This window comes from Streptomyces sp. NPDC047706 (genome assembly GCF_043204795.1).
Taxonomy (GTDB): domain Bacteria; phylum Actinomycetota; class Actinomycetes; order Streptomycetales; family Streptomycetaceae; genus Streptomyces.
Map to the genome: position 1 here is coordinate 1 of NZ_JBIDCW010000016.1, position 57671 is coordinate 57671.

At 70.2% G+C, this 57671-nt stretch carries 51 protein-coding genes and 6 pseudogenes (1 of these 57 running past the window's edge); 26 read left to right on the forward strand and 31 right to left on the reverse strand.

Translation table 11 applies throughout. The features are described 5' to 3' along the window. A pseudogene (locus ACGF8A_RS19760) lies at positions 1–1637 on the forward strand (hypothetical protein); the annotation flags it as partial. Between the two features lie 33 nt (positions 1638–1670). After that, positions 1671–2183 (forward strand): hypothetical protein, encoded by a 513-nt coding sequence (locus ACGF8A_RS19765; RefSeq protein WP_393109820.1) that lies wholly within the window; start codon positions 1671–1673, stop codon positions 2181–2183. A gap of 55 nt (positions 2184–2238) precedes the next feature. Here the strand turns inward: ACGF8A_RS19765 and ACGF8A_RS19770 are convergent, their stop codons facing one another. Further along, the gene (locus ACGF8A_RS19770) at positions 2239–2670 is read right to left on the reverse strand and encodes a hypothetical protein (RefSeq protein WP_393109822.1); all 432 of its coding nucleotides are present in this window, start codon (positions 2668–2670) and stop codon (positions 2239–2241) included. 167 nt (positions 2671–2837) lie between these two features. Between ACGF8A_RS19770 and ACGF8A_RS19775 the strand changes: the two genes are divergently transcribed. Further along, entirely contained in the window at positions 2838–3101 is a 264-nt protein-coding gene (locus ACGF8A_RS19775) for an immunity 49 family protein (RefSeq protein ID WP_393110114.1), read from the forward strand. 192 nt (positions 3102–3293) lie between these two features. Beyond that, positions 3294–3839, forward strand: a pseudogene (locus tag ACGF8A_RS19780) (immunity 49 family protein); the annotation flags it as partial. Positions 3840–3954: 115 nt separating this feature from the next. Here ACGF8A_RS19780 and ACGF8A_RS19785 read toward each other — a convergent pair. From ACGF8A_RS19785 to ACGF8A_RS19815, 7 genes are all read right to left on the reverse strand, one after another. After that, positions 3955–6561, reverse strand: coding sequence for a SpoIIE family protein phosphatase (locus tag ACGF8A_RS19785; protein ID WP_393109824.1), 2607 nt, complete (start codon positions 6559–6561; stop codon positions 3955–3957). 260 nt (positions 6562–6821) lie between these two features. Then, positions 6822–7250 (reverse strand): ATP-binding protein, encoded by a 429-nt coding sequence (locus ACGF8A_RS19790; protein WP_393109826.1) that lies wholly within the window; start codon positions 7248–7250, stop codon positions 6822–6824. Positions 7251–7454: 204 nt separating this feature from the next. Then, positions 7455–7871: a (deoxy)nucleoside triphosphate pyrophosphohydrolase gene (locus ACGF8A_RS19795; RefSeq protein ID WP_393109828.1), complete on the reverse strand. Its 417-nt coding sequence runs from the start codon at positions 7869–7871 to the stop codon at positions 7455–7457. A gap of 36 nt (positions 7872–7907) precedes the next feature. Continuing rightward, the gene (locus ACGF8A_RS19800) at positions 7908–8093 is read right to left on the reverse strand and encodes an SPOR domain-containing protein (protein WP_393109830.1); all 186 of its coding nucleotides are present in this window, start codon (positions 8091–8093) and stop codon (positions 7908–7910) included. Between the two features lie 302 nt (positions 8094–8395). Then, positions 8396–9148 carry a GntR family transcriptional regulator gene (locus ACGF8A_RS19805; protein ID WP_393109832.1) on the reverse strand — a complete coding sequence of 251 codons (753 nt, stop codon included), beginning with the start codon at positions 9146–9148 and terminating at the stop codon, positions 8396–8398. 146 nt (positions 9149–9294) lie between these two features. Then, positions 9295–10494, reverse strand: coding sequence for a DUF4190 domain-containing protein (locus ACGF8A_RS19810; RefSeq protein ID WP_393109834.1), 1200 nt, complete (start codon positions 10492–10494; stop codon positions 9295–9297). A 610-nt stretch (positions 10495–11104) separates the two neighbouring features. Next, positions 11105–12679 carry a S8 family serine peptidase gene (locus ACGF8A_RS19815; RefSeq protein ID WP_393109836.1) on the reverse strand — a complete coding sequence of 525 codons (1575 nt, stop codon included), beginning with the start codon at positions 12677–12679 and terminating at the stop codon, positions 11105–11107. A 367-nt stretch (positions 12680–13046) separates the two neighbouring features. Here ACGF8A_RS19815 and ACGF8A_RS19820 point away from each other — a divergent pair, with 367 nt between their 5' ends. Beyond that, positions 13047–13322, forward strand: a complete 276-nt coding sequence (locus ACGF8A_RS19820; RefSeq protein ID WP_393109838.1) for a hypothetical protein — start codon at positions 13047–13049, stop codon at positions 13320–13322. A 113-nt stretch (positions 13323–13435) separates the two neighbouring features. Next, positions 13436–14218, forward strand: a complete 783-nt coding sequence (locus ACGF8A_RS19825; protein WP_393109840.1) for a chaplin family protein — start codon at positions 13436–13438, stop codon at positions 14216–14218. A 242-nt stretch (positions 14219–14460) separates the two neighbouring features. Here the strand turns inward: ACGF8A_RS19825 and ACGF8A_RS19830 are convergent, their stop codons facing one another. Then, the gene (locus ACGF8A_RS19830) at positions 14461–14733 is read right to left on the reverse strand and encodes a hypothetical protein (RefSeq protein ID WP_393109842.1); all 273 of its coding nucleotides are present in this window, start codon (positions 14731–14733) and stop codon (positions 14461–14463) included. 75 nt (positions 14734–14808) lie between these two features. Continuing rightward, entirely contained in the window at positions 14809–15648 is an 840-nt protein-coding gene (locus tag ACGF8A_RS19835; protein ID WP_393109844.1) for a hypothetical protein, read from the reverse strand. 470 nt (positions 15649–16118) lie between these two features. Here ACGF8A_RS19835 and ACGF8A_RS19840 point away from each other — a divergent pair, with 470 nt between their 5' ends. Then, positions 16119–16607: a hypothetical protein gene (locus tag ACGF8A_RS19840; RefSeq protein ID WP_393109846.1), complete on the forward strand. Its 489-nt coding sequence runs from the start codon at positions 16119–16121 to the stop codon at positions 16605–16607. Positions 16608–16821: 214 nt separating this feature from the next. Next, on the forward strand, positions 16822–17103 hold the full coding sequence (locus ACGF8A_RS19845; RefSeq protein ID WP_393109848.1) for a hypothetical protein: 282 nt from the start codon (positions 16822–16824) through the stop codon (positions 17101–17103). Between the two features lie 366 nt (positions 17104–17469). Here ACGF8A_RS19845 and ACGF8A_RS19850 read toward each other — a convergent pair whose 3' ends face one another. From ACGF8A_RS19850 to ACGF8A_RS19870, 5 genes are all read right to left on the reverse strand, one after another. Next, a complete protein-coding gene (locus tag ACGF8A_RS19850) occupies positions 17470–17814 on the reverse strand; it encodes a hypothetical protein (protein WP_393109850.1) in 345 nt (114 codons plus the stop codon). A gap of 320 nt (positions 17815–18134) precedes the next feature. Next, a complete protein-coding gene (locus ACGF8A_RS19855; protein ID WP_393109852.1) occupies positions 18135–18383 on the reverse strand; it encodes a hypothetical protein in 249 nt (82 codons plus the stop codon). 200 nt (positions 18384–18583) lie between these two features. After that, complete coding sequence (locus tag ACGF8A_RS19860; protein ID WP_393109854.1) at positions 18584–18925, reverse strand: hypothetical protein; 342 nt, start codon at positions 18923–18925, stop codon at positions 18584–18586. Between the two features lie 156 nt (positions 18926–19081). Next, the gene (locus ACGF8A_RS19865) at positions 19082–19324 is read right to left on the reverse strand and encodes a hypothetical protein (protein WP_393109856.1); all 243 of its coding nucleotides are present in this window, start codon (positions 19322–19324) and stop codon (positions 19082–19084) included. 257 nt (positions 19325–19581) lie between these two features. Continuing rightward, positions 19582–20994: a condensation domain-containing protein gene (locus ACGF8A_RS19870; RefSeq protein ID WP_393109858.1), complete on the reverse strand. Its 1413-nt coding sequence runs from the start codon at positions 20992–20994 to the stop codon at positions 19582–19584. 195 nt (positions 20995–21189) lie between these two features. On the opposite strand from ACGF8A_RS19870, the gene ACGF8A_RS19875 reads away from it, so the two are divergent. Next, a complete protein-coding gene (locus ACGF8A_RS19875) occupies positions 21190–21597 on the forward strand; it encodes a MazG-like family protein (protein ID WP_393109860.1) in 408 nt (135 codons plus the stop codon). A gap of 121 nt (positions 21598–21718) precedes the next feature. Here ACGF8A_RS19875 and ACGF8A_RS19880 read toward each other — a convergent pair whose 3' ends face one another. Continuing rightward, positions 21719–21940: a tyrosine-type recombinase/integrase gene (locus tag ACGF8A_RS19880; protein WP_393109862.1), complete on the reverse strand. Its 222-nt coding sequence runs from the start codon at positions 21938–21940 to the stop codon at positions 21719–21721. A 236-nt stretch (positions 21941–22176) separates the two neighbouring features. Between ACGF8A_RS19880 and ACGF8A_RS19885 the strand changes: the two genes are divergently transcribed. Continuing rightward, on the forward strand, positions 22177–22443 hold the full coding sequence (locus ACGF8A_RS19885; RefSeq protein WP_393109864.1) for a hypothetical protein: 267 nt from the start codon (positions 22177–22179) through the stop codon (positions 22441–22443). After that, positions 22440–22841 (forward strand): twitching motility protein PilT, encoded by a 402-nt coding sequence (locus tag ACGF8A_RS19890; RefSeq protein WP_393109866.1) that lies wholly within the window; start codon positions 22440–22442, stop codon positions 22839–22841. The genes ACGF8A_RS19885 and ACGF8A_RS19890 overlap by 4 nt, the downstream gene beginning before the upstream one ends. 38 nt (positions 22842–22879) lie before the next feature. Here ACGF8A_RS19890 and ACGF8A_RS19895 read toward each other — a convergent pair whose 3' ends face one another. The 6 genes from ACGF8A_RS19895 to ACGF8A_RS19920 form a co-directional block, all read right to left on the reverse strand. Further along, complete coding sequence (locus ACGF8A_RS19895) at positions 22880–23854, reverse strand: carbohydrate kinase (RefSeq protein ID WP_393109868.1); 975 nt, start codon at positions 23852–23854, stop codon at positions 22880–22882. A 183-nt stretch (positions 23855–24037) separates the two neighbouring features. After that, complete coding sequence (locus tag ACGF8A_RS19900) at positions 24038–25504, reverse strand: glycoside hydrolase family 32 protein (protein WP_393109870.1); 1467 nt, start codon at positions 25502–25504, stop codon at positions 24038–24040. Positions 25505–25580: 76 nt separating this feature from the next. Beyond that, positions 25581–26453, reverse strand: a complete 873-nt coding sequence (locus ACGF8A_RS19905) for a carbohydrate ABC transporter permease (RefSeq protein WP_393109872.1) — start codon at positions 26451–26453, stop codon at positions 25581–25583. A 2-nt stretch (positions 26454–26455) separates the two neighbouring features. Next, entirely contained in the window at positions 26456–27391 is a 936-nt protein-coding gene (locus ACGF8A_RS19910) for a carbohydrate ABC transporter permease (protein WP_393109874.1), read from the reverse strand. A gap of 66 nt (positions 27392–27457) precedes the next feature. After that, complete coding sequence (locus tag ACGF8A_RS19915) at positions 27458–28762, reverse strand: ABC transporter substrate-binding protein (RefSeq protein ID WP_393109876.1); 1305 nt, start codon at positions 28760–28762, stop codon at positions 27458–27460. Positions 28763–28908: 146 nt separating this feature from the next. Further along, positions 28909–29943 carry a LacI family DNA-binding transcriptional regulator gene (locus tag ACGF8A_RS19920; RefSeq protein WP_393109878.1) on the reverse strand — a complete coding sequence of 345 codons (1035 nt, stop codon included), beginning with the start codon at positions 29941–29943 and terminating at the stop codon, positions 28909–28911. Between the two features lie 267 nt (positions 29944–30210). Between ACGF8A_RS19920 and ACGF8A_RS19925 the strand changes: the two genes are divergently transcribed. Continuing rightward, positions 30211–33144 carry a GH32 C-terminal domain-containing protein gene (locus ACGF8A_RS19925; protein WP_393109880.1) on the forward strand — a complete coding sequence of 978 codons (2934 nt, stop codon included), beginning with the start codon at positions 30211–30213 and terminating at the stop codon, positions 33142–33144. A 153-nt stretch (positions 33145–33297) separates the two neighbouring features. Beyond that, on the forward strand, positions 33298–36603 hold the full coding sequence (locus tag ACGF8A_RS19930) for a GH32 C-terminal domain-containing protein (RefSeq protein WP_393109882.1): 3306 nt from the start codon (positions 33298–33300) through the stop codon (positions 36601–36603). Between the two features lie 483 nt (positions 36604–37086). Here ACGF8A_RS19930 and ACGF8A_RS19935 read toward each other — a convergent pair. Then, positions 37087–38313: pseudogene (locus tag ACGF8A_RS19935) on the reverse strand (tetratricopeptide repeat protein); the annotation flags it as partial. A 223-nt stretch (positions 38314–38536) separates the two neighbouring features. On the opposite strand from ACGF8A_RS19935, the gene ACGF8A_RS19940 reads away from it, so the two are divergent. From ACGF8A_RS19940 to ACGF8A_RS19955, 4 genes are all read left to right on the forward strand, one after another. After that, the gene (locus ACGF8A_RS19940; RefSeq protein ID WP_393109884.1) at positions 38537–39286 is read left to right on the forward strand and encodes a hypothetical protein; all 750 of its coding nucleotides are present in this window, start codon (positions 38537–38539) and stop codon (positions 39284–39286) included. Positions 39287–39362: 76 nt separating this feature from the next. After that, complete coding sequence (locus tag ACGF8A_RS19945; RefSeq protein ID WP_393109886.1) at positions 39363–40274, forward strand: aminoglycoside phosphotransferase family protein; 912 nt, start codon at positions 39363–39365, stop codon at positions 40272–40274. A 1-nt stretch (position 40275) separates the two neighbouring features. Continuing rightward, positions 40276–40968 (forward strand): class I SAM-dependent methyltransferase, encoded by a 693-nt coding sequence (locus ACGF8A_RS19950; RefSeq protein WP_393109888.1) that lies wholly within the window; start codon positions 40276–40278, stop codon positions 40966–40968. 33 nt (positions 40969–41001) lie between these two features. Further along, positions 41002–41547 (forward strand): HAD domain-containing protein, encoded by a 546-nt coding sequence (locus tag ACGF8A_RS19955; protein WP_393109890.1) that lies wholly within the window; start codon positions 41002–41004, stop codon positions 41545–41547. Between the two features lie 1230 nt (positions 41548–42777). Here ACGF8A_RS19955 and ACGF8A_RS19960 read toward each other — a convergent pair. Together ACGF8A_RS19960 and ACGF8A_RS19965 are read right to left on the reverse strand one after the other, a co-directional pair. Further along, positions 42778–43146 (reverse strand): annotated as a pseudogene (locus ACGF8A_RS19960) (hypothetical protein); the annotation flags it as partial. A gap of 180 nt (positions 43147–43326) precedes the next feature. After that, a pseudogene (locus tag ACGF8A_RS19965) lies at positions 43327–44149 on the reverse strand (DUF3631 domain-containing protein); the annotation flags it as partial. Positions 44150–44171: 22 nt separating this feature from the next. Between ACGF8A_RS19965 and ACGF8A_RS19970 the strand changes: the two are divergent. Both ACGF8A_RS19970 and ACGF8A_RS19975 read left to right on the forward strand, forming a co-directional pair. Then, a complete protein-coding gene (locus ACGF8A_RS19970; RefSeq protein ID WP_393109892.1) occupies positions 44172–44462 on the forward strand; it encodes a hypothetical protein in 291 nt (96 codons plus the stop codon). 4 nt (positions 44463–44466) lie between these two features. Beyond that, entirely contained in the window at positions 44467–45159 is a 693-nt protein-coding gene (locus ACGF8A_RS19975; protein WP_393109894.1) for a tyrosine-type recombinase/integrase, read from the forward strand. Between the two features lie 108 nt (positions 45160–45267). Here the strand turns inward: ACGF8A_RS19975 and ychF are convergent, their stop codons facing one another. After that, positions 45268–46356: a redox-regulated ATPase YchF gene (gene ychF / locus ACGF8A_RS19980; RefSeq protein ID WP_393109896.1), complete on the reverse strand. Its 1089-nt coding sequence runs from the start codon at positions 46354–46356 to the stop codon at positions 45268–45270. A 195-nt stretch (positions 46357–46551) separates the two neighbouring features. Here ychF and ACGF8A_RS19985 point away from each other — a divergent pair, with 195 nt between their 5' ends. Next, the gene (locus ACGF8A_RS19985) at positions 46552–47166 is read left to right on the forward strand and encodes a DUF6542 domain-containing protein (protein ID WP_393109898.1); all 615 of its coding nucleotides are present in this window, start codon (positions 46552–46554) and stop codon (positions 47164–47166) included. Positions 47167–47195: 29 nt separating this feature from the next. Here the strand turns inward: ACGF8A_RS19985 and ppgK are convergent, their stop codons facing one another. Both ppgK and ACGF8A_RS19995 read right to left on the reverse strand, forming a co-directional pair. Beyond that, positions 47196–47942, reverse strand: a complete 747-nt coding sequence (gene ppgK, locus ACGF8A_RS19990; protein WP_393109900.1) for a polyphosphate--glucose phosphotransferase — start codon at positions 47940–47942, stop codon at positions 47196–47198. A 138-nt stretch (positions 47943–48080) separates the two neighbouring features. Further along, entirely contained in the window at positions 48081–49100 is a 1020-nt protein-coding gene (locus ACGF8A_RS19995; protein WP_393109902.1) for a 4-hydroxy-3-methylbut-2-enyl diphosphate reductase, read from the reverse strand. Between the two features lie 78 nt (positions 49101–49178). Here ACGF8A_RS19995 and ACGF8A_RS20000 point away from each other — a divergent pair. The 4 genes and pseudogenes from ACGF8A_RS20000 (at position 49179) to ACGF8A_RS20015 (ending at position 52597) form a co-directional block, all read left to right on the forward strand. Further along, positions 49179–50345, forward strand: a pseudogene (locus ACGF8A_RS20000) (APC family permease). Positions 50346–50387: 42 nt separating this feature from the next. Next, positions 50388–51596: an exodeoxyribonuclease VII large subunit gene (gene xseA / locus ACGF8A_RS20005; protein ID WP_393109904.1), complete on the forward strand. Its 1209-nt coding sequence runs from the start codon at positions 50388–50390 to the stop codon at positions 51594–51596. Between the two features lie 9 nt (positions 51597–51605). Next, on the forward strand, positions 51606–51848 hold the full coding sequence (locus ACGF8A_RS20010) for an exodeoxyribonuclease VII small subunit (RefSeq protein WP_393109906.1): 243 nt from the start codon (positions 51606–51608) through the stop codon (positions 51846–51848). 155 nt (positions 51849–52003) lie between these two features. Next, entirely contained in the window at positions 52004–52597 is a 594-nt protein-coding gene (locus tag ACGF8A_RS20015; RefSeq protein ID WP_393109908.1) for a malonic semialdehyde reductase, read from the forward strand. 73 nt (positions 52598–52670) lie between these two features. Here the strand turns inward: ACGF8A_RS20015 and ACGF8A_RS20020 are convergent, their stop codons facing one another. Continuing rightward, on the reverse strand, positions 52671–53207 hold the full coding sequence (locus ACGF8A_RS20020; RefSeq protein WP_393109910.1) for a DUF4245 domain-containing protein: 537 nt from the start codon (positions 53205–53207) through the stop codon (positions 52671–52673). Between the two features lie 126 nt (positions 53208–53333). On the opposite strand from ACGF8A_RS20020, the gene glpX reads away from it, so the two are divergent. Then, a complete protein-coding gene (glpX, locus tag ACGF8A_RS20025) occupies positions 53334–54365 on the forward strand; it encodes a class II fructose-bisphosphatase (protein WP_365450980.1) in 1032 nt (343 codons plus the stop codon). A 320-nt stretch (positions 54366–54685) separates the two neighbouring features. Here the strand turns inward: glpX and ACGF8A_RS20030 are convergent, their stop codons facing one another. Continuing rightward, positions 54686–55063, reverse strand: a complete 378-nt coding sequence (locus ACGF8A_RS20030; RefSeq protein WP_393109913.1) for a WhiB family transcriptional regulator — start codon at positions 55061–55063, stop codon at positions 54686–54688. 173 nt (positions 55064–55236) lie between these two features. Next, the gene (locus tag ACGF8A_RS20035; protein WP_393109915.1) at positions 55237–55920 is read right to left on the reverse strand and encodes a DUF1707 domain-containing protein; all 684 of its coding nucleotides are present in this window, start codon (positions 55918–55920) and stop codon (positions 55237–55239) included. 162 nt (positions 55921–56082) lie between these two features. On the opposite strand from ACGF8A_RS20035, the gene ACGF8A_RS20040 reads away from it, so the two are divergent. Then, positions 56083–57671 carry the 5' portion of a fumarate hydratase gene (locus ACGF8A_RS20040; RefSeq protein WP_393109917.1) on the forward strand. The gene runs 82 nt beyond the window's last position, so the window shows 1589 of its 1671 coding nt (coding positions 1–1589); its start codon is at positions 56083–56085; its stop codon lies beyond the right edge, outside the window.

The following is a 57671-nucleotide window of genomic DNA, read 5'->3' on the forward strand; positions in this document are numbered from 1 at the left end:
TCGCGAAGGTGCTGGGCACCACGGCGAAGGTCATCGACCCGATGACGTACATCGCCAAGGGCGCCGGCGCCGGCCTGGCGAAGATCGGCGACATCAGTGCCGCGCTGAAGGGCGTCGGCACCATCGACATCCCGGCGTTGCCCGACAACGCCATCACCCTCCCCGAAGGCGCGGTACGCCTGCCCGACGGCACGGTGAACCTGCCGGAGGGCGCGGCGATCCCGGCGGGCGGCATCAAGATCCCCGAGGGCGGTGCGGTGCGGCTGCCCGAGGGCACCCCGCTCCCGGCGGGCGCCGTCGACCTCGGCAACGGCGCCGTCAGACTCCCCGAAGGCACACCGGCCCCCGCGGGCGCGGTCGAGCTGCCCGAGGGCGCGGTCAAGCTCCCCGACAACACCCCCGCCCTGCCCGAAGGCACCGTCAAACTCCCCACCGAGGACGGCGCCCCGGCCCGCTACTACGACCCCCAGGGCAACGTCCTCGACGAGAACGGCAACGTCCTCGGCAAGGCCGACGACGGCCCCGGCGACATCGTCGACCAGCCCGGCATCCCCCGCGACGGCGCCGACCTCCCCCGCGTCGACTCCCCCGTCCGCGAACCCGCCATGGCCGGCGCGGCAACCCACACCGCCGACAACGCGCCCCACCACCTCCACCTCGCCAGCGACCCCACCGACCTCGGCGACCTCGGCCGCACCGCCGACGACACCACCCCACCCACCCGCACCACCGACAACCTCCCCGGCAGCACCGCCGACAACCTCCCCGGAGGAACGGCCGACAACCTGCCGACGAACAGCGTCGACACCCATGCCCCGGGGAACAACGTCGGCGAGAACCTCCCCGGCGGCCGTGGCCCGGCGACCGAGACAGTGCCGACTCGTGAGGGGGCCGGCGATGCGGGACGGGGCCAGGACGGGCTGCCGGGCGAACGAGGCGAACACGCCGGCCATCCGCAGGGTGCCGGACAGCCGGACGGTCCCCATCACTCCGGGGACGGCTCCGACCCCCGTCCCGGGGACGAGTTGGCGGACGATACCACCGATGACGCTCCCGACGGCCGGCATGCCCAGGGAGGCGACGACAACCCGTACGCCGGACACGAACCCGACTACTCAAGGCCTGCCCTGCTGCCGGCGGAGGGGCCGCTGACGCTGCGGGACGTACGCAACACCCGCGACGTACGCACGCGCTGGGAGCGCGGTGAGGAGTTCCACCGCCAGATGTGGGGTGGCGGGCCCGAGCGTCATTATCCGGTGCCCACCAACAGCGACCCCCGCTATCCGGTGACCGCAAGCGGCGGGCGCAAGGTCGACGTTCCCGTCGACCTCCCGGACGGGCGCACGATCGCGGTCGAGGTCAAGACGTACGGGCCGTACCGGACCATCACGCTGAAGGACGGAACCAGCGAGCTCGTCCGGAACGAAGTGCCGCTCAGCAAGCACATAAAGGAGCAGATCCACAAGGACATCGCTCTTCGGCGCATGAACCCCGGATATGACCCTCGATGGTCTTTCACGCATGCCGGCCCATCCGCCGAACTGCGCGCCTATCTCACAAAGGCAAGAATCATATTCCTCGAATACGGCCCTGCGCCCAAGAAGGACCAGTGGGACGCGCCGACAAAGAAGAAGTAGACTCCTTCTTGGTCAACTGGAGGGTTGAGAATCATGCAGAACCAGACGCCGGACGGGGCGGCTGCCGAGGAGTGGACGGAGGGCGCGCACCGCAATGCCGCCGGACTCGCGGCCTCGCTCGGGCTGGCACCGGAGCGGTACGCGGAGGACCCCCTGCTTCTGCTGCCCGGCCTGCAGAGCTACGTCGACCGGCTTCCGCTGGCCGAGTTCGAGCAGACCGACTGGATCGGGCTGCACACGGACCTGACCTCGTTCCTCGGGGACCTGCTCGTGCGCAGGCACGGCGCACGGTGGGTCCAGGTCGCCGATTCCACTTCCCCGGCCGGGCACCGCTACTTCGTGGAAGTGAAAGGCATGGACGGCAAACCCGGTCGCGTCGAGCCCTATGACGTGGTGATGGAGGAATTCGAGAATCTTCCGATCGAGATCGGCCGGATGATTGCGAATGCCGAGGCGGCACTGAACTTGATTCCGGTGGTGGACGAGGAATCCGTCGGTCACATGTCGTTGGAGGACCTGATGGGCGAATCCGGCGAGTCCCGCTGAGGATTCCGGAAGGAATCCTCACATCGGCGCCCCGGCGTGGCAGCCAGGTCCTCGGTCACCGTGAGGCCGACGGGTCGGCTGCCCGCAGGGGCATTCTGACGACCTTGCCCGCACTGTTGAGGAGGACTTCGGGAACGTCGTCCTCGTAGAACCTCAGCTGCCCGATGAAGCCCTCGGTCTTCGCGTGGAAGGCGAGCATCTCCACCAGGGCATCCAGCTCGGGCAGGAGCTCGGCGTGAATCTCCTGACGTGCCGTCAGGGACCAGTGGCCGTCGCCCTGGAGGAGCTCCGCCGTCAGGACTCCTCCGATGCGCACCGCCGGGCCCCGGCCCGCCAGAAGGGCGACGAAGTCCGGCACGTCCTCCACGGCGTCACCGCCGTCGTCCGCGTCGTCGAGCCCGAGATGCCGGCGCAGCAGGTCGAGCACGGCGCGGGGTGCGGTCGGCGTCAGGTCGAGGGCCAGATCCACGGCGAACACATCACTCATGCCCGGTGATTCTAGAACCGGCTCCCCGGCTGGCGGCTGCCGGCCGGAGAAGCTCCACCTCACCCCCTTGGACAGGGGCCGTAACACGGTCCCCGCTGAGCACCCCAACCACCTCGACGAGGTGTCTGCCAAACGCTTCGCCGGCATGCAGCTGAGCGGCCCAGGGCCTGGCGCCCGAAGCGGCTCCGATCGCGGGCGCCGAGGCCACCACGAAGATCCTCTGGCCGGACGTCGACCTGTTCCACCGGTTCGTCGCAGGTGACCACGAGCGTTTCAACCAGTCCCTTGCAAACGCACTCACTCTGCACAAGGAGTACTGGACGGCCGACGAGGGCCGCGCGAACGACGCGGGCTTCCCGATCGACGCCGAGTCGGACTACCTCCCCAGGCACCTGCTCAAGGGCACCTGGGTGGGCGAGTTCCACACGTAGGTGGTCACGAGCGTTCCTCGCCATGCGTACCCCACGGACGAGATGCCGGAGAACTGGATCCTGGACGAGTTCGCCGACTCGCCGGTCCTGCGGCCCCAGGCACTGAGCACGGGGCTCACCCTGGCGCAGCAGCACTGCGCGGTGGACCCGCGGGCGGTGAACTTCGAGACCTGGGAGGCATGGGTCACGGCCATGCAGACCGGTTCGGCGCTCTTCGCCGCGGCCACCGCCTCCGAAGGCTCCACCGTCACCTGCCGGATCAAGGAGCAGGAGCGCACGCTCCCGGCGACCGGCCCCGAGTCCCATCTCAACTCGGGCACCTGGGTCACCTGCTTCTACCTGGCGATGATCTGCCGCGACAACGACCGTCTGCGCCGGCTGGCCGAGGTACCGGTCTCGTTGCCGCGGGAGTCGGGCGCGGTCTTCGACGAGTTCATCTACTCCTGGGTAGAAGCACTGCAGAGCTTCTGGCCCGGGCGTCAGGACGTGGGCGACAAGCTCGTCGCGGCGGTCGACGGCACCGGTCCACAGGCACTGCGGTACGCGGACGCGGATCTGATGGCGCAGATCCGCCATCCGCCGCTGATGCTGCTCCACCGCGTCATCCGCCGCGACTCCACGGAGTTCAACAAGTCGCCGGCGGACGCGCAGCGCGCGCACAAGGCGTACTGGACCGCCGACGCGGACCGTGCGGCAAGTGCCGACGGGCTCGTCGCTCTCGGGCCGTCGGCGATGGTCTGTCTCGCGCGTGACCAGGGCATCACGGTCGAGTCGAGTCGGAGTACCTGCCCCAGGCACTGCTGGAGTACCGCTGGATCGGCGAGATCGCGTACCGACCTCGCCGGTCCGCCGCCTAGAACAGGCTCAGCAGTGCCTCCGCCGGATCCCTCACCCCGTTCTCCCCGTCCGGCAGCGGCAGTTCGAACCACACCGTCTTGCCGCGGTGCGTCCGGCGGGAGCCCCACGCGGCCGACAGCAGGCCGACGAGTTGCAGGCCCCGGCCGCCCTCGTCGGTGTCGCGGGCGCGGCGGCGACGCGGCTGGACCAGGCCGGAGTCCCAGACCTCGCAGACCAGGGTGCGATCCAGCAGCAGGCGCAGTCTGATCTCGCCCTCGCCGTAGCGCAGCGCGTTCGTCACCAGTTCGCTGACGAGCAGCTCCGTCGTGTCGACCAGCGGCTCCAGATCCCAGCCGAGGAGCTGGGCACGCGCGTACTCGCGGGCCCGGCCCACGCTGCGCGGCTCGCGCGGCAGCGTCCAGTCGCCGACCGACTCGGCGGGCAGCCCCTGGACACGGGCCATCAGCAGGGCGATGTCGTCCTCGCCGTGATGGCTGTCGAGGGTGTGGAGAACCTGGTCGCAGACGTCCTCGAGAGGCCGGGCGGGGTCGGTGAGCGCCCCCACGAACGCCTGGAGCCCCTCGTCCAGCGGGTGGTCCCGGGACTCGACCAGTCCATCCGTGTAGAGCGCGAGCAGCGCGCCCTCGGGGAGTTCGACCTCGACCTCCTCGAAGGGTTCCCCGCCGACCCCCAGCGGCAGGCCCGGGGGCACGTCGAGCATCAGCGCCGACTCGCCGGGTTCGACCAGGACCGGCGGGAGATGACCCGCGTTGGCGAAGGTGCACCGGCGGGTGACGGAGTCGTAGACCGCGTACACACACGTCGCCAGGTACACCTCCGACAGGTCCGCCTCGCGGGGGCGCCGGGCGGCCCGGGTGGCCTGCTGGATGCCGCCGGGGGTGCCGAGGCCACGGGCGATCTCGTCCAGCTGGGAGAGCACCTCGGCCGGTTCGAGATCGAGCTGGGCCAGTGTGCGGACGGCCGTGCGGAGTTCGCCCATCGCGACGGCGGCGCGCAGACCGCGGCCCATGACGTCGCCCACCACCAGCGCCGTACGGTGTCCGGGCAGTTCGATGACGTCGAACCAGTCACCGCCCACCTCGCTGGGCCGCCCGGTGGAGGCGTTCCCCGGCAGGTAGCGGCAGGCGATGTCGAGGCCGGAGGCGACCGGGTCGCCGGGCGGGAGCAGCGACCGTTGCAGTATCAAGGCGCGTTCGTGCTCACGTCGGTAGAGCCGCGCGTTGTCGATGCAGACGGCGGCCCGCGCGGCCAGTTCCACGGCGAGGTCGCGGTCCCGTTCGCCGAACAGCTCGCTGCCCTTCGTGCGTGAGAACTGCGCGAGGCCTACGACCGTGTCGTGGGCGACCATCGGAACGGCGAGCGTGGACTGGACGAGGCCCCCCTCCTCGGCGGGGACGGTCTGCGGGCGGGCCGTGCGCAGGGCGTCGGCGCAGGGCGAGTTGAAGGGGTAGTGGTGCACCGCGCCGACCGTGACCGGATCGCCCGTGCCGGCGAACGGCGCGTCGGAGACGGCGCTGGCGAAGGCGACCCGGCGCAGTTCGGCGCTGCCGTCGGCGAGGCTCTGCGGGGTCTGGTCGCCGACCAGGAGCCCCTGGTAGAGGTCGACGGTGGCCAGGTCGCAGAAGCCGGGGACGACGACGTCGAGGAGTTCGCGGGCGGTGGTCTCCAGGTCGAGGGAGTTGCCGATGCGCGCTCCGGCCTCGTTGAGCAGCGCGAGATTGCGCCGGGCGGCGGCGGCCTCGCGGGCGGCGGCGCGGCGGGAGGTGATGTCGGTTCCGAGCCAGGCGATGCCGATGGGGCTGCCGGTCCCGCTGTGCACGCGGTACAGGTTGACCGACCAGTGACGCCGCTCGTCGGAGCCGGGGCGGAAGCCCGTGACGTGCATGTCCGTGATGCTGTCGCCGGTCTCCAGGACCCGGCGCATGGTCGCGGAGACCCGCTCGGCCTCGCCGCGCGGCAGATAGTCGTGCACCCCGCGGCCGCGGTGGTCGTCGGGCGTGCCCCCGAAGACGGACGCGAACCGCTGGTTGGCGCGCCGCACCCGCAGGTCGGGGTCGATCAGCAGGAAGCCGAAGGGGGATTGACCGAAAATTGCCTGCGAGGCGGCGAGGTCGGTCTCGATGCGGCGCAGTACACGGACGTCGACGACGATGCAGACGGCCGCCTTGTCTCCGTCCTCCGTGCGGGTCGGCATCACGTAGACCTCGGCGAGGCCCCTGCCGCCGCGACCGCCGTCGGCGGTGTCCGGCAGCCGGAAGGGGACCACGCCGGTCCACTCCCGCCCGTCGAGGATCTCGGCCATCTTCCGCTGCCCGCGCTCGCGCAGGGCGGGGTCGATGAACGCCTCGATGGGGTCAATACCGACGGCGTGTGCGGCCGGGATGCCGAAGAGGCTCTCCGCGCGCAGACTCCACTGGTCGACGAGGCCGTCGGGTCCGATGGAGAAGGACGCGACCTTTATGTAGTCGTAGATCGAGCCGGGCGGGCTGCTCTGCCACAGGGCGTCCGAAGGCGGCATCTCCATGAAGGCACCCGCGGCCTCCGTCCTCGCGCCGTCCGACGGGTCCTCGGACTCCGTGGCCTTCGCTGGTATCTCGCTCACGCGAACCGTCCCCTCCAGCTCACCGCGTCCGGTACCGGTCACCGGGGGCGGCTGCCCGCAGTATCCAGCACTACGGCGCCGCACAACACGGTGTTCACGATCACAGCACGGTCCAGGCGGTTTTCGGACCGTACCGCGACAACACTTCCAGTCTTCTAACCAGGGGACACACCCTCGAATCACGCCTTGGGGCAACGACTTCCGGCCGGATCCGCTCCGTGGACAGGAGTACGACCGCTGTAAGCCCCCGGAACCGTCCTTCAGCCCGGGACGGCGAGCTCGAACCACACCGTCTTCCCCGACTCCCCGGGCCTGGTTCCCCAGCGGCGCGAGGACGATGCCACCAGCTGCAGCCCGCGCCCGCTCTCGTCCTCCGGGCGGGCGGCGCGTTCGCGGGGCGGTTCGGGGAGCGGGTCGGAGACCTCCACGAGCAGGACGTCGGGCAGGCCGGCGGGGCGCACCAGCCGTACCCCGATGGGGCCGGTGGCGTGCCGCAACGCGTTCGTCACCAGCTCACTGACCAGCAATGCCGTGACGTCACTCACACTGTCGAGCGCCCAGCCGTGCAACTGGCGGCGGACGACGGACCGCGCGGTGCGTACGGCTGTGGGGTCGGCGGGGAACGTCCACTCGGCACAGTCGCCTTCGGTGTCGATCACACCGATCACTTCCCAGGACAGCGAGCCCACTCATGTCCGGTTTCGTGGGGTTAATGGGCACATACCCGATATGCCGAGCGCGGTACCCACGGGAGGGGCGCACTGTGGCACCAACGGCGTACGGCTCCCAGCCGAACGCCAACGGCCCGAGGAGACCGTCCGATCACGCCGGTCATGCTTCCACGAGCCACGGATCACGCCGGTCGCGCTCCCGCGAGCCCGCTGACAGGCCGGTCACGTTCCGGCGATTTTGGTGTCCAGCTCCCCCGCCACCTCCCGGACCGCCGCCACGTCCTGCTCGATCCACTCCACGCTCCACAGCGTCGCGGCCGTGAGCCAGCGCAGTTCGTCGTGGTCCTGGAGGGCCTTCGGCTCGGGGGAACCGGCGCGCAGCCGCGCGGTCCACACGTGCAGGACGTACGGCGATCGCAGCGGCCACTCCCCCGGCACGCGGCGCACGGCCTCCGCCTCGACGCCGAGTTCCTCCCACAACTCCCGTACCAGCGCGGCCTCGGGCGCCTCTCCGGGCTCGACCTTGCCGCCCGGCAGTTCCCAGCGGCCCGCCAGCTCGGGGGGCGCGCTGCGGCGCGCGGCGAGCAGCCGGCCGCCGTCGAGCAGGGCGGCGCCCACCACCACGATCCGTTCCGTCATGCGCCGGAGCCTACGGGAGCGCCCCGGCGGCGCCGCTCACCCCTGGGGTCCGTCCTCCCCGATGCGCTCCACCCAATAGAGCTGCTTGTGCCCCCGGCTGTGGAGACTGTCCGCGATCTTCTGCGCCTCGGACCGCGTCGCATACCTGCCCACGCGGTAGCGATTGCCGTTGTCGTCCTGCCGTATGACCAGCCACGGAAGAGTCACCGTGCTGTCGTTCATCGCGCCCCTCCGCTTCCCGCCCTCGGCCCGCGCGCCCCGCCCGCTAAGGAAACCGCAATCCGCATATGCCCGAGCCTACGCCTTACCTTCACGCAGCGAATACGGCTTTTCACAAAGAGGTACGCAACAAGCCAGCCGCTGGGGGCGCGCGAGGGCGGACGCGCCGTCCGCGCACCTCGGCGCATCCGGTCAGCGGCATACCTGGCACGCAGGGGTTCACGTGCCAGGACGTCCGGATTCCACCGGCGCGTGAGGGGGCTCCCGGCGCGCCTGTGCCGGGGCAACTGCCGTGAGGTGGTGCGCTACTTCACCGGAAGGTGATACGCGACCCGGTAGCGATCGGCCGGGATCACGACGTCCGCCGTCTCCACCGGGCGCCCGGAAGCGTAGAAGGTGCGCTGCACGACGAGGACGACATGACCGGGGACGCCACCGAGTGTCAGCAGCTCCTCGGCCAGTCCGGGGCGGGCGCCGACCTCCTCGGTGACGTTGTCCACGACCACGTCGATGGCGGCCATGCGCTCGACGACACCCATGCCGCCGAGCGGGCCCTCCTCGGGCAGCATCACCGGCGTACGCCCCGTGACGGCGAGCGGCTCCCAGGAGGTGGCGAGCATCATCGGCTCGCCGCTTTCCCGGTACAGGTACTTGGTGCACATCACGCGGTCGCCGGGACGGATGCCGAGCCGCTCGGCGATTGCGCCGCTCGCCTCGGTCTGCGCGCTGCTGGATTCCCAGGTTCCGCGCGCGGCCGCGTCGGCCTGCTCCTGCCGGAACGGTGTGGCGCCACCGGCCGGGCGGTATCCCGAGCGGGCGATGCTGCGGGGCACGGGCCGCTCGCGCACATAGGTCCCGGAACCGGAGCGGCCCTCGACCAGGCCCTCCGCCATGAGCACCTTGCGGGCCTCCAGCGCGACCGTGTCCGAGACGCCGTACTCCTCGCGGATCCTCGCCTGCGAGGGCAGACGGGTGTGCGGTGGCAGCTGACCGTCGACGATCTTCTGGCGGAGATCACCCGCGACGCGCAGGTACGCCGGCTGCTCACCGAATGTCACTGGCCACTCCCATCAGGTTGTACAGACAGCAACAGCGTGGCAACCGTGGGTTGGGCCAGGCAAGCGAAGGCCAGAGAATCACTCGATGTGATGACTTCTGGCCCTGGCAGGCTTTACGCAGGCAGTTTGTCCCCGCTATGGGGCGCTCACACGTCTGCCTCCGGGGCGGTTTCGCCGGAGGCGCCGTCGGGCGGAGTGGTGTCCAGGCCCAGGGCTTCGCGCGCGGTGACGGTGGCCGGGCCGTCGTGGAAGCCGTAGCCCTCGTCGTAGTGCACGTAGAAGGTGTCCGCGTCCCCGGCGGCCGCCGCCTTGGCCCAGTCCGCGCGGGCCGACGCCAGCTCCTCCGCCAGGGCGGCCACGGGCTGCTCGGCCCCGGCGGGCCAGGTGCGCGCCTCCAGCGCGGCGCCCTGCTCGGCCAGCGCGTCGTGCATGTCCTGCGCCCAGGCCCGGTTCGCCGCCAGGTCCTCCTCGGGGAAGGCCTCGGGCTCCTCGACCATGGCGGCGTCGATGGCCAGGGCCGCCTCCAGGAAGGCCATCTGGTCCGCGTCGAGGGTGGTCCCGTCGTTGCGCAGGGAGCCGGTCAGGCTGCCCTTCCCGTCGGTGTTGCCGAAGAGGCAGGTGATCTCCCGGTCGCCGAGGCTCCAGGTCTCCCGGGTCGGCGTCAGGTAGTACACGTCGACATGGTCCGGCAGTGCCCAACTGTCCATCGCGTAGGCCCCTGCCAGGGCGTAGCACCTGTCGTCGGCGAACTTCGTGACACGGTCGTCGCCGGGGAAGGTGCCGCCGGGCAGGGTGACGGTGGCGAACACCTCGCCGTCGTGCTCGCCGGAGCAGGGCACCACCTCGACGTCGTACGTCTCCCCCTCCAGCGACCCGTCAGGGGCGTCGAAGCACTCGCCCTTGTCCGGCGAGACGATCACGTTCTCCCGCGCCCCCTCCTTGAAGCCCTCCCAGAAGGCGGACACCGCGCCCGTCGAGAGCGACAGAGCCAGCAGCGCAAGCCCGACGGCCGACAGCACGGCACCGCCGATCGCCATGCCCTTGCCACGCTCGCCCTTCCGCTTGATCTGGCGCAGCGCGATCAGCCCGAGCACCAGCCCGACGCCCGGCAGGAAGCACAGGATGCCGAGGACGAGGGCGGCGATCGCGGCACCGTTGACCGGCGGCAGCCCCGGCGGCGGATACGGACCCCACCCCCCGTACGACGGGTGCGGGCCGTAGGGCCCCGCAGCGCCGTACGGCCCCTGGGCGCCGTACGGCCCCTGGGCCTGCGGAGCCGGGTACCGGCCGTGGGGACCCTGCGGGTCCTGCGGCAGCTGCGGACCGGGAGGCGGGGGTATGGACACGGGTACGGCGCTCCTGGTTCGGACTTCGGCAGGCGAGGGGAACCGTCGTCCGGCTCGCGGCGGCGAGATGCACGACTGGCGCATCGTATGCGGGGGGACCGGTGGGGGTGGAATGCGGATCACGCGGGCCACGGCGCACGCCGTGGACGGACTGACGGCCCACTGGGCCCGGCACGTCACGGAGGCGGCCGCTCGTGCCACGCGGTCATCCGCAACGCCACCGTCTCCTCGTGGCGCGTGGGCCGAAGCAGGGTGTCCGGGCTGACGGCGGCTCGGGGCAGGGGGCACAGCCACTTCCCCGGCGTCAGCGACTTGCCTCCGGCCGCCGGACCGGCCGGGCAGGCCGCCACGGCGACCTTCGGGTCGCGGGGCCCTCGGGCGGCAGCGGTGACGGCCTTCGGCGTGGCGGGAGGAGCCGTCCCCGCACTCCGTGACGTCACCAGAGACGTCACGGCCCGCCCTGCACCGCCACCCCGGGGACTCCTGACGGACAGGCCTCGTCCCCGCGGCAGGCGGGCGCACCGCCCAGGGCCACGGGGACGAGAACTGTCGTGGGTACCGATCGCCGGAGGCCGGTCAGCCGTCACCGATCACGGACGACGACCGAGCATCAGAACTGCAGCGCCCAGGCGTCGATCCGCCCGGTGTCGTACCGCGCGTTGTCGCTGACCCTCAGCTTCCACGTGCCGTTGGCGGCCTCGGAGGAGGCGTTGACGGTGTACGTGGCGTCGATGTTGTCCGAGCTGCCTCCGGTGCCGTAGCCCTTGAGCGTGTACGCCGTGCCGTCGGGGGCGATCAGCTGCACCTGGAGGTCACCGATGTAGGTGTGCACGATGTGGACCTCGACGGACAGCGCTGACGGCGCGTTGCCGGACACTCCGGTGACCGTCACCGGGGACTCGACCGTCGAGTTGTCGGCGATGGCGTAGTCGCCGGTGTTCTCGAAGCGCGGGCCGGGCGGCGTCGGGGTGCCGCCGCCGACGTACAGCAGGCGGTTGGGCGAACCGGAGCCGGGGCTGGTGACGACGTTGGGGGTGGCCGCGGACGTCAGCGCGCTGGACACCTGGGCGGGCGTGGCCGAGGGGTTGTCGGCCAGGTGGAGCGCCGCCGCGCCGGCGACGTGCGGGGTCGCCATCGACGTACCGGAGATGGTGTTGGTGGCCGAGTCGCTGCTGTTCCACGCGGACGTGATGGACGAGCCCGGGGCGAACAGGTCCAGGACCGAGCCGTAGTTGGAGTAGCTCGCCCTGGCGTCGGTGCTGGTGGTGGCTCCGACGGTGATCGCCTCGGTCACGCGCGCGGGTGACCTGGTCGAGGCATTGGTGCTCTCGTTGCCGGCCGCGACGGCGAAGGTGACCCCGGAGGCGATGGCGTTGCGTACGGCGGTGTCGAGGGCGGTGTCCGCGCCGCCGCCGAGAGACATGTTGGCGACGGCCGGCTTGACCGCGTTCTGGGCGACCCAGTCGATACCGGCGACGACCTGGGCGGTCGTGCCGGAGCCGGAGTTGTTGAGCACGCGAACGCCGACGATCTTCGCCTTCTTGGCGACGCCGTAGGCGTTGCCGGCGACCGTGCCGGCGACGTGGGTGCCGTGGCCGTGCCCGTCCTGGGCGGTGTTGTCGTTGTCGATGGCGTCGTAGCCGTAGGAGGCGCGGCCACCGAAGTCGCTGTGGGTGATGCGGACGCCGGTGTCGATGACGTACGCCGTGACGCCCTGACCGGCCGAGTCCGGGTAGGTGTACGAGCTGTTCAGCGGGAGGTTGCGCTGGTCGATGCGGTCCAGGCCCCAGGAGGGCGGGCTGGGCTGGGTCCCGTCGATCGTGAACGTGCGGTTCTGGACCACGGAGGCCACGGCCGGGTCGGCGGCGAGACGTTTCGCCTCGGCCTCGGAGGCCTCGATCGCATAGCCGTTGAGGGCCTTCTTGTACGTCCGCTCGATGCTGGCGCCGTACTTCTCGGCCAGCGCGCGTCCCTCGGCGGAGCCCGAGCGCGCCCGGTCCGCCTTCAGGGTCACGATGTAGCTGTCGGCGACGGCGTTCGCCGCGCCCTCGTACTGGATGTGGCCTTCGGCCGCCCCGGCGGGCAGCGCGGAGACGAGCCCCGCGGCGAGTGCGGCGCTGGTCAGGGCGCCGATCGCCGCCAGTCTTCGCCGGGTGGTGGGGCGGGGAGTACGCATCACTGCCATCTGAGGGGTCCTCCTCAATCGGTGGTGCGTTGGTGTGGGGGCCGACACCCAGGTGGGCAGGAGCATGACAATGGCTGGCGCTCACCTGTGCGTCAGCCGAAAGATTGAGGCTTCCACAGGAATTGCACAAGGGCCGTGCACAAACGTAACTTGCCCGCCATAGAGCCGACATGACTGCTCGTCAAGAGCATCCCGGAGCCGATTCCACTCCGGGCGAGCCGCCTGCCGCCCGGCCGTCGGACGCGGCACCCCGAGGCCGGCCGGCCTCCCGCACACCCCGCCTACGGCACTGTCGACGAGGGGCGGCGCCGTTCCGCCCGTACCAGGTCACACGCACTACGGCGAATTCGCTAATAATAAGATTGTTGTGCGCTACATGGTGAACCTCGCTCTCACTTCCGAACCCTTTGCATCAGGTCTCGTTCCTCAAGGCATGAGGAAAATTCTCCTGCCGGCAGTTCTCACTGCGGCAGCCAGCATGATGCTGTCCGTTTCCCCAGCTCAAGCAAGCACTTTCCCGAAATCCGCACCGGCCCGCACCGAAATCACGGAACCGACCCCCCTCGGGAACCTGATCCAGGGAGGCCCCGTTTCGTTTCCGGAATCCCTCATCCGGCTCCTGCCGATCGGTCAAGAAATCTGAAGAACTGGTGCCCGAGGGTGGCCTCGAGGACGGCACCCATAACTTGAATGGCGCACCTGCGTTTATGAGGTGCGGGTGAGTGCCCGCGATGAAGTCAGGAAGGCAGGAAACCTATGAGACGGGCTACCCGAAACGGTGTGTTCGCCGTCGTCGCCGCGTCCGGTGCGATGGTCATGGCACTCCCGGTGTCCACCGCCCTCGCGGCCGACGGAGCCGGTGCCGAAGGTGCGGCGGCCGGCTCGCCCGGGCTGGCCTCCGGCAACACCATCCAGCTCCCGGTGGACGCGCCGGTGAACATCTGCGGCAACACGGTGGACGTCGTCGGTCTGCTCAACCCGGCCGCGGGCAACACCTGCTCGAACAAGGGCGCGGCGAAGGCCGGCGGTTCGCATGACACGGACAGCTCGGCGACGAGCGGCGAATCGGCGGACAGCGGCAGCACGGAGACCACCGGCGGCTCGGCCACGTCCGGCGGCGCGACGGCTGAGGCCGTCGTCACGGATTCGCCCGGCCTGATCTCCGGCAACGGCATCCAGCTCCCCATCGACCTGCCGGTGAACGTTTCCGGGAACAGTGTCAACGTGGTCGGCCTGGGCAACCCGGTCTTCGGAAACCAGTCGGTCAACGGCCCCGGAGAGGAAACCCTCCAGCCTCCGAGCACCCCGGCCCCGAACACCCCGGCGCCCAAGCCCCCGGTCACGGAAACCCCGGCGCCGCTGCCTCGGGTCATGGAGCCTCCGACCCTCGTCCAGGAGGAGCCCGGCACGGACCTGGATGTTCCCACGCTGGCCCACACCGGCGCGGACCTCACGGCGTCCGCCGTCGCCGGCAGCGCCGCGCTCCTCGTCACGGGCGCGACCCTGTACCGTCGTTTCCGCCCGGCCCGCACGCGCTGATACTGATCTCCATCAGCACCTGTCAGGTCAAGCCGCCGCCACCGTCGCTGACAAAGCGCCGGGGCGGCGGCGGTCTGTTTCCGCACATCCCGCTCCGGCTCCCGACCGGGACCGGTCGGGGTGGTATCCGGGATCCGGGACTCAGTGGGACCGAGGCAAGAGAGAGGGACGCCGGCGGATACCGGCGTCCCTCTCTCTGATGCGATCGTCGTCGAGACGAAGTGCCTCTGGGGTCGTCCAGGTCAGAACGCCTGGCTGTTGCAGCCCATGTCCGAACCGAGGTGGTTCTGCTGCGCCCCCGGGTTGCCCTCACCGTTCAGAATGTTGCCGGCCAGCCCGGTGAGGGCGCCGATGCTGCCCAGCACCTCGATGTTCATGTCGTGCGAGCGGCACTCGATGCCCTGCGTGACGTCGAAATCGCTGTACGGCTCGTCGGCGACGGCGGTGCCGGCACCGAGGGAGCCGACGCTGCCGAGCATGGCGCTCACGAGGACGGCCTTGTGGAACTTGCGCATTGGTTCTCCGTTGGTCGAGCGGGTGGGGTCTGCAACACGTGGTGTTGAGATTGCGGGCGGCACCGGTCAGGCCGGTCAGCCGAGTTGGGGAAGCCCCAGTTGACCGACGGGCGGCGCCGCGATCTGTCCGAGGCCGACCGGCGCCAACTGCGGTGCGGCCCCGGGGGAGATGAGCGGACTGACGATCGGGTTCAGCTGCGGGTTGACCTGCGGGTTCACCTGCGGGGTGACCTGCATCGGCGGCTCCGGGGCAAAGGCCTGGGGCATGGCCACCTGGGGGGCCACCTGCGGCATGACCTGGGGCATGACCTGCGGCACGACCTGGGCCGGCTGCGGCTGGGGAGCCTGCGGCTGGTATTGCGGCGCCGGCTGCTGGTACTGCGGCGCCGGCTGCTGATATTGCGGAGCCGGCTGCTGATATTGCGGCGCCGGCTGCTGATATTGCGGCGCCGGCTGCTGATATTGCGGAGCCGGCTGCTGGTACGGCTGCGTGGCGGCCTGCGCGGTTCCCTGTGACGAGGCCGCGGCGTAGGCGTGCCCGGACTGCTGCGGCGCCGGAGGGGCGGCCTGCTGCGGGTACTGCTGGTACTGCGGGGCAGGCTGCTGATACTGCGGAGCGGGCTGCTGGTACTGGGGAGCCGGCTGCTGATACTGCGGAGCGGGCTGCTGATACTGCGGAGCGGGCTGCTGGTACGGCTGCGCGGCCTGTGCGGTTCCCTGTGCCGTCCCCTGCGCCGCGGCCGAGGCGGCAGGACCGGGCGGCGGGCCGCCCTGCGGGGCCGGGTAGTCGGGAGCCGCCATCGGAGCCGCACCACCGTGTCCGACGGGGACAGTGGCATGGCTGGCGTCGGCACCGACACCGGTCAGACCGCTGGCCGCCGCTACAACGAGCGCGGCCTTGTGAAGCTTGCGCATGAAACCCTCGGCCCTTCGATACCTGAATTGGTGATCCATTGCATTCAGTGCGCCGTCACGCGTGCACTCGGCGCGACACTCGCAACTGCACCGTCAGCAGCGGTCAAGCTTGAGGAGCCCGCGGACTTCGCAACGGAGCCAGCAGCACATTCCCTCACGCCTCTTCGGGTCCACGGTCGCTGCCCTCCCCACGTGGAACGAGGTTTTCCTCGCGGTGGTCACGGCGCGCCATGACCCGTCACCCATTTGCCGCTACCAGCACGTGGCGGCGGGGCGGCCCCCCGCACCCTTGCGTCAAATGGGTGACCACGACCGACCTCCCGTATCTGGCTTCGCGCTCACCTCGTTCCCCACGGGCAGGGAGGGCGGTCTGTCGCAGCCGCTCCGGGTGACTCAACTGCGGCAACCACGCTGCCTTTTCTGCATTTCACAAGGTTCCGTGCACAGGTCAATGAAGGGCCGAGGATTTCATGCGCAAACTTCAGCAAGTCGCGCTCGTCGTCGCAGCAGCCGGTGGTCTGTCCGCCGTCGGCGCCGGCCCAAGTTCCGCCGCCACACCCCTCGCCTACGACGGGGCCGCGCCGCCCCCCGTTTCCCAGCCGGACGCCCAGGCCGCCTCGGCCACCTCATCCCAGGCGTCCGTGCAGACCTACGGCTCGCCGGCTCCGCAGCAGGCGGCTCCGCCACGGGGCACCTCGGTCAGCCCGCAGGTCAATCCTCAGCTGAACCCGCAGATCAGCCCGCAGATTTCTCCGCAGGCCCCGCAGGCGGCGCCGGCCGGGCAGAGCGGCCCGGTGGGCCAGGCCAACCTGTTCCGCCCGTCCCAGGAGTGCAGCCCGCAGAACCTGCTCAACGCGAATGTCCCGGTCGCGCTGCTCGCCGCCTCCCAGACCCGCGGCATCGACTGCACGCAGGCCAACAGCCAGGCCAACTCGTTCGCCCACGCCCGCGCGCGCTAGCGCTGACGGACACGCGTCGCCGCCCGGGCACCGATCGCTCCACGCGTTGCGTGCAGGCCAGTTGACATGCGATGCGGCTTTCGGGTGCTTTTGCGCCACCCCTGCAAGATCGGCGCGTCGATGCCCGCTTTGTCGCATTTCGTATTAATCTCCAGGAACTGTAAAAAGTCGATCTTCCAGAGATCGCACCCACCCCACCTCCACCGGAGATGACATGCGCAAGCTTCGCAACGTTGCCGTCCTGGTCGCCGCAATCGGCAGCATCGGCCTCGTGGGCGGCACGGCCCACGCCGACCAGGGCAAGGGCAAGGACGGCGACAAGTTCCACATCACGCAGAGCTCCCAGTGCAAGTCGCACGACCTGAACCTCGACATCCTTGGCCAGGTCGGCCTCCTCAACGGCCTGCTGGGTAACGGGCTCAACGGCGAGGGCAACCCGGGCGCCCAGTCGACCCACATCGGTTCCACCATGGGCTGCAACAACAGCGCCTTCTGAAACTCCGGCCGGCGCACAGCCGGCAACTAGATGGTCCCGGCACCAGGCCCCAGGGCTTGCGCGCCGGGACCATCTGCGTGTGCCCGCGGGATTTCGCAGTGGGGTGCGGGCATCACACAAGTCCCCTGGGCCACGGGCCCTTTGTGCGCGATCTGTTTCCGGCCCTCGCCCCCACGCAGAACGAGGGCCGCTCTCCCAGCCACTTCACGGGAGAGGGCCTGCACGCCCCCCGGAGGGCTACCCGTCACGGGGCAGTGACCGGGCCCCCCGACCACGGATCGCAGCAGCACCAGTCGCACAGAGCGGCGCCGCGAAAGGAGAAATGCCGGACCGGGAAGGATCCCGGCCCGGCATTCGCCGTTGCGCTCAGAACTCGACGCGCGGCTTCCTGAAGCCTTCCGGCAGCCGCGCCGTGTTGGAGCAGTCCACGACCGGCCCGACGTTGGCCGACCCGCCGTCCAGCAGCGCTTCGTCGCGGAACACGATGTTCGGCCGGTCGATCGTCGAGCACTCCTGCTCCTGCCTGATGACCTGCTCGCCGTCCTTGTCCGTGCGGGTCTCGCTCTTGCGAACGCAGACCGCGCCGCCCTGCGTGGTGCTTTCGCACTCGCCCGAGCGTCCGTCCGCGTATGCGTTTCCGGCCCCGACACAGACGGCGGCGAGACTTCCGACGATCCCCGAAACAACGGCGATCTTCTGCGCAGTGAACATGTGCTGCATTCCTTTACGACGTAGGCCCGGGCGCCTTTGCCACTCACCGGTGTGCGCCCGGGCCTGTGATGGTCGAAACCGGTCGTTCTGCGCCTGGGCGCCTGGTCAGCCGCGCCCGGCGGTGGGATAGCCGCAGCCCGGACGCACACAGTCATGGACTGCCACGCGTCCGGGCTGCCTTCGCCCCGGCTGTCACTCAGCACACCGCTGGACAGGCCGAGTTGGGATCAGGTCGCTGCGGAGGTGCGACGCGTTCCGGGCTTCCGGAGAAGGCCGACACGCACGCCGTAATACCGAGAGAACGAGCTCCCGGTACGCCCTTACTGACCCTCGCTGTGCTCGCCCTCGCCGTGCTGGCCGTAGTCCTGCTCGGGCTCGGTGCTCTTCTGCTGCTCGGGTGCGGGCTGCGGCGCAGCCTGCGGCGCGGCCTGCGGCTGCGCGTAGTAACCACCGCCGACAGCAACGGCGCTGGCCGACGAGTTGGCCACGGCGGTGACCGGCTGAGTCGCGCCTCCCTCACCGGCGAAGCTGACCCCGGCACCGAACGCGGACAGCCCTGCGACCGCCACGGCTACAACTGCAACACGCTGCAACTTGTGCATGAAATGACCCTTTCTTGTCCAGGCAGGAAGCCCGGCTTGACTACCGCCTGTGATCATAGACGCACAATTCGTCACATCTCAGGATCTATGCCATAGCTGTCGTGTCGGCCCCATTGCCCTGCCCCGCGGCAAGGACCCCGTCGGCCGGAGGAATTCACCTCCCGAACTCAGCGCATCAGGCCGAATGTCTCCTGCACGCCGTCAGCTTCATCAGCCGCCCCCGTGGTCGTGGGGGAACAGGTCACCTCGGGTCCGAGCCGCGTCGTTCCGGTCCCCCAAGCGGCGGGCAGCGTCAGCGGCTTCACCGGCATACAGGTCTCCTGATGCGGGATCACACCGTCTTCGGGGATCACGCCCTGGATCCGCTGGGTGCAGGAGATGCCGCCCAGGAGGTCGCGCGTGCAGCCTCCCGGCGATTCCGCGACATTCGCATGGGTCGTACCCGTGACGGCCACAGCGAGGCCACCGGCGAGCACCGAGACAACCGCGATCTTCTTCCTGCTGAACATGTGATGCGCTTCCCTTCGTAGGAATGCCCGGCACGCCCGAACACCGGGCGCGCCGGGCACCGTCTTCGACACTCAGACAACCGGCCCGAGGAAGGGGGCCCTTCGAGGCTGATCCCGCAGAGTCCCGCACCGAGCGCCGGGACGACGACGCCCAGCTCAGCCGGTGAAGGCGTTGTTGTACTGGCCGCAGGCCGTGTCCACGGTGCCGGCGAGACCGAGCACCCCGATCGGGATGTCGTTCTCGGACACCGTCTGCGGGCTGCACTCCTGGTAGGGGCGGTAGAGGTCGGTCAACCGCACTCCGCTGTCGGGGGTGTCGGCGGTGGCGGTGCCGGCACCGACGGCGGACAGGCCGCCCGCCGCCACTGCTGCGATCACGACCTGCTGAAGCTTGCGCATGGAACCCTCGGTTCTTCGCTCGTACATCGAGGCTGATTGCCTACCGTGACTGCGCAGACACTAGCAGTAGTTATTCGCGGCTTTCCACACTCAGCATCCCTTCGAGGGGCACCGGCTCACACCGTCACCGGATGGATGCCAATTGGCCGTATAAACAGCTGGATTACCGTTCGACCTGCGCTGTCGCGCCGCGAGAAGAAGGGGCGGCGACGGCCAGGCACCCCTACCAACTCATCTGAAAAAGCAGAGGAATCGCGTCAGGAGAATTCCAGTTCTGCGGCCCTGAGATGATCGCGCGCCGGGGCGGAGACGATCAGGTCCCGCAGTCCCTCGACGTATCGCCGCACGTTCTTGTAGGCGACGTCGGTGTCCGGGTAGCGGCAGGCGAACCAGAGTCCCTCGTGCAGCCGGTTGACCCAGACGCACACCTGATCGCCGTAGGACACCCGGATCAGCCCGTACGCCCTCTTCTCGGTCCAGCGGGCCGAACCCGGGATGAGGCGGGCGTCCACGTAGGAGACGATCGAGTACATGTCGGGCGAGGTCGGGCGGAAGTCCTTGCCGAGCAGCCGCAGTACGCGCGCCAGGGGAATGCGTGCCAGCGACCGGTTGGCCCGCAGCTCGGCCCGGACCGTCTCCAGCGCCGCGTCGAAGTCGCGTGCCGCGGGCACTTCGATGGGTGCGCCGCCGACGTACCAGCCCACGGAGTCCGACCAGGCGGACTTCAGCCGGGTGTGGAACGGCACGACCGTGCGGTAGACCGGCTGGCCGCCGAGTTCGTGCACGATCAGACTGGTCGCGGCCAGAATGCCCACCAGGCTGCCGCCGTAGGGCCGGCAGCGCGCCTCGAACGCGGCCGCGGCCTCCGCGTCGACCAGCGGCTCACACACGAGCTTCTGGGCGGGCAGAGCATCACCGGGGCGCAGCCCCAGATCGACGGGGAACTCCGGCAGCCTCCCGTCGCACCGGCCGATGAACTCCCGCCAGCGCGCGACGATCGTGTGGGTGTCGTCGATCCCGTCCGCGTCGGCCCGTTCCTGTTGGCAGAAGTCGACGTAACTTCCCGCGGGCGTACCGGTGACGGTCCGCCCCGTGACGCCCGCGACGTAGAGATCGTGGATCTCGTCGGGGATGCGCTGGAGGGAGTAGGCGTCGACGTTCGTGTGGTCGAAGGCCATGTACACGCTGGTGGATTCGTCGCGGACGACCGCCGCGTAGATGAGGTTCGGCCAGCCGAGCGCGTCCGCGGCGACGTCGAATCGATCCTGCAGGTACCGCGCCAGCGTCTCCGTTTCCGCGAAGTCCCCGATCACCTCGCGCCGCAGCGACACGTCGTTGCCGCGGAGCGTGAAGCGGTGCATGTCGTCGCCGGTCCACCTGAAGCCGCTGCGCAGCGTCTCGTGGCGCATTGTCCAGTCACGCAACGCCTGTTCCAGCGCGTCGAGATCGACCCGGCCGGGCAGGTCGAACGCGGTGCCGAGCCATGTCGGTACGAACAATCCGTCTTCCCGCACCGATCGCGCCGTCCGGATGTGCGACTCCTGGATGTATGCCGGCGGCCGCGGATCCGGCGGCAGCACCGCCGCGGCCGCGATGGTCGCCTTGCTGAACGTCCACTCGACGAGTCGTCCGGGCCGGACCTCACAGCGCTGAATGTCAGAAATTCGCACGGTGGCGTCTCCTTCGCAGAAGACACCAGCTTGATCAAGGGGGGGCCGTGCGCGCGCGGTGATCGTTGTGTCGCGGACTTTTCAGCGGGATGTGTGACATGTCGAACGGTGAAGCGATACCTCGACGATGAGCCCGTTCCGCTGACCGGCCATACGGGTCGCGGGGCGGCGACGGGGAGATGGCACCCTGCCCGTATGGCTGAACGAGACGCTGCACCGCCCGAGTTGTGGATCACCGTCGACGCGCTGTGGCGCTGGCTGGAAGCGGACCAGCCGGTCACCGGCCGCGAAGGGGTCCTGCTGCGCATGCTGAAGCTCCAGGAGGAGGTCGGTGAGACGGCCCAGGCGGTGATCGGCGCGACCGGCCAGAACCCGCGCAAGGGCGTGAGCCACACCTGGGACGACGTCCAGTCGGAACTGTGCGATGTGACGATCACCGCACTGGTGGCCCTGCGCACGCTGACGCCGCATGCGCGGGAGGTGTTCGCGCGCCATCTGGAGCGGGTGGCGCGGAGGGCACTGGGAGCGGCGGAACCGTCTCCCGACGCGGAGCAGCGCTCGCCCGGGACCTCGCCCTCCTCCGCCGGCAACGCCTCCGCGTGACATCGACGTGCGCGCACCCGTACCAGCCGACGCCCTGTCCGTACGAACACCGCAGCGCTCCCACCTGCGGGAGCGTTCCTTCAAGTGATCATGTCCAGCACCGATCCAGCACGGTAGGCGATCATCCAGCACATCCACCGTAGATGTCCGCGGTGGTTTTGATCGACTTGTGGCCGAGCCGGCGGGAGACCTCACGGATCGGCACGCCGTTCGCCAACGCGGTCGAGGCGAAGAAGTGCCGGAGACTGCCGGGCGTGTGTGTGGCCCTGTCATCCGCATCGACCAGGCCGGCCGACAAGCACGCCTTCCTGAAGTGGTAGCCGTAGGTGGAGGCGGTGGGCATCGCGCCCGATACTTCGCCTGGCCCGTACGCGAAACCGTGCAACCGCTCTCTCGTGGCCGAGCAGGACATTCATCACCAATCCGCTCTATACGGCGGACGTGACCCGGCTTCGCCTGCAGTCCGCGGGCCATCGAGCCGGTGAGGCACTCCTCGCCGGATGCGCTCACGCCCTCCGCGCCCACCGGCACGCGATCCGCGCATCAACACCGAAGGCCATACCGCGCTGTGGTTGATGTATGGCTACCCAGAAGGTGACTATCACTCTCGACGAATCCCTGGTCGAAGCCCTGGCCGGAGCCGCCGAGGAAGAAGGCATCCCGCTCTCCCGCCTCGTCGCCGGAGCAGCCGAACGCGAGCTGCGCCTGCGGGCAGGCCGGGCCGTCATCCAGGAGTGGCAGGCAGAACACGGCGCCTTCACCCCGGAAGAGCTCGCCGCCGCCCGCGCGGACCTTGCCGCCGCCGACGCCGAGTACCTCAGCACCTCGGGAGCCCCGGCCGCGTGAACATCCCCTACCTGTACGACGCCGGAGTCCTCATCGCCGTCGACAACGACGACCGACGCATGTGGGCCCGCCACAGCCTGGCCCTCGAAGACGGCCGGGACATCCACGTCCCATCCGTCGTCGTCAGCCAGGCATGGCGGGACTCCCGCGGCCAGGTCAGACTCGGCAAGTTCCTCGCCGGGGGCCACGTCGTACCCGTCGGCCTCGAAGCCGCCGAAGCCGCCGAAGCCGCAGGCATCCTCTGCGGCAAGGCCGGCACCTCCGACATCGTCGACGCCACCGTCGTGACCATGGCAGCCGGCCTCGGCGCGATCATCTGGACCTCGGACCCGGACGACATCCGCACCCTCATCGACGCCCAGGACATCAAACCCGCCCCTGTCATCCGCACTGTCTAGCAACAGACGACATCCGGCGAACTGACCCGTCCGCGTACTCACCCCTCAGTGTCGATCCGCAGTGCCGATCCGTCCGCCCAGGGCGGATTCGCACCGGGGACCGAGCATGTCAGGGCGGCGGCGTGGGCGGCGAACGAACAGGCGTCAGCGGCGTCGTCGAGGGGCAGCGTGTCGAGTCGGCCGCCGAGGTGTCCGAGGGCAGCGAGACGGTGAAGGAGGCCCGCGGTGAAGGAGTCCCCGGCGCCGACGGTGTCGACCACGGTGACAGGAGGGGCCGTGACGGTGACACGCTCGCCGTTGAGGGACACGAGGGCGCCGTTTCCGCCGAGGGTGATGACGACAAGGCGGGCGCCGGCAGCGTGCCAGGTGTCGCACGCCTCGTCGAGCCCGGTGTCCGGGGTGAGGAGGGCACAGTCGTCTTCGCTGAGGCGGAGGATGTCGGCGACGGCGCACCAGTGGGGCAGCCGCTCGCGGTAGCGGGAGGGGGCTACGAGGAGGGGGCGGACGTTGGGGTCGATGGATACGGTCGCGTGCTCGCGTGCTTGAGCGAGGTGATCCTCGATTCGGCTGCCGCCGGGTCGGCGGATCAGCGCGAGGGAGCCCGTGTGCAGGCAGACCGCGTCGTCGTTCCGCGTCGCGGCGAGTTCACTGTCGGTCCACTGCCAGTCGGCGGCGCCGTCGGCGTGGAAGGTGTAGGCGGCCTGGCCGTTCGCGTCGAGGTCGGCGACGGCAAGCGTGCTGGGCTCGGAGGTGGTCACACTGGCGCTCAGGTCGACGCCGGAGGCACTGAGACGGGCGCGGAACAGAGTCCCGAAGGCGTCGGTGGAGAAGCGCCCGAGAAACCGGGTGGGAGTGCCGAGGCGGGCGAGAGCGACAGCGGTGTTGGCCGGGCCTCCACCGGGCAGCGCCCGCAAGGCCAGCCCGTCGGGATCGGACCGGTCGTGGTCCTCGAAGATGTCGGCGACGCACTCGCCGAGGACGTCGATGCCGGCGACGGACCCGGGTCGGGCCATGGTGACTGTCTGCCTCTCAGGAAGGGCGCGGGGCTGTCGCCTCGCGCCACGGAATGCAGCCGAGGGGCGCCGTAAGGGCGGGAGGTGCTGCGGTGGACATGTCTCTGCCGCACACAGCGCGGAGGGCGCGTGGCGCGTCCGTGTGCGGATGGGCCGGCCTTGAGGGCCTGCGCGGCCCGGGAATCAAGCGCCCTGTGCCCCTCGGCCCGCCAACTGGGCTTCTCGGGGGAGGTCTGCTGCGGTCAGGTTCCAGGCCGCGACGGCGAACTCGCCGCGTCCTGCGCCTGTCGTCCGGGCTTGCAGCCTCCATGGTCCGTCGGTGGACGGGTAGAACCTCAGGGTGAGGACCTGCTCCTCGGCCAGGAAGACCTCGGCTATCGAGCGGTCCACGATCACGCGGAGCTCGACGGGGGCGTTGGGGCGTGCCGCGGCCGGCCACGGAGCGGTGTACGCCCCTCCCCGTGCCCGCGCGTCCTGTGAGGCGTGGGCACGGTCGATGACGAGGCGGCCCGCTGTGGGGTCGAGGCTGATGTCGAGGTACTCGGAGCCGTCGGCCGAGGTGATCAGGCGCAGGCCGCTCGTGCCGGTGGTGTCCGGGACGAGGGCAGCGGTGAGGTCGAAGGTGTGTCCGAGCTGGCCGAGTTCGGCCGGCTCGGTCCGTGTGACGTGCCCGGTTCCGTGCAGGGCAAGCGGGCCGCGCAGGGTCAGCAGTTCGCGGGCGGGGCGCTGGGCGACCGTGCCGTCGGCGTTGAGGGTGACCTCGCGGGGGAGGGTGAGGACGCCTGCCCAGCCCGCTTCGTGCGCCCAGGCGTCGTCCCGGGCTTCCCAGGCCCATCCCCACATCAGCCAGCGGTCTTCGCCGGGGGCCTTCAGCAAGGCGGGGGCGTAGAAGTCGGGGCCGTGGTCCAGCGGTACGGGGGCCGTGGCAGCTTCGAAGCGTCCGTCCTTCTCCTGGCCGGTGACGACGCTGGTGTGGCTGGGGCCGCCCTGCGGGGTCCAGTCGCTGAGGATCAGAACACCTTGGTCGCCGTAGGTGGCGTACTGGGGGCACTCCCAGCCGACCGGGGCCGCGCCGGCATCGGCGTTGCTGGTGTGGAAGGGACCGCGATACGTCCAGTGCTCCAGATCGTCGGAGTCGTACAGCAGCGCCGCCGCGCGGCCGTCGTCGAGGGCGGAGCCGACCAGCATCCGCCAGCGGTCCTCCTGCCGCCAGACGTAGGGGTCCCGGTACATGGTGGTGCCGACGGGCGGTTCGGCGATGAGCAGGTGGGGGCGCTTGGTCCAGGTGTGGCCGTTGTCGTGCGACTCGGCCGTGGTGACCGGCTGCCACCAGCGGTCGTCGCGGTGGGCGGAGTAGAAGGCCACCATGCGGCCGTCGACGGAGACGGCGTTGCCCGAGTAGCAGCCGTCGGCGTCGGGGCCGCCGGGCGTGGGGGCGAGGGCGACGGGGAGGGGTTCCCAGGTGAGCAGGTCGGGGCTGCGGTAGTGGCCCCAGTGCATGTGCGCGTGCTGGGGGCCGTACGGGTTGTACTGGAAGAAGACGTGGTAATGGCCGTTGTGAAAGACCAGGCCGTTGGGGTCGTTGATCCAGTTGCGGGGCGGTCGCAGATGGATCGCGGGCAGGTGGGGGTCGGCAGGCGACGTGGACACGCGGGGCCTTTCTCAGGGCGTGCGAAGCGCACGGAAGTCATGAGGACGCGGCGAGAGCGACAGTGCGGTGTGGGGGTCAGCCCTTGACGCCGGTGGAGGCGATGCTGTTGACGAACGACCGCTGGAACGCCACGAAGAGGGCGAGGATCGGCACGGTGATCATGGAGGAGTAGGCCATGATCTGGCCCCAGCCCACGTTCAGCTGGAAGAAGTAGGAGATGCCGACCATCACCGGTCGCAGTTCCTCGCTCTGGACGACCATCAGCGGCCACAGGTAGGAGTTCCAGGCGGGCAGGAACGTGAGGATGGCGACGGTGGCCACGGCCGGACCGGACAGCGGCATCACGATGCGGCGGTAGATGGTGAACCAGCCGGCGCCATCCATGATCGCCGCTTCGTCGAGTTCTTTGGGGATGCTCTGGAAGAACTGGTGGAAGAAGAAGATCGAGAAGGCGTTGGCGGCGAACGGCAGGATCTGCACCTGGTAGGTGTCCATCCAGCCGGTGGTCCACTCCAGGTGGAAGCCGTTGACGCGCAGCAGCGGCAGCTGGTTGACCCACCACACCAGCGGCAGCGCGAAGGTCTCGAACGGCACGATGAGGGTGGCGATGATGGTGGTCAGGACGAGCTTGCGGCCCGGCCACCGCATGCGGGAGAGCGCGAAGGCGGCCAGGCTGTTGATGATGACGCCGAGCACCACGGTGATCGACGAGATCAGCACGGAGTTCAGCAGGAACCGTGCCGCGGGGACCCGGTCGAACACTCCGGTGTAGTTGTCCAGCGACAGGGGCCCGACCGGCAGGAACGCGCTCAGCGAGCCCAGGTCGCCGAAGATCTGGTCGTCCGTCTTGAACGACGAGACCAGCATGAAGACGAGCGGGAGCGCGAAGACCAGGGCCAGGACGATGCGGCCGGCATGGCCGCCGAGCCGCTTGAGGAGGGAGGTCACTGTCAGTCCTTCTCCCGGGTCAGGAACCGCTGGACGAGCGACACGGTCAGGACGAGTACGAAGAAGATCAGCGAGATGGCCGCCGCGTAGGCGGTCTGCTGCTGGTCGTAGCCGGTGCGCACCGCCTGGAAGACGACGGTGGTGGTGGAGTCGAGCGGGCCGCCTTGCGTCATCACCCTGATCTGGGTGAAGAGGCTGAAGGCCGCGATCGTGATGGTGACGAGTACGAAGGTGCGGGTGGCGCGCAGTCCCGGCCAGGTGACGTGGCGGAAGCGGTGCCAGGTGGTGGCGCCGTCGAGTTCGGCGGCCTCGTACAGCTCGGCCGGGATGGTCTGCAGGCCGGCCAGCCAGATGACCGTGTGGAAGCCGACGCCCTGCCACACCGACATCAGGATGATGGCGGGCATCGCGGTGGCCGGGTCGCCCAGCCAGTCCGGGCCCTGGAAGTGGCCGAGGGTGAGTGTCGAGATGACGTGGTTGACCAGGCCGTCCTTCCGGTAGAGGAAGGTCCACAGGAGGGACACCACGACCATCGAGGTGACGACCGGCAGGAAGTAGACGGTGCGGAAGAAGTTGACGCCCCTTACCTTCGCGTTGACCAGCAGTGCCAGCAGTAGGGCGAGGCCGGCCTGGAGCGGGACGACGACGACGGCGAAGTACACCGTGTTGCGCAGGGACTTGTAGAAGACCGGGTCTTCGAAGAGCTGGGTGAAGTTCCTCAGGCCCACGAAGCGGGCCGGGGTGGGTGAGATGAGCCTCGCGTCGGTGAAGGCCAGGGCGAAGGCGAGGGCGACCGGTACGACGAGAAAGACGATCAGCAGCACGACGGCCGGGGTGGCCATGCCGAGGGCGGTGAGGCTCTCACGGCGACGGGCGTTGTTCGCGCGGGTTCGCCGGACCGGACGCAGCCGCTCGGGGGCTGCGGTCTTGGTGGTCACGGTAGCTCCAGGGAGCCGGCCCGGTTCGGGCGGTGCGGTCGGGGGCCCGAACCGGACCGGGGCGGGTCAGCCTGAGTAGTTGTTGTTCGTCTTCAGGTTGTTGTCGATGTTCTTCGCGGCCCGGCCGAGGGCGTTCTTGGGGTCGGCGCCGGCCAGGATGTCCTGGGCCGCCTTCTGGAACTCGGTGGAGATGAAGGGGTAGGCCGGGGTGACCGGACGCACCGTCGCGTACTTCTGGGCGAACCGGGTGAGCACGGCGAACCTTCCGCCCGGCTGGTAGTCCTTGATCTGCGTCGCGGCGTCGTTCGTGGCAGGGATGGTGCTGGTCGCCTTGGCGTAATCGACGAAGTACTTGGTCTGGCGGGAGAATTTCAGCCACTCCTGCGCGCCCTCCTTGTTGGAGCAGGTGGAGCTCATGGCCCACTGCCAGGAGGCGCCGCCGATCTTCGGGCCCTTGCCGAAGTCGACCGGCGGGATGATCACCAGGTCGTCGCCGAGCTTCTCCGCGTTCTTGGTGGCGTTCCAGCTGCCGTCCCACTGGATGGCGCTCTTGCCGGCCAGGAAGTCCTTGTTGGGGTCGGCTCCGGACTTCTTCGCCATGTAGCCCTTGGTCACCAGCGAGCGGAACCAGTCGCCCCACTCCACGGACTCCTTGCCGTCGAGGGTGCCGACGGCGGTCTTGTAGCCGTTGCGGTCGATCAGGTCGCCGCCGAAGCTCTGCAGTTGGGGGGAGTAGGCGTACGGCCACCACTCGCCGCTGCCGCCGGTGCCCATCTCGAGCGGGTAGGCGAACGTGCCGCTCTTCTTCAGCTTCGCGAGGGCGGCGTCGAACTCGTCCTTGGTCCAGGGCTTGTCCATGGTGGCGATGCGGATGCCGTGCTCGTTCAGGACGGACTTGCGGGCGAAGAAGGTCAGGGCGACGTCGTAGAAGCCGAAGGAGTAGAGCTTGTCCTGGTAGGTTCCGACGGTGCTGTCGAGCTGGTCGTTCACCGGCACCTCGCTGCCGGTCACGTCGATGGGGGCGAGGTATCCGCCCCAGGCCCAGTTCGCGACGTTGGGGCCGTCCACGTCGAGCAGGCAGGGCAGTTTGCGTGCCGAGGCGGCGGCCACGACGGAGTTGTTGTAGTCGGTCTGCGGGAACGACTGCAGCTCGACCGTGTACTTGTCCTGGGAGTCGTTGAAGTCCTTGATGATCTTCTTGACGACATCCAGCTCGGCCGAGTTGCCGGCGTTGTGCGTCCACAGGGTCAGCGTGTCACCGCTGGCCCCCGACGAGCTCCCGCCGGTTCCGGACGCGCACCCGGCGACGAGCGCGGTCGCCGCAGCGGCGGCTACACTCGCAGCAGCGAGGCGCCTTGTTCTGAACACCACGAGGTTCCTCCATCTCACGGAGGCGGGTCTTGCAGGACCCGCCCTGGGCGACCGGTCGTGTCGGTCGCTGTTCTTGGTGGCCGTCCCGCCACCCGCTTCGAAGTCACCGGAACGGGTGGCGGGACGACTGTCCTAGGGTGCCGGTGTCACTGCCCGGCAGGGGCCCCGAGCGAGGCGCGCTCCCTCAGCGGCATGGGCACGCGGTGTACGGCCGCCTCAAGCGGCCCGCCGCGGAGGATCAGCTCCACGGCTAGGCGTCCGAGCTGGTGGTGCGGCAGTTTCAGCGTCGTGAGCGCCGGCCGCAGCACGGAGGCGATGTCCTGGTCGTCGAACGAGATCACCGACACGTCGCCCGGCACCGACAGCCCCGCCTCCCCGAGCGCCTGGTAGGCGCCGAAGGACACCCGGTCGGCCAGGCACACCAGTACCCGGGGACGGATCCCGGCCGCCAGCAGGGCGGACACCTCGCGGTATCCGTCCAGCGTGTCCCAGTCGCACTCGATGACGCCGTCCAGGCGGGCGCCGCCCTCGCGGAGCACTTCCTCCAGGCCGCGCATACGCTCGTTGCCGGCGATGATCCCCTCGGGCGTGGCCGGGACGGCCTGGTGGCCGCCGATCGCCCAGATGCCCTCGGTGTGGCCGGCCGCGAGCAGTGCGCGGGCCGCGCTCCGGCCGGCTTCCAGCTCGTCGGGGACCACGGAGGGTGCGTCGAAGCCGGGGGCCAGGCAGTTCAGCAGCACCACGCGGTGCCCGAACAGCTCCTTGGGGGGAGTGACGTACCGGGTGAACATCGTCGCGTAGATCACCGCGTCGACCTGGCGGTCCAGCAGTGCGTGGACCAGCGAGGACTCGGCGGCGCGGTCGCCGCCGGCTTCGGTGATGAACAGCAGGTGGTCCTGCTCGCGGGCGGCCTCCATGGCGCCGCGGATGACGTCGCCGGCGAACGGTGTGGTGGTGATCCGGTCCGAGACGAGTCCGATGGTCTGCGTGGACTTCGTGCGAAGGCTGCGCGCGGTGACGTTCGGGCGGTAGCCCAGTCGCCTGGCCGCTTCCAGGACCCGTTCCCGGGAGGCGTCGGAGATGCGCATGTCGGTCCGGCCGGACAGGGCGAACGACGCGGTCGTCGGCGATACGCCCGCCTCGCGGGCGACGTCGGCCATGGTCACGCGGCGTTCGGTCATCGGTGGATCAGCTCCGCTCGGCTAAATCGGATTAGCAAGATGCGATGAGAGTGCTTCACCCGTCATGCGCTGTCAACACCCTGGACATCTCGCCTGCATAACGGTGGCTTTCTGTAGCAGTTTGCGCACTTTTAAGCAGCGCGAGGCCGAAGTTCGTATGCGTTAGCTCTTGCTTTAGCGACGACGGTGCCCGAACCATGCCGACCCATCACCTAAATCGAATTTGCAGACCGTCAGGTCACCGTCTGTCGCAGCCCAGGAGGCAGCATGAGGAGAAGAACCGCCCTCAGGGTCGTATCCGCCGCCGTCGGCGGTGCCGTCGTGCCGCTCTCGTTCGCCCCCGCTTCCGCCGCCAGGGGCGGGCGTTCCGGCCCCCGGAAGCCCACCGCTCGTTGGGACTTCGACGAACGGTCCGGCGCGGTCGCCCGCGAGGCGGTCTCCGGATCTGCCACCCCGGTGGACTACGTCTTCAACGACGCCCGGTACAAGCCGGACAGCGACCCCGTACGCCGCCGTGGCGTGCGCGGCCGGGCCTTGTACTTCGACGGCTACTCCACCGTCGTCACGGCAGAGGGACCCGGGCGGCTCGACCTCGCCGGCGGCATGACCGTCGACGTGTGGATCGCCCCCTACGCCTACGAGCACGGCATCGACGGCAAGCCCCAGGCCCTGGTCAACCAGCACGATCCGGGTGCGAGAACCGGCTTCCTGCTCGGCCTGCGCCGCTTCGGGCAGATCGTCTTCCAGCTGGGCTTCGGCACCGACCTGACCGAGGTCAGGGGGGACGCGGGCCAGCCGGCGGCCAAGGGCAGGTGGAGCCATCTCACGGCCACCTACGACCCGGCCGCCCACCAGCTGCGCCTCTACCTCGACGGCCGCCTGATCGGCACCGCCGCAACCCCGGACAAGGCCCCCGAGCCGGCGCCCGGAGAACCTCTCCTCATCGGGAAGCACAACCGTCCGACCCTGCTCAACGGCGAGTTCCACGCCAACATGTACATGGGTCTGATGGACAGCCTCGTGATCCGCCCGGGCGCCCTGGACGACGCGACCGCCCAGCGTGAGCACGCCGAGAAGGTCGCCTCGCTGCCCGGTCGCCGTGTGCCCCGCCCGGACCTGACCCCCCACCGGTCCCGTTTCGACGGCGACCGGCACCGCCCCCAGTTCCACATGCTGCCGCCCTGGCACTGGATGAACGAGCCGCACGCGCCCGTGTACTTCAAGGGCAAGTACCACATCTTCTACCAGCACGACCCCCTCGGACCCTTCTGGGGCCAGATCCACTGGGGGCACGCCGTCAGCACCGACATGGTGCACTGGCGCGACCTCCCCATCGCCCTTGCCCCCGCCGCGGACTCGGCCGGCCCGGACGGCATCTGGTCGGGATCCGCCTGGGTCGACGGCGACCGCGGCCCGGTCCTCTTCTTCACCGGCGGCGACGACCGCCTGCCCTATCGCCAGCGCACCGGGCTCGCCGTGTCCGCCTACCAGGACGACGGCGACACCGACCTGCCCACCTGGACCATGCGCTCCGAACCAGTCACCGAGGCCCCGGCGAACCTGCCGGCCGGCCCGGGTACCGCGTGGGCGGAGAACTTCCGGGACCCGTTCGTCTGGGAAGAGGACGGCGTCTGGTACCAGCTCGTCGGCAGCGGCATCGTCGACTACGAAGGGGCGCAGGTCACCCGCAAGCACGGCGGAACCGCCCTCCTCTACACCGCCCGCCGCCCCGAGGGGCCCTGGACGTACCAGGGGCCGCTGCACTGGAACGACCTGGCCACGCTTCCCGAGCCCGGTGAGGTGTGGGAGCTGCCGGTGCTCCTCCCGCTCCCCGGCCCCAGGGGGCGGCGCACCGGCAAGCACATCCTGCTGATCTCGCCGTGGTGGGAGGGGTTCAACCCGAACGCTGTCAAGCACACGTACTACTGGATCGGCACCTTCGACAAGCGCCGGTACCGCTTCGTGCCCGACCACGACAAGCCTCGCGAGTTCGACTTCGGTGAGCACTTCACCGGCCCGTCCGGCTTCCGCACCCCCGACGGCCGGTCCGTGGTCTTCAGCATCACCCAGGACCGCCGCACGGAGCAGCAGCACGCCCAGTCCGGCTGGGCGCACAACGCCGGCATGCCCGTGTCGGTCTCCCTGCGCCCGGACGGAACCCTCGGGGTAGAACCGATCGCCGAGGCCGCCGGCCTGCGGGGCGCGCGACTCGCCCGCATCCGGCAGACCTCGGTGGTGGAAGCGAACCGGCGGCTCGCCGAGGTATCCGGCGACCTGCTGGACATCAGCGCCGTCATCGAGCCGCGCGGCGCGCGGACGATCACCCTGGCCGTCCGCGCCAGCGCCGACGGCACGGAGGAGACTCTGCTGACCTACGACACGGCCGAGCGACGTTTCCTGATCGACCGCAGCCGCTCCAGCCTCGACCCGGACGTCCGCAAGGGCGTCCACGGCGGCGGCGTGGAATTCGACGCAGGGCGCCTCAAGCTGAGGGTCCTGCTCGACCGGTCGATGCTGGAGGCGTACGTCAACGGCACCAACAGCATCACGAGCCGCGTCTATCCCACCCGCGAGGACGCCACCGGCCTGCGCCTGACAAGTGAGGGCGGATCGGCCCGCGTCATATCCCTGGACGTCTGGCGCATGAACGGCGCCTACGACATGCCGACCGCACCCGCCGCGTACGACCCGCCGCGCCCTACGGACGTCGACGCACTGCCCAACCACGACTTCGCCACCGGTGATCTCACCGGATGGACCGTCGTCTCCGGCACGACCTTCAGTGACGCCAACGTCACCACCCGCACGGACTGGGGCTGGGGCGGCCCCTTCTACCAGGCCGAGACCGAAGGCGACCCGGACGGCCACCACCTGTGGGGCTTCAACCCCACCGGCGGCGGAGACAGCGCCACCGGAGTCCTGCGTTCCGCCACCGTGGTCCTCGGCGGAGACGGCGTGATCGACCTGCTCGTAGCCGGCGGCGACGACCCCGACGGGCTCTATGCCGCCGTCGTCCGCGCCGACGACGGCAAGGTGCTGGCGAAGGCCACCGGCCGCGGCACCGAACAGTACCGCCGCGTCGTCTTCGACCTCTCCGCCCACATCGGGGACCGGATCTACGTCGAGGTCGTCGACCGCGCCACCGGCGGCTGGGGCCACATCAACGTCGACGACGTCAACGTCCCTGTCCGGCGCGCCTGACCACCGCCCAGCTCATCCCGCGTACGCGTCGGCCCTGGACCGTGCCGCGCCCAGAGCCGGCGTCCTGCTCCGCTCGATCGACCCGACCCCACACCGACGGAGGTTCGAATGCGAACCCGTGCCCCATCGAGATCCGCGACCAGACGCAGCCTGGTGCGCCTGCTGCTCGCGCTCACGATCTGCCTGGGTCTGACCTCACCCCTGATGACGCAGACCGCCAGCGCAACCGGAACCGACCTGTCCAACCCCGACTTCGAGACCGGCGACCTCAGCGGCTGGACCACCACCGGCAGCGCCTTCAACGGTGCCGTCACCGACGACCCGGGCTGGGGCTGGGGGTGCTGCTTCAACCAGCAGGGCTCCTACCATCTGTGGGGCTTCGCCGCCGGCGGTGACTCCGCCACCGGGACGGTGACGTCCGAGCCGTTCACCCTGACCGGCACCGGCATGGTCAGCCTCCTGGTCTCCGGCGGCCGTAACGACAACGACCTCTACGCCGCCCTGACGACCCTCGACGGAACCGTCCTGCACAAGGCCACCGGAACCGACGACGAGGCGTACCGCCGCATCACCTGGGACGCCCGCGACCACCTCGGCAAGCAGCTGCGCGTCACCCTCGTGGACAAGGCCACCGGCGGCTGGGGCCACATCAACCTCGACGACGTCCGCGTCGGCACCGACCCCGCACCCGCGGTGACCGCCCTGTCGAACCCCGGCTTCGAGACCGGCGACCTCAAGGGCTGGACGACCACCGGCACCGCCTTCGACGGCGCCGTCACGGACGAGACCGGCTGGGGCTGGGGCTGCTGCTTCAAGCACGCCGGCACCCATCACCTGTGGGGATTCGCCGCAGGTGGCGACTCCGCCACCGGGACGGTGACGTCCGAGCCGTTCACCCTGACCGGCACCGGCATGGTCAGCCTCCTGGTCTCCGGCGGCCGTAACGACAACGACCTCTACGCCGCCCTGACGACCCTCGACGGAACCATCCTGCACAAGGCCACCGGAACCGACGACGAGGCGTACCGCCGCATCACCTGGGACGCCCGCGACCACCTCGGCAAGCAGCTGCGCGTCACCCTCGTGGACAAGGCCACCGGCGGCTGGGGCCACATCAACCTCGACGACGTCCGCGTCGGCACCGACCCCGCACCCGATCCCTCCCAGCGGGGACTCGCCGCCCACTGGGACTTCGGCGAGGGCCGGGGCGCCACGACCCGGGAGAAGGTCAGCCAGGCCGCCGACCCCATCAGCTATGTCTTCACCGACGCACAGTACAAGCCGGACAGCGACCCGCTCTGGCGCCCGAAGAACGAGGACGACGGTGTGCTCTCCGGTGCCCTGCTGTTCGACGGCTACTCCACCTGGGTCACCCGCGCCGCGTCACAGACGCAGCTGTCCACGGATGGCCTGAGCGTCGAGGCGTGGGTCGCACCGCGCGCGTTCGAGTGGGGAGACGAGGGCAAGCCCTCCGCCGTCGTCAACCAGCAGGACAAGGCGGCCAAGCGGGGCTTCTCCCTCGGTGTCGGCCGGCACGGCAGGTGGCAGTTCGGGATCGGGACCGGCGACGCGTGGTACGAGGTGACGGTCCCGAAGCAGGCGGCCCTGGCAGCGGGCGAGTGGGCGCACCTGTCTGCGGTCTTCGCCCCGGGCGAGGGTGCGATCCGGCTCTTCCTCAACGGCGAGGAGGTCGCCCAGACCGCCATCCCCACCACAGCGCGCCTGGCCAAGGCCGACGTTCCCCTGATCATCGGCCGTCACAACCAGCCCGCCATCATCAACGGCACGTTCGCCGTCAACATGTTCAACGGACTCATCGACGAAGTGAAGATCCACAACAGCGCCCTCACCCCGGCATCGGTCACCGCCGGCCACCAGAAGGACGTCCAGACCTTCGCGGGAGGCACGACTCCCAAGGCCCAGATGGAGATGGACCGGTCGCGCTACGACGGGGACCGCTACCGTCCCGGCTACCACTTCACCGCACCGAACCACTGGATGAACGAGCCCCACGCCCCCGTCCAGTACAAGGGCAAGTACCACCTGTTCTACCAGCACAACTCCCACGGCCCCTACTGGCACAACATCGCCTGGGGACACGCGGTGAGCGAGGACCTGGTCCACTGGCGCGACCTGCCCGTCGCCCTCGCACCCACCGAGGACAGCGTGGCCCCCGACGGGGTCTGGTCCGGCGACGCCGCCTACGACGAGAACGGCGTGCCCGTCCTGCTGTTCACCGCCGGCAACGACGCCCAGCGCCCCAACCAGGCGACCGGCCTCGCCCGCCCCGTCGACCCCGACGACAGCGACCTGGTCGAATGGAAGATGCACCCCACCCTCGTCACCAGCCAGACCGCCGACCTGAACGTCGGCGCCGGACGCAAGGTCCGCTTCGGCGACTTCCGCGACCCCTTCGTCTGGAAGGAAGGCGACACCTGGTTCCAGCTGATGGGCTCCGGCGTCCAGACCACCTCAGGCACCGACATCGGCGGCACAGCCCTGCTCTACACCTCGAAGAACCTCACCGACTGGACCTACTCGGGCCCCCTGATGGTCGGCGATGCGGCCGCCCACCCCAAGACCGGCCAGGTCTGGGAGCTGCCCACCTTCCTGCCCATCGGCAAGGACGCCCAAGGCCGCGAGCGCCGGGCCCTGCTCGTCAACCCGGCCTTCCCCGCCGGCCCCGGCGAGTACAGCAGCAAGTACGTCTACTACTGGGTCGGCACCTGGGACGTCCAGGCCCGCCGCTGGACCCCCGACACCACCGAACCCCGGCTCATGGACTACGGCGACCACTTCACCGGCCCCAGCGGAACGGTGGACGACAAGGGCCGCTCCCTCGTCTTCAGCATCGCCCAGGACCGGCGCACCGAACGCGCCCACTACGACGCCGGATGGGCCCACAACGCCGGCCTGCCCATCGAGCTGTCCATGCGGCCCGACGGCGACCTCGGATTCCGCCCCGTGGAGGAGGTCTCCCGCCTCCACACCGGCGAACCGCTCCTGGACGTCAGTGAACCCACCTCCCTCAGCGACGCCAACACCCGCCTGGCCGGCATCAAGGGGGACATGCTCCACATCAAGCTGACCCTGGAGCGAGGCAGCGCCGACACCTTCGGGCTCGACGTACTCCGCAGCCCCGGAGACGAGGAACGGACCCGCCTCTTCTACGACGCCCCCGCAGGACAGCTGGGCGTCGACCGGACACGGTCCGGGAACAACTCCAGCGCCGAGCCCGGCTTCGGCATCCACAAGGGCCCGCTGACTCTCTCCAACGGCACCTTGACCCTCGACGTGTTCCTCGACCGCTCGATGATCGAGGCGTACGCGAACGGCCACAAGTCCATCACCACCCGCGCCTACCCCTTCCGACAGGACTCCCTCGGACTGCGCCTCTTCGGCGACGGCAGCATCGTCAAGTCCATGACCATCTGGAAGATGGGCAACATGGCTGGCTGAGCGAAACATGGCGCGTCCTGCACTGAGGGACGGAAAGCCACGGCGACTGAGGTCTCACAGCCCTGAGAGGGAACCGCCCCAGGCTCCTTCGAGGCCTCAGTTGCTCGCCGAGCAGGGGCGGGCGCCCTTCCCGGCCGCCCGCCCCTGCCCCATGTCCAGGTGGCTCCTGGCCACGCCCCTCCATCATGGCGGTCCCAGGCACGAACCCCTGACTGCCAAGGATCGCCGACGAGGCCGGACCAAACCCTCCGGCCTCCCCCGGACCACCAGCGCCTCCGCATCGAACTCCACCGCATCAGGACGTGGTGGAGGTCATGTGTTGAAGCGGAATGTCTGCGGCCTGATCCTGACCTGCGGCGGAGCCTCCCATAGCCCCTGACCTGGGATTTCTCCGTTGGCGCACGTTGGCTCCCGACAGGCGTTTACGAGTGTCTTGCGGACTGGCTGCGGACTGAGTGTCCCCGCCGCTCGCCCGGCACAATGCATCAGGACCAGGGCCTGGGTCCAGGCGGCGACGGCCTCGTCGGCGCGGGCCTGGGCGGCGAGGCTGTCGCCGAGGTCCGCGTGGGTGAGGGCGTGGACGCGCTTGTACTTTTCGGGGTCTCAGCGGGTGAGGGCGTCCCGGTGCTGCTGCTCGGTGCCGATGTGGTCGGCGAGGTCGGTCAGGGTGCGGGCCGTGTGGCTGGCTACGGTGCCGGCGGCGGGGCCGCTGACGCGGGAGTAGCTGGGTTGGGGGCCGTCGTTTCGTAGGAGGGCGTCCTCGGCGGCGAGCAGGGCGCGTGCGGCCGACGGGTTCTCGTCGGTGGCTGCGTAGGCGCGGGCGTGGGTGATGTGGAGGAGGGCCTCAGTCTGGCCGTCGACGTGGCCGAGACCTGTGCGTAGGGCGCCTTCGACGAGGTCGACGCAGTGGTGGGGCTGCTTGAGGCTCAGGGCCTGGTGGGCGAGGGCGCGCATCATCCAGGCGGCGTGGCCGTGGGGGTCGGCTTCGCAGGCGAGCTTGTAGCCGACCTGGTAGTAGCGCTGGGCGGCGCCTTCCTGGCCGAGGTCGTGGTGTTTCCAGCCTGCGAGGTAGGCGAGTTCGGCGACGGAGCCGAAGGCTGTCCGGCGTAAGGCTTCGTTGGGGAAGCGTCCGCGCAGCATGGGGGCGGCTGTGTCGGCGAGGTACGCGGTGACGGTGGTCAGGCCGTGCCCACCGCCGAGGCGCTCGTCGGCGGCGCTGAAGGCCGCGGTGATATGGCGTACGACGTCCACGTCCTCCGCGCCGACCAGGGACGTGCCCGTGCGGGCGCGGAGCATGCGGGCGGTGGCTTCGTGGTCGTAACCGAGCGGCATGGCGACGCCAGCGGTGGTGAAGGCCGCGATGGTGAGGAAGCGGCGGCGCTCGACGTCGGCGCGGCCCAGGTCGGTGACGGCGAGGACGGGGTCGGATTCCGCCGACTCTTCGCCATCACCGGCCTGGAGGCCGATCTCGGTACGGGTGACCGTACGTCCCGCTCGGCGGGACAGCGCCTCGGCCAGGTACTGGCCCACCCGGCCCGACGGGGCGCGGGTGCCGTTCACCCAGTGCGAGATGGCCGACTTGTTGGTCTGGAGGATCTCGCCGTTCTCGGCGGCGATGCGCCGCACGTCTCTGGCGAGGCCCTCGTAGGTGCAGTCGACCGCCTCGATGACGTCGCGCAGACGGCAATTGAGGTCTCTCTGCGCCGCCACGATCGCCTCCACTCCGGAGCTGTAAACCGCGTATACCGCTTCAACTGCCCTCCACCGTACCCACTGAGCGTGACCACAGGTTCACTTATCAGCAGCCGCCCGGAACGGCACGACCGTGATCCAGGCTCCCTCTTGGTCCGGGCGGCACCCCGAAGTTCCGTACGCCCACACCGGGCTCGGGCATTCCTGTGCCCGAACCCGGCCGATCAGAGACGGAGACACGGTGACCACCATCGACACCACGGCCATCACGGTCGAGCTGCCCGAGGCGTTCGACCCGCGCTGGAGCCGCCTGCCCGGCATCCAGGTCGACGGCCGGCGCATCACGATCGACCCGGCCGAGTACTTCTTCCGCTTCGAGTCGAACACCTGGCTCGTCGCCGACTGGGAGCTGGTCAAGGCCCAGCTCCTCGGTGTGGACGAGACGACCGAGAACTCGGTGGAGCAGCTCGCGCTCGACTTCATCAAGCAGCACAGCGAATCCACGTCCGACGCGGCCCGTGTCCTGGCCACCGCGTACGAGGTGTACGCCTACCTCTTCCGCGACGAGCACCTCGCCGGCCTCGGACTCCCGCAGATCACCGCCGGCCACCTGCGGATGCTCCGCGAGGCGGCCACGCTCATGGCGCTCAACAAGGTCGAGCTGGACGGGCACATCTCCAACGTCGGCCCGTGCTGGTCCTTCCCCGCCGCCACCTCCGTCGTCTTCGACCTCGACGACGAGATGGGCGGGATGCTCGACGAGGTCTACCACGGCGGCTGGTTCAACGAGCATCGCCGGATCGAGTCCATCAAGGCCCACGCCGCGCTCGGCGGCCGGCTCGTGCACGGCTGCCAGTCCGTGCCGGACCAGTCCGGCGGCGTAGTCGCGCCCTACGGTGCCTCGATGGCGAACTTCCGTGACGACCTCGCCGCGTTCAAGACGGGCTGGATCGAGCAGGTCTACGCCCACCGCGTGAACCCCGCCGCGTAACCCCACCCGATCAGGCTCCGGGGCGGGTCGGTATCTCTCGCCCGCCCCGGACGCCACCATCCCCCGGAGCCCTCACGTGACCGCGAACCCCAGCGCCGAACTCCTCGACAATCTGCTCACCGCGACCGGCCAGACCACCGCCGTACGGGAGGAGGTGCGCGTGTGGTCCATGTCCGGCGTTGAGCGCGTGGCGTTCCCCAACGGCACCACGGCCATCTTCAAGTACGCCAAGAAGCCCTTCGACAGCGAGGACCAGGCCCTCCGCCTGGCGCACACCCTCGGTGTTCCCGTCCCCCAGGTCCACGCCTCCGCCGTCCTGGACGGCTGGCTCGGCATGTTCATGGAGGACCTCGGACCCTCCGTCCGCGAGGCCGACGACATCGACGGCGTCGCCGCGGCCGTGGTCCTGCACGGCACCCGTACGGCTCCGCCCTTGCCCGTCCTCGACCAGGGCCGGCTGCGCACGCTCCCGGCCCAGGCGCTGGAGCATCTCGAACGGCTGCGCAAGGCCGACCGATGGTACGACGTCGACGACGTCGCGGACGCGCTCGACCGTATCGCCCAGGCCGCCGAGGTCCGCTCGGCCGGAGCGACGCTGGAACCTTTCGGATGGGTGCACTCCGAGTTCCACCCCACCAGCCTCCACATCGGCGAGCGCGGCTGGAGGCTGCTCGACTTCGCCCGCGCCTTCACCGGCCCCGGTCTGCTCGACCTCGCCAGCTGGCACGGCACCATCGAGCCCCCGCACCCTGTGCGCCTGCGCGTCTTCCTGGAGCAGTACGTCACCGCCGGCGGCACCCCCGACGTCCTCGCCCCGCGCGGCGGGCTCACCGCCGAGAACTGGGCCCTGGGCTGGCACCGCATGTGGGCCGTCGAGTGGTTCATGGAGCAGTCCATCCGCTGGATCAACGACCCGGCAACCGACCCCGCCTACATCAAGGCCGTCCGCCGCCACCTCACCGACGTCCTGCACCTCCTGGAGATCTGACGTGCTCGCCCAAGCATCCCCCTGGCACGCCCACGCCCTCCAACGCACCAACGCCGGCCTCGCCGAACCCCTTGCCGTACCCGCCCGGATGGAATGGACCACGAGACCCGGCCAAGGTCCCGGAGCCGAAATCCTCGGCCCCGACCTGCGCGGCAAGCGACTCCTCGAACTCGGCTGCGGCCCCGGCCACAACGCCGCCCACCTCGCCACCCGCCACGGTGCCCACGTCACTGGCGTCGACCTGGTCGGCCTCCAGGTCCGCCGCGCCCGCTCCCACTACGGACGGCTGAACAACCTCACCTTCGTCGCCGGCCACGCCCTGCACTATCTGCAAGCCTCCGACGAGCAGTTCGACGCGATCTACTCCATCTTCGGCGCCGTCGGCCTCGTCGCCCCCGAGCTCCTGCTCCCGGCCGTCGCCCAGCGCCTCACGCCCGGCCGGGTGCTCGCCTTCTCCGTCCCGCACCCGCAGCGTGGCGGCCGAAGCCCTTCGGGTGACGACCGTCCTCGCAGCGACCACGTCACCCTTCCCGACCGCACCCGGCTCCCCATCGCCCGCTGGGAGTTCGCCACCGACCGGTGGGAGAAGCACCTCAGTCAGGCAGGCTTCTGGCTCACTTCGGCCCAGGAGTTCCACGACCCCCGCATGGGCCACTGGCCCACCACCCTGCTGATCCGCGCTCGCAAGCTCTGACCGCCGCCCCTCGCCCCGGCCCCTGGAGGACCGATGCGCCCGCCCTACCTGCTCCTCGACATCGACGGCGTCCTCATACCCTTCCCCCACCCGGACGGCTCGGCCCCGGCCACCCACGCCCGCCACGACGTCGTCCCCACCGGCCGGAGCGCCGACAACCCGGTCACCGTCTGGCTCGACCCATCCCACGGCCCCATGCTCATGGACGTGATCCGCACCGGCCTGGTCACCCCGGTCTGGTGCACCAGCTGGCGCCAGGACGCCACCACCCTCATCGGCCCGCTCCTCGGCCTTCCAACCCTGTCGCATGTCGATCTCCCGCGTCCGCAGATCACCACCAGCCACCCCAACGGCTACCTGTGGAAGCGGGACCACGTCGACGCCTGGCTGGGCGATGCCCCCGCCGTCTGGATCGACGACGACTTCACCGGCCTCGACCACGAATGGGCGGTGGAGCGCACTGCGCAGGGAACGGCGACCCTCCTCATTCAGCCCGACCCGCACCTCGGTCTACAGCCCGAGCACCTGACCGAGGTCACGAGGTGGGTCGCGCAGTTACCCACAGCCCGCGCCGCCTGACGACTGATGCCCTCGCTGCTCGTGGCAGCAAGGGCAACAGACCATTGCTCGAGCGTGAGCCGCCTGCGGTCTGGGCACGTATCGGCGGCGCTGATGTCGGAGCCGGCTGGAACACTGCGGCCGTGATCAACGACATGACCCCAGACCTTCCTGATGCTCCCGCCGGCTCTCTGCCACCCAGTGCACAGGCAGAGCTCGCCGGCACCGCCTGGGAGGGGCTGCCGCATGTCTGTACTGGCCAGCACGGTGTGCCTGACACACCGGACATCCTCGGCGCTGTGCTCGCCACGGACCCGGCCCGCCGGGTGCGGGCGGTGGGGGATCTGTATCGGCTGCTCCTCAATCGGAAGCAGGTGTTTCCGGCGACCGCTCCGGCGGCCTTGGTCCTCGCCCGTCTTCTCGACGATCCGCGCACCCTCGCCGAAGGCCGGTGGGAGCGCAGGGCCGGTCGGCGGTCGCTTCGTGCCGAACTGCTGAACTGGCTGGCTTCGTTCGCCGACATCGCCCGCCTGGACGTCGAGGACGGCGTCGGCACAACGCAGGATCTGGCTGCCGCTCGTGCGGCAAGGCTAATACTCCACGACCACATCGCGGATTTCTGCGACGACAACGATCCACTGGTGAGGGAGGCCGCGCTCGCGGCCACCGCCCTGCTCCTGGCCGACCCCGCCCTCGCCTCGTCCGTACCCCGGTACGCGCCCGCCGTTCGCGAGGTCCTTGCCGTGAGCGCGGACTCGTACTACCGGTGGATCGCCCGGGAACGGCTGGCTGCCTGGGGGAAGGATGTCACCGGCCTCGTCACTGCGGAGGACGAGCGCCGCGCGGCCCTGGACCGGGCAGGCGAGTTGGCGGAAGACCCGTTCGGCCAGGACCAGGAGCAGGCGATCCGCTGGCTGGAAGAGCAGCCCGAGGACACCGCGGCTCCGGAACGACTCGGCCGTCGGCGTAAGGACCGGACCACGCCCAGATCGGCCGCCTCGCACGAATCTGCACCCGAGCCGCCCGTGGTCGCCCCGGGGAGCGAGGCGGGGTACTGCGGCCCGTGGCGGATCGCCCGGGAGGAGGAACGTGCCGAGTGGACGTTCACGCCGTACGTAGGAGTAGGCCCCCTGCACTTCGGGATGACCTTGGAGGAGATCACCCGCGTCCTCGGCGAAGGACCGGCTGCCTCGTCTTATTCCCACCACGGCGAAGACCAGCAGCTCAACTACGCCGACTTCACTGAGAGCGGAAGCGGATGGTCTTCTCCTGGTCGCGCTTCTCCACGGTGCGCTTGCGGTTCATCAGCGCGGGCAGAACGGGGGCATCGAGGTCCCGCCAGGAGGGCTGCTCGACAGGCGGTTGGACATCGGCCGGCGGCTGAGTGCGAGGGGCGACGGAGTCGGGTGCGGGCGGGCAGCTGGTCTCGGCTGTGCCCTTCTCCGGCTCGGGCGCCCCCTGGCGCCCGGCCTTCTCTTCCGCCACCCCTGGGGCGGGGGCAAGCGCGGACGAAGCCTCGTTAGAGGCTCGTTCGCTCCAGCTTGCTGCTGATCGGCGGGTCAGGCCGAAGAATGCCTTGCGGCGGCGGGTGGGGGCGTTGTCGGTGCTCGGTTCGGGCATGGTGGCGCTCCGGTGGTTGTGTGCGGTGGGGCTTCGTCACGTCCGTTGCATCCGTCCCGTAGCTGGTCAGGACAGGTACGGAGGCGGTCGCAGGTACGGAGTGATCCGTATCGGCAAGGAACTCCGTCCCCGCGCTGACCTGCGCGGGGACGGATGCGACGGATTGATACGGAGCTGGTGTCAGCGAGTGGGCCTGGGGCCGGCAGGCCCGCCGGGCGGCCCGATGGGCAGCGTTCCGGACGGAGGGACGGGCGGCCTGCCCTGGGCTCGACGTGCGAGCGCGGGCTCGACGGCTGTAGGTGCCGGGTGGGGCGGGGTCGGGGCAGTAGCGGGCCCAGGCGTCGAGGAACTGGTTGCGGGCGTATGCCTTGGCCTGCCTGCCGTTCTCGAAGCGGTGGTTGGCCGGGCTGATGCCGAAGTCGCGCAGCAGGTTGGCCAGGTGGTAGGCGTTCAGGCCCTTGGTGCCGTACTCGGCCCAGGGTGCCTCGGCGTCCTGGAGGAGGGCGGCGAGCATGTCGTGGCTGCGCAGAGCCTCCCGGTCGCCCTGCCGCTCGAAGACACGTCGGATGTCCCGCAGCAGCCGGGTCTTCAGCGTCGTCTGCTCGTCCTGGACCACCTCGTTGCGCGTCATCGCCAGGCAGGCCGCACGAGCCCGCGTGGGCCAGTGCCCGCCGGCCAGGTCGGCGACGATGACCAGCGGTTCCCACGTGTCGGCGGCCCGGTCTTCGACCGGCATCTGCGGAACCAAGCCCTCTGCGGCGCTCCGCAGCGGGGCCAGCCAGGCGGTCAGCCGGTCGCGCAGCGCGTTCAGTTCCGGGACGGAATACCGCGAGCGGAACGGGGCTATGCGCTCACCCGGCTTGCGCTTCTGCATGCGGAGCACGACCGCGCGGTCCATGATCGTGTCCGGCAGGTCGCCGATGCCCGCCAGCGCGGCCATGGCGAAGGTCGGGAACGCCGTCGGCTTGTGTTCCGGGCCGGACATCCGCCAGGCGGAGCGGTGGATCGACGAGGTCACGGCCAGCGTGGTCACCGGCCAGTACGTCGATCCGCGGTCGGCGAAGAAGCCCTTCAGGGAGTACGCGGAGGAATGGCGGGCCATCCAGCCGCACCGGCCTTCCACGGCCAAGGCGGTGGCCCAGCACCTGCGCTGCTACGTCTACCCGGCCTGGGAGAAGCGGGCACTCGGCGCCATCAAGCCCGGCGACGTGCAGAGCTGGGTCACCGGTCTGACCACCACGCACGGGCTGGCCGCCAGCACCTCACGGACGGTCTTCAACACGGTCAACGCCGTCTTCCGGGCAGCCGTCCAGTGACCGGATGATCCCTCACAACCCTTGCGCCGAGGCGAAGCTGCCCTCGGTGCCCCGGAAGAAGGTCGTGCCGCTGGCCGTCGAGCAGGTGCGGACGCTGTCCGAGGAGATACCCGCCCGCTACAAGGGCCTCGTGCTGCTCGGCGCGGCCACCGGGCTCCGCCCCGGCGAGCTGTTCGGCCTCCAGCTCCGGCACGTGGACCTGCTGCACGCGACCGTCTCGGTCGAGCAGCAGATCCAGCAGACCGCCAAGCACGGCGTGTACGTCTGCCCGCCCAAGACCGCGCGCTCGCACCGCACGGTCCCGCTCCCGCGCGTGGCGGTGGACGCCATGAAGGCCCACCTGCGGGACTTCCCCGCCGATGGGCCCGAAGGCTGGATCTTCACGGCGCCGCAAGGCGGACCCGTGGTCTACACGCACTTCATGGACGGGTCCTGGCGGCCCGCCTGCGCGAAGGCCGGCATACCGAAGGGCACCGGACCCCACGCCCTCCGGCACCACTACGCCAGCCTGCTGATCAAGCACGGCGAGTCCGTGAAGACGGTCTCCGAGCGCCTCGGCCACACCAACGCGGCCATGACGCTGAACATCTACACCCACCTGTGGCCCGACTCCGAGGAGCGGACCCGGGCCGCCGTCGACAAGGCGTACGCGGACCAGTCGGCCGATGCCCAGCCGCAGGTCGACGAAGCGGCGTAGCCGCTCCCCCGCGCGCTGACCGAAGTCAGCACGCTGCGGACTCTGTGCGGGCCGCAAAGGCCGCCCAACTCGCTCCGCCGCAGGTCAGACGGCCTTTCGCCAGACGCTTTAGACGTTGAAGCGGAACTCCACCACATCCCCGTCCTGCATCACATAGTCCTTGCCCTCCATGCGCGCCTTGCCCTTCGCGCGGGCCTCGGCGACCGAGCCTGTTTCCACCAGGTCGCCGAAGGAGATCACCTCGGCCTTGATGAAGCCCTTCTGGAAGTCGGTGTGGATGACACCGGCGGCCTCGGGGGCGGTGGCGCCCTTCTTGATGGTCCAGGCGCGGGACTCCTTGGGGCCGGCCGTGAGGTAGGTCTGCAGGCCGAGGGTGTTGAAGCCGACGTGGGCGAGGGTCGCGAGGCCCGGCTCGTCCTGGCCGACGGACTGCAGGAGCTCGAGGGCCTCGTCCTCGTCGAGCTCGGCGAGGTCCGCCTCCAGCTTGGCGTTGAGGAAGATCGCCTCGGCGGGGGCGACCAGGGCGCGCTGCTCGTCCTTGAAGGTGTCGTCCGTCAGCTCGTCCTCGTCGACGTTGAAGACGTACAGGAAGGGCTTGGTGGTGAGCAGGTGCAGGTCGTGCAGGAGCTCGGCGCGCTCGCTGCCCTGGACGATGCCGTGGGTGAAGAGGGTGTCGCCCTTCTCGAGGATCTCCTTGGCCTCCTCGACCGCCTTGACCTTGGGCGCCACGTCCTTCTTGATGCGCGACTCCTTCTGCAGCCGCGGCAGCACCTTCTCGATCGTCTGGAGGTCGGCCAGGATCAGCTCGGTGTTGATCGTCTCGATGTCGTCCTTGGGCGAGACCTTGCCGTCGACATGGACGACGTTCTCGTCCTTGAAGGCACGGATGACCTGGCAGATCGCGTCGGACTCGCGGATGTTCGCCAGGAACTTGTTGCCCAGGCCCTCGCCCTCGGACGCGCCCCGCACGATGCCCGCGATGTCGACGAAGTCGACCGTGGCCGGCAGCACCCGCTCCGAGGAGAAGATCTCGGCGAGCTTCGCCAGCCGCGGGTCGGGGACGCCGACCACGCCGACGTTGGGCTCGATCGTGGCGAACGGGTAGTTGGCCGCCAGCACGTCGTTCTTGGTCAGGGCGTTGAACAGGGTCGACTTGCCGACATTCGGCAGACCGACGATTCCGATCGTGAGCGACACGTTGCGACTTCCCGTACGTGAGAGGGGCATGGGGGCCGGGGGGCCAGGGGCCGGGAGCCGGGGACCGGCGGGCCGATCCACCAGTTTACGGGGTACCGGCATCCGGCCGGGCGCCCTGTCGAACGCTTGGCCAAGCTCTGCCCAACGGCGTGTCGGACGGCCTATTTGGCACATTAATCGACCTAAGTTGGCCTAGTGGAGCAACACAGGGCGCGTTCTACTCAGCACGGACCGCGACGCGGGACCTCGCCGCCGACACCCCTGCCCTCGCAGGCGCGGCGCGGCGCCGGCGGCGGCTCGGCGGCGCGTCCCGCCAAGCCCGCCGCAGCACGGCCCAAGGGCCGCCCCGCCGGTGCGGCGCGCTCTGCGGCGGCGGGGCGGCGGCCTGCCCCGCCCCTCGTCCAGGCGGTACGGCGGCTGCCCAACCCCCGGCTCACGGGGCTCGGCTGCGGGCTGTTCTGCGGGGCGGTGATGCTGGCGCTCGGACTGCTCGACGCGCTGCTGCTCGGGCGGTCGCTCGTCGTCTACGGCGTGCTGTTCCTGCCGGTGTGTGTGCTGACGGCGGTGTGGGTGCGGGGGGTCGACCTGGTGACCGTGCCGATCGTGGTGCCGATCGCCTTCGTCCTGGGACTGGTGCCGGTCGCCCAGAGCGGGGAGGGGCTTAGCGGCCGTGCCGTGGGCCTGTTCACCGCGCTGGCCACCCAGGCGGGGTGGTTGTACGGGGGGACTCTTGTGGCCGGGTCGATCGTGACCGTGCGGAAGGTGCGGCACATGCGGCGGCGACCGGTGCGCAATCGCCCGCCTGTGTGAACGGCCGCCCCGGTGACGCCGGCCCCGGGCTATCCCGCCTGCGCCGCCCTCATCGCCGCCCCCACGATCCCGGCGTTGTTCTGCAGCTCCGCCGGCACGATCTCCGCCTTGATGCCCTCGATGTGGTGCAGGAACTTGTTCGCCTTGCGGCTCACGCCGCCGCCGATGACGAACAGCTGGGGGGAGAAGAGCATCTCGACGTGGGCGAGGTACTGCTGCACCCGGTGCGCCCAGTGCTCCCACGACATGTCGTGGTCCTCCTTGGCCTTGCTGGAGGCTCGCTTCTCGGCGTCGTGCCCGTGCAGTTCGAGGTGTCCCAGCTCGGTGTTGGGGACGAGGACGCCGTCGGTGAAGACGGCGCTGCCGATGCCGGTGCCGAAGGTCAGCACGACGACCGTGCCCTTGCGGTCCCGCCCGGCGCCGAAGGTCATCTCGGCGATGCCCGCCGCGTCCGCGTCGTTCACCACGGTCACCGGGACGCCGCCCAGGCGGTCGCCCAGCAGCACGCGCGCGTCCTTGTCGATCCAGGCCTTGTCGACGTTCGCCGCCGTACGGATCATGGCGCCGCCCGTGACGACGCCCGGGAACGTCGCGCCGATCGGGCCGGTCCAGCCGAAGTGGTCGACGACCTGCTTGACGCCGTCGGCCACCGACTCCGGCGTGGCCGGGTGAGGGGTCAGCACTTTGAAACGCTCGTCCGCGAGGTCACCCCTGTCGAGGTCCACAGGAGCGCCCTTGATCCCGGATCCGCCGATGTCCACGCCGAAGATCTGCATGGCACCACGTTACGACGGACCACCGACAGTCACGAGGCCGCGGTCGGCCGCGGCCACCGCGCCAGGTGCCCTCGCCCCCCATCGGCGGCCCTGCCCGGCGTCACGCCCCGCGTGGCTCACCGCTCGCTCGCCACGCGCTCATCGCTCGCCGGAGTCCACTTCGGCCTTGCGCTGCGCGATCAGCTCCGCCGCCTCCTCGCGCAGGTCACGGCGGAGTTCCTTGGGCAGCGAGAAGGTGATGGACTCCTCGGCCGCCTTGACGATCTCGACGTCCTCGAAGCCGCGCAGGGACAGCCACTCCAGCACCTGCTCGACGAGCACCTCGGGGACGGACGCGCCGGAGGTCACGCCGACCGTCGAGACGCCCTCCAGCCAGGCCTCGTCGATCTCGTCGGCGAAGTCCACGAGGTACGCCGCGCGCGAGCCCGCGAGCTTCGCGACTTCGACGAGCCGCTTGGAGTTGGAGGAGTTGCGGGAGCCGACGACGATGACGAGCTCGGCCTCGGCACCCATCTGCTTCACCGCGAGCTGGCGGTTCTGGGTGGCGTAGCAGATGTCGTCGCTGGGCGGCGAGATCAGCTGCGGGAACTTCTCCTTCAGGGCGTCGACGGTCTCCATGGTCTCGTCGACGGACAGCGTGGTCTGGGACAGCCAGACGACCTTGGAGGGGTCGCGGACCTCGACCTTCGCCACGTCGCCGGGGCCGTCGACGAGCTGGATGTGGTCGGGGGCCTCTCCGGAGGTGCCGATGACCTCCTCGTGGCCCTCGTGGCCGATCAGGAGGATGTCGTAGTCCTCGTTCGCGAAGCGGACGGCTTCCTTGTGGACCTTGGTGACCAGCGGGCAGGTCGCGTCGATGGTGGCCAGCTTGCCGCGCTCGGCCTCCTCGTGGACGACCGGGGCGACGCCGTGCGCCGAGAACATCACGATGTTCCCCGGGGGGACCTCCTCCGTCTGCTCGACGAAGATGGCGCCCTTCTTCTCCAGGGTCTGGACGACGTACTTGTTGTGGACGATCTCGTGCCGGACATAGACCGGAGCGCCGTACTGCTCCAGGGCTTTCTCGACGGCGATCACGGCGCGGTCCACACCCGCGCAGTAGCCCCGGGGGGCGGCGAGCAGGACACGGCGGCCAGGCGAAGCAGTCATGGCACCCATCGTAAGGCCGCGTTCGGGGGGTCAAAGATCGCGCCTCTGTGACGTTCCTGGGGAAACCTACGCGACCGTCGCAGGCTTGTGACGTCCCGGACCGGCACTGCGGCGACCAGGGCGGACGAACAGCATCACCTGCGGCGCGCGCTTGGCTTTCGTCACCACGTCGTCCACGGGTCGCTGTTCATCGCGCCGAAGGCCCCCGTTGGCTTCTTCGGCACCCTGGACGCCCGGTCGCACGGGGCGGTCGCACTGGTGTACGTCGTGGCCACGGTGGCGATGGCGTTCACCGTATTCAGCTACGCGCGGATGGTTGCGGACGGTCCCCAGGCGGGTTCCGTGTTCGCGTACGCGCGCGTGGCGCTGGGCAGGGAGGCCGGTTTCGTCGCCGGCTGGACGGCGATGCTGGACCACCTCCTGATCCCGGCGGTCGCCTGTCTCTTCTCCGGCATCGCCATGGAGGCGCTGGTCCGGGAGGTCTCAGCTGGGTGTGGACGACGCCGGCCGTCGCGATGACGACGCTGCTGAACCTGTGGGGTGTCCGCGCGGCGGCCCGGGTCGGCTTCCTCGTCCTCGCGCTCACCGAGGAGGTGACCGGCGGCTCGCGGCAGGTGGCGCGGGCGTGCTGCTCTGCCTCGGTCTCGCCGGAGTGCTGTTCGTCACGCAGACGTATCCGGTGGCCCTGTTCGAGCCGGTGTCGTCCGCAGAGCCGGCCAGGCGGGGATCGGCCTTCCACGACGCCGTGGACGCCTCCGCCGGGACCTGGCTGCACGATCTGGTGGCCGCGAGCGAGGCGCCCGGCGCGGCCTTCGCGGCGCCGGCGGGGCAGGCCGCGGCCGGGCGGCTGCTGCTCGCGATGGGGCGGGACGGGAGGCTGCCCAGGGCCGCGGCGAGGACGGACTCCGGGGCGCCGGGGGTGGCGCTGCTGTGCGCGGCGGTGATCACGATGGTCGTGGCGGTGTGGGCGGCCCGGCGGGAAGACGGTGTGGACCAGCTGGTGCCGGTGGTCGACGTCGGTGCCCTGACGGCCTTCACCCTGCTGCACACGCGCGTGGTGGGCTGTTCGCGGTACGCCGCAGGGGCGGTGCGGTGAGCTGGTGGCGGCGTGCCGGTGCTGGGGGCGGCGATCACGAGCGCCGTGATCGTGAAGGCGCGCCGCGGAGCGCGCAGGTGGTGGGGGCGGTGCGGCTGGTGACCGGTGTGGTGGTGCTGGTGGGGCAGGGCGGCAGGCGGAGCCGGTCCGGCCGCTGAGGACGGGCCGGGTTTGTCGGTGCCGCCCATTACGCTCGCGGCATGGCAGTCAACACGTCCCCGGAAACCCCCCTGCCCGTCGGCGAGGTGTCGCGGCTCATCGGGGGGTGGATCGACAGGCTCGGCGCGGTCTGGGTCGAGGGGCAGATCACCCAGTTGTCGCGGCGGCCCGGCGCGGGGGTGGTGTTCCTGACCCTGCGGGACCCGTCGTACGACATCTCGGTGGGCGTCACCTGCTACCGGCAGGTGTTCGACGCCGTCGCCGACGTGGTGAGCGAGGGCGCGCGGGTAGTCGTCCTGGCGAAGCCGGAGTGGTACGCGCCGCGGGGGCAGCTGTCGCTGCGGGCCGCCGAGATAAGGCCCGTGGGGGTCGGGGAGCTGCTCGCGCGTCTCGAGCAGCTGAAGAAGAAGCTGGCGGGCGAGGGGCTGTTCGCGCCGGAGCGGAAGCGGCCGCTGCCGTTCCTGCCGCAGCTGATCGGACTGGTGTGCGGGCGGGCCTCGGCCGCGGAGCGGGACGTGCTGGAGAACGCCCGGCACCGCTGGCCGGCTGTGCGGTTCGAGGTGCGCAACGTCCCCGTGCAGGGAGTGCACGCCGTGCCGCAGGTCGTGCAGGCGGTGAAGGAGCTCGACGAGATCCAGGACGTCGACGTGATCATCGTGGCCCGGGGTGGCGGCAGCGTGGAGGACCTGCTGCCGTTCTCCGACGAGCAGCTCGTGCGGGCCGTCGCCGCCTGCCGTACGCCCGTGGTGTCGGCCATCGGCCACGAGCCCGACCACCCGCTCCTGGACCACGTCGCCGACCTGCGGGCCTCCACGCCCACCGACGCCGCGAAGAAGGTCGTACCGGACGTCGGCGAGGAGTTCGAGCGGGTACGGCAGCTGCGGGACCGGGCGCGCCGGTGCATGGCGGCGTTCGTCGAGCGGGAGGAGCGCGGACTGGCGCACGCGCTGGCGCGGCCGTCGATGGAGGACCCGCACCGGATGATCGACGAGCGGGCCGAACAGGTCGCGGCGCTGGTCGAGCGCGGACGGCGGTGCCTGGGGCACCATCTCGACCGGGCCGAGTCGGAGCTGACGCACACGCACGCGCGCGTGGTGGCCCTCTCGCCGGCGGCGACCCTGAAGCGGGGGTACGCGGTGCTGCAGAAGGCCGACGGGCATGTGGTCCGCGCACCGGACGAGGTGACGGCGGACGAGCGGCTGCGGGCGCGGGTGGCCGAGGGTGAGTTCTCCGTACGTGTCGATGCTTAGGGTGGGCGGATGAGCGGCAAGGTGGACGAGGCGCTGGGCTACGAGCAGGCGCGGGACGAGCTGATCGAGGTCGTACGGCGGCTGGAGGCGGGCGGTACGACGCTGGAGGAGTCCCTCGCCCTGTGGGAGCGCGGCGAGGAGCTGGCCAAGGTGTGCCGGCGGTGGCTGGAGGGCGCGCGGGCCCGGCTGGACGCGGCGCTGGCCGAGGAGACGGCGCAGGGTGGGGCCGGGGCGGGGACCGACCAGGAGTGAGCGGCTCGGCGCGGGGCTGACCTGCGGCGCGGTGTGAGGCCGCTCACCGCGCGCCCCATTTGGTTGAATGTTGAATTTACTCTGGCGTACCGTCGGCACGTCAGTGGATCCGTGCACACTACACAGATTCGACGCAGCACCGAGAAAGATCACGCATGTCTCTCGTTCTCGACCCCGCCGCCCAGGACCTGCTCTTCCGTCAGGCCCGCACCGCGAACACGTTCACCGACGAGCCGGTGACCGACGAGCAGGTGCAGGCGATCTACGACCTGGTCAAGTACGGCCCGACCGCCTTCAACCAGTCACCGCTGCGCATCACGCTGGTCCGCTCCCCCGAGGCCCGTGAGCGCCTGGTCCAGCACCTGTCCGCGGGCAACCGGGCCAAGACCGCCGCCGCCCCGCTGGTCGCGATCCTCGCCGCGGACAACGAGTTCCACGAGGAGCTGCCGCAGCTCTTCCCGCACGCCCCGCAGATCAAGGACGCGTTCTTCGCCGAGCGCCCGGTCCGCGAGCGTGCGGCCCGTCTGAACGCCGCCCTCCAGGCCGCCTACTTCATCGTCGGCGTGCGCGCGGCCGGCCTGGCCGCCGGCCCGATGACCGGCGTGGACTTCGAGGGCGTGCGCAAGGAGTTCCTGGACGACGACCACACTCCGCTGATGGTCGTGAACATCGGCCGCCCGGGCCCGGACGCGTGGTCCGCGACGCGCTCGCCGCGACTGCCCTACGAGGACGTCGTCACCACCGTGTGAGCGACCCCGGCACGCGAGAGGCCCCCGGCGTACGACACCGGGGCCTTTTTCCCATGTCGCGTGGGCTACGGGGTCACGACGTCCTCAGGGCCTTCGCCATCGTGGCCAGCTGCTCGAACGAGCCCGTGCCGGCCACCACCGTCGTCGCGCCCTTGGCGTCGTCGTCCTCCGACAGGACGAGCGCGTCGTACCGGCCTCCCGTGTAGCGGATCCACGTACGGCCGCCGATCTCCTCGGCGACCTCCGTCTCCTCCGCGCCCTGGGTGGCGTCCTCGATGAACGGGATCCGCTTGTCCATGGACTGCTTCAGCGTGACGTACTCCCCGTCGGGGGCGTGGAAGCCGAGGTGCCAGGAGTCGTGCTCCTGGCCGTCGAAGCGGACCGACGTCGGCTTCCAGGCCTGCGGCAGGCCCTGCGGCGCGGCCACCGGATAGGCGGCGGCGCGCCGTGCCGTGAGCAGCTCCACCCGGTAGTCGACCCGTTTGATGTCCGGTTCCTGGTCGTCGTCGTGCGGGATGAAGAGGTACATGACCAATCCCACCAGCACGATCAGGCCCAGGGAGAGAACCATGTCCCGGACCGTGTTCTGCTTGCCGTTCGCACCTGCCACGCGTCCTATCGTCGCAGGTACCCCCGCCGCTCATCCGTGGGGGGCTCTGCTCATTCTGTCGATCTGACGATAGAGTCGTTGTCGAACCCTCATCCGGCCGTCGTCGTATCAGAAAGGTGCGCTCCGATGACCGAGCATCACTTGCCGTCCGAACTCGATGTGCCCTCCGAGGCCCCCGATCGCAACCTCGCCCTGGAACTGGTCCGGGTGACCGAAGCCGCGGCGATGGCCGCGGGCCGCTGGGTGGGCCGCGGGGACAAGAACGGCGCCGACGGCGCCGCGGTGCGCGCCATGCGCGCCCTCGTCTCGACCGTCTCCATGAACGGCGTCGTCGTCATCGGGGAGGGCGAGAAGGACGAGGCACCGATGCTCTACAACGGGGAGCGGGTCGGTGACGGGACCGGGCCGGAGTGCGACATCGCCGTCGATCCGATCGACGGCACGACGCTCACCGCGAAGGGCATGACCAACGCCATCGCGGTACTCGCGGCGGCGGAGCGCGGGTCGATGTTCGACCCCTCGGCCGTGTTCTACATGGACAAGCTGGTCACCGGGCCCGAGGCGGCGGACTTCGTCGACATCGACGCGCCCGTGTCGGTGAACATCCGGCGGGTCGCCAAGGCCAAGCGGTCCGCGCCTGAGGACGTGACCGTCGTCATCCTCGACCGGCCGCGGCACGAGCGGCTCATCGAGGAGGTCCGCGAGACGGGCGCGCGCATCAAGCTGATCTCCGACGGCGATGTGGCCGGGTCGATCCTGGCGCTGCGCGAGGGCACGGGTGTGGACCTGCTGCTGGGCGTCGGCGGTACGCCGGAGGGGATCATCTCGGCCTGTGCCGTGAAGTGCCTCGGCGGCACCATCCAGGGCAAGCTGTGGCCCAAGGACGACGAGGAACGGCAGCGGGCGATCGACGCCGGGCACGATCTGGACCGGGTGCTGACGACCGAGGATCTGGTCACCGGGGAGAACGTCTTCTTCGTCGCCACCGGCATCACGGACGGAGAGCTGCTGCGCGGGGTGCGCTACCGGTCGGAGACGGCCACCACGGACTCCATCGTGATGCGGTCGAAGTCGGGGACCGTGCGCAGGATCGACTCCGAGCACCGGCTGAGCAAGTTGCGGGCGTACAGCGCGATCGACTTCGAGCGGGCGAAGTAGGGGCCTGATCCTCGGGGCGGTGCGGCACGCCGGCGGCCCGGGGTTTCGACGAGGCTCGGCGCCCCGGCGGCCGCGGTCGTCGTGGCTGGGCGCTCCGGCGGCCACCGGGTCGCAATGACTCGAGGCACCGGCGGCCACCGGGTCGCCATGACTCGACGCACCGGCGGCCACCGGGTCGCCATGACTCGACGCACCGGCGGCCACCGGGTCGCCATGACTCGACGCGCGAATCGCCCCGCACCCGCATTGCCCGCCGGGTGACCGGCACGACGAAGGCGCCCCCTGTGCGGAGGGGGCGCCTTCGTCCGTGTGGCCCGGGGTCAGCCGGCCGCCGCTATGCGGCTGTCCGCCCGGGCCGCCTTCTTCAGTTCCAGTTCCCGGCGGCGGCGCCGGGCCAGGACGACGCGGCGTTCGGCGGCTGTGAGGCCGCCCCACACGCCGTAGGGCTCGGGCTGGAGGAGTGCGTGTTCGCGGCACTCGACCATGACGGGACAGCGCGCGCAGACGCGCTTGGCCGCCTCCTCGCGCGAGAGCCGGGCGGCGGTGGGCTCCTTGGAGGGCGCGAAGAACAGGCCGGCCTCGTCGCGCCGGCACACGGCCTCCGTGTGCCAAGGGGCGTCTTGGTCCCTGTCTCGCGCTGGCACCCGCTGGGCCGGAACGCCAGCTACCTGCAGGGACGAATGCGGCGGTTGCAGCACGGTCTACTCCTGACGACGGCTTCGCGAGCGAGAGACGATGCAGCAAGGTCTACCCGCTGTACGCGCGCCTATGCAGGGAGTCCCCAACGACCGGAATCAGGGCATACGGATGCGCTGTCCGGGACGGCCGGACAGCGGCCAAATACCTTCGGTCTGAGGCGACTTCGCACCCGTCAACGGTCGAGATGCCCGCGCAGGCCCTTGTCGACCTTGCGCTGCACGCGGTCGAGGATGTCCGCCACGAGCTTCCCGCGCTTCGGCCGCGCCTCGATGTTGCCGAGCACGGCCCAGCCGTCCACGAAGACGACGGGCGCGTCGGGATCGGCGGCGTCCTGGTTGTCCACCTCGAAGTTGCCGAGGACGCCGCCGCCGGAGCCGCGCAGCGAGACGTTCTGCGGCACGCGGACCTCGACGTTCCCGAAGACGGACCAGGCCTTGATGACGACCTGCTGGTACTCGAAGACCGCCTCGCTCAGATCGATCTCGACGCTGCCGAAGACCGAGTACGCGTGGATACGGCGGCCCGCCCGCCAGCGGCCCTTGCGCACCGCCGCGCTGAACACCGCGACCACGTTCTCGTCCGGGTCCGCCGGTATCGCGCCGGCCGTGGGGCGTCGCGGCACGACGGCGTACGCGGGAGTGACGCGGGCCTGGTGCACGCCGGGCAGGTCCCGCACGTACGGCTCCAGTTCGCCGACCGTCCTGGCGCCGTAGACGCCCTCCACTCGCTCGGCGTGCTCCTCGGCGGTGAGGCGGCCCTCGGCCATGGCGTCGCGCAGGATGTCCGCGAAGTGGTCGCGGTCGGCGTCGGAGGCGCGGAGCTCGGAGTCGGCCGCGGTCTGCTTCTGAAGGTCCACGACAGCAGCGTACCCAAACACGATAGATCGCGACACCCCAGGGACCGGGCGAGCAACCGCCGTTCGAACTGAGCCTTACCTCACAACCTCGCCGCCGGCGCCACGTCCTACGCTGGTGGACGCTGCCAATGGATGCCAGCCGCTGTCTGCCGTGAGTGAGGAATGGGCGCGATGCCTGAGTTCGAGTACACCGATCTGCTCCCCATGGGGGAGGACACCACCCCGTACCGGCTGGTGACCTCCGAGGGTGTCTCCACCTTCGAGGCCGACGGGCGGACGTTCCTCAAGGTCGAGCCGGAGGCGCTGCGCAAGCTCGCGGAGGAGGCCGTCCACGACATCCAGCACTACCTGCGCCCGGCCCACCTGGCCCAGCTGCGCCGGATCATCGACGACCCGGAGGCCTCCGGCAACGACAAGTTCGTCGCCCTGGACCTGCTGAGGAACGCCAACATCGCCGCCGCGGGCGTGCTGCCCATGTGCCAGGACACCGGTACGGCGATCGTCATGGGCAAGCGCGGCCAGAACGTGCTCACGGCGGGCGGCGACGAGGAGGCCCTGAGCCGGGGCATCCACGACGCCTACCAGAACCTGAACCTCCGCTACTCCCAGATGGCCCCGCTCACCATGTGGGAGGAGAAGAACACCGGCTCCAACCTCCCCGCGCAGATCGAGCTGTACGCGACCGACGGCGGCGCCTACAAGTTCCTCTTCATGGCCAAGGGCGGCGGCAGCGCCAACAAGTCGTTCCTCTACCAGGAGACGAAGGCCGTCCTGAACGAGGCCTCCATGATGAGGTTCCTGGAGGAGAAGATCCGTTCCCTGGGTACGGCCGCCTGCCCGCCGTACCACCTGGCCATCGTGGTCGGCGGCACCAGCGCCGAGTACGCGCTGAAGACCGCGAAGTACGCCTCCGCGCACTACCTGGACGAGATCCCCGCCGAGGGCTCGCCGCTCGGGCACGGCTTCCGGGACAAGGAGCTGGAGGAGAAGGTCTTCGAGCTGACCCAGAAGATCGGAATCGGCGCGCAGTTCGGCGGCAAGTACTTCTGCCACGACGTCCGCGTCGTACGCCTCCCCCGGCACGGCGCGTCCTGCCCCGTGGCCATCGCCGTCTCCTGCTCGGCGGACCGGCAGGCGGTCGCGAAGATCACCGCCGAGGGCGTCTTCCTGGAGCAGCTGGAGACCGACCCGGCGCGGTTCCTGCCGGAGACCACGGACGAGCAGCTGGACGAGGCCGGGGACGTCGTGAGGATCGACCTCAACCAGCCGATGGTCGACATCCTCGCCGAACTCACCAAGTACCCGGTCAAGACCCGCCTCTCCCTCACCGGCCCCCTGGTCGTGGCCCGCGACATCGCGCACGCCAAGATCAAGGAGCGGCTGGACGCGGGCGAGGACATGCCGCAGTACCTCAAGGACCACCCGGTGTACTACGCCGGTCCGGCGAAGACCCCCGAGGGCTACGCCTCCGGCTCCTTCGGCCCGACGACGGCCGGCCGCATGGACTCCTACGTGGAGCAGTTCCAGGCTGCGGGCGGCTCCAAGGTGATGCTGGCCAAGGGCAACCGCAGCAAGCAGGTCACCGACGCCTGCGGTACCCACGGCGGCTTCTACCTCGGCTCCATCGGCGGCCCCGCCGCCCGCCTCGCCCAGGACTGCATCAAGAAGGTCGAGGTCGTCGAATACGAGGAGCTCGGCATGGAGGCCGTCTGGAAGATCGAGGTCGAGGACTTCCCGGCGTTCATCGTGGT

Bases quoted from the DNA above. Each gene is read 5' to 3' on its own strand.
- ACGF8A_RS19765 (WP_393109820.1), top strand. From the start codon at position 1,671: ATGCAGAACCAGACGCCGGACGGGGCGGCTGCCGAGGAGTGGACGGAG.
- ACGF8A_RS19770 (WP_393109822.1), bottom strand. From the start codon at position 2,670: ATGAGTGATGTGTTCGCCGTGGATCTGGCCCTCGACCTGACGCCGACC.
- ACGF8A_RS19795 (WP_393109828.1), bottom strand. From the start codon at position 7,871: ATGACGGAACGGATCGTGGTGGTGGGCGCCGCCCTGCTCGACGGCGGC.
- ACGF8A_RS19800 (WP_393109830.1), bottom strand. From the start codon at position 8,093: ATGAACGACAGCACGGTGACTCTTCCGTGGCTGGTCATACGGCAGGAC.
- ACGF8A_RS19815 (WP_393109836.1), bottom strand. From the start codon at position 12,679: ATGGCAGTGATGCGTACTCCCCGCCCCACCACCCGGCGAAGACTGGCG.
- ACGF8A_RS19825 (WP_393109840.1), top strand. From the start codon at position 13,436: ATGAGACGGGCTACCCGAAACGGTGTGTTCGCCGTCGTCGCCGCGTCC.
- ACGF8A_RS19830 (WP_393109842.1), bottom strand. From the start codon at position 14,733: ATGCGCAAGTTCCACAAGGCCGTCCTCGTGAGCGCCATGCTCGGCAGC.
- ACGF8A_RS19835 (WP_393109844.1), bottom strand. From the start codon at position 15,648: ATGCGCAAGCTTCACAAGGCCGCGCTCGTTGTAGCGGCGGCCAGCGGT.
- ACGF8A_RS19840 (WP_393109846.1), top strand. From the start codon at position 16,119: ATGCGCAAACTTCAGCAAGTCGCGCTCGTCGTCGCAGCAGCCGGTGGT.
- ACGF8A_RS19845 (WP_393109848.1), top strand. From the start codon at position 16,822: ATGCGCAAGCTTCGCAACGTTGCCGTCCTGGTCGCCGCAATCGGCAGC.
- ACGF8A_RS19850 (WP_393109850.1), bottom strand. From the start codon at position 17,814: ATGTTCACTGCGCAGAAGATCGCCGTTGTTTCGGGGATCGTCGGAAGT.
- ACGF8A_RS19860 (WP_393109854.1), bottom strand. From the start codon at position 18,925: ATGTTCAGCAGGAAGAAGATCGCGGTTGTCTCGGTGCTCGCCGGTGGC.
- ACGF8A_RS19865 (WP_393109856.1), bottom strand. From the start codon at position 19,324: ATGCGCAAGCTTCAGCAGGTCGTGATCGCAGCAGTGGCGGCGGGCGGC.
- ACGF8A_RS19875 (WP_393109860.1), top strand. From the start codon at position 21,190: ATGGCTGAACGAGACGCTGCACCGCCCGAGTTGTGGATCACCGTCGAC.
- ACGF8A_RS19880 (WP_393109862.1), bottom strand. From the start codon at position 21,940: ATGCCCACCGCCTCCACCTACGGCTACCACTTCAGGAAGGCGTGCTTG.
- ACGF8A_RS19885 (WP_393109864.1), top strand. From the start codon at position 22,177: ATGGCTACCCAGAAGGTGACTATCACTCTCGACGAATCCCTGGTCGAA.
- ACGF8A_RS19895 (WP_393109868.1), bottom strand. From the start codon at position 23,854: ATGGCCCGACCCGGGTCCGTCGCCGGCATCGACGTCCTCGGCGAGTGC.
- ACGF8A_RS19920 (WP_393109878.1), bottom strand. From the start codon at position 29,943: ATGACCGAACGCCGCGTGACCATGGCCGACGTCGCCCGCGAGGCGGGC.
- ACGF8A_RS19925 (WP_393109880.1), top strand. From the start codon at position 30,211: ATGAGGAGAAGAACCGCCCTCAGGGTCGTATCCGCCGCCGTCGGCGGT.
- ACGF8A_RS19955 (WP_393109890.1), top strand. From the start codon at position 41,002: ATGCGCCCGCCCTACCTGCTCCTCGACATCGACGGCGTCCTCATACCC.
- ACGF8A_RS19975 (WP_393109894.1), top strand. From the start codon at position 44,467: ATGATCCCTCACAACCCTTGCGCCGAGGCGAAGCTGCCCTCGGTGCCC.
- ppgK (WP_393109900.1), bottom strand. From the start codon at position 47,942: ATGCAGATCTTCGGCGTGGACATCGGCGGATCCGGGATCAAGGGCGCT.
- ACGF8A_RS19995 (WP_393109902.1), bottom strand. From the start codon at position 49,100: ATGGGTGCCATGACTGCTTCGCCTGGCCGCCGTGTCCTGCTCGCCGCC.
- xseA (WP_393109904.1), top strand. From the start codon at position 50,388: ATGGCAGTCAACACGTCCCCGGAAACCCCCCTGCCCGTCGGCGAGGTG.
- ACGF8A_RS20010 (WP_393109906.1), top strand. From the start codon at position 51,606: ATGAGCGGCAAGGTGGACGAGGCGCTGGGCTACGAGCAGGCGCGGGAC.
- ACGF8A_RS20015 (WP_393109908.1), top strand. From the start codon at position 52,004: ATGTCTCTCGTTCTCGACCCCGCCGCCCAGGACCTGCTCTTCCGTCAG.
- glpX (WP_365450980.1), top strand. From the start codon at position 53,334: ATGACCGAGCATCACTTGCCGTCCGAACTCGATGTGCCCTCCGAGGCC.